Annotated in this window: 44 protein-coding genes and 1 pseudogene (1 of these 45 running past the window's edge); 15 read left to right on the plus strand and 30 right to left on the minus strand. The window is 63.4% G+C overall.

All coding sequences use genetic code 11. From position 1 onward, the window contains the following. Nucleotides 1-137: 137 nt before the first annotated feature. The 5 genes from istA to QXK92_RS32435 all read left to right on the plus strand — a co-directional run bounded on the left by istA (nucleotide 138) and on the right by QXK92_RS32435 (nucleotide 7115). Nucleotides 138-1814 (plus strand): IS21 family transposase, encoded by a 1677-nt coding sequence (gene istA, locus QXK92_RS32415; protein ID WP_055578112.1) that lies wholly within the window; start codon nucleotides 138-140, stop codon nucleotides 1812-1814. After that, a complete protein-coding gene (istB, locus tag QXK92_RS32420) occupies nucleotides 1811-2701 on the plus strand; it encodes an IS21-like element helper ATPase IstB (RefSeq protein ID WP_082275278.1) in 891 nt (296 codons plus the stop codon). The genes istA and istB overlap by 4 nt, the downstream gene beginning before the upstream one ends. Then, nucleotides 2682-3155 (plus strand): hypothetical protein, encoded by a 474-nt coding sequence (locus QXK92_RS32425; protein ID WP_306248712.1) that lies wholly within the window; start codon nucleotides 2682-2684, stop codon nucleotides 3153-3155. Before istB ends, QXK92_RS32425 begins: the two co-directional genes overlap by 20 nt. Before the next feature lie 189 nt (nucleotides 3156-3344). Then, nucleotides 3345-6290, plus strand: a complete 2946-nt coding sequence (locus tag QXK92_RS32430) for a Tn3 family transposase (RefSeq protein WP_306248887.1) — start codon at nucleotides 3345-3347, stop codon at nucleotides 6288-6290. Between the two features lie 201 nt (nucleotides 6291-6491). After that, nucleotides 6492-7115 (plus strand): recombinase family protein, encoded by a 624-nt coding sequence (locus QXK92_RS32435; RefSeq protein ID WP_306248714.1) that lies wholly within the window; start codon nucleotides 6492-6494, stop codon nucleotides 7113-7115. Between the two features lie 49 nt (nucleotides 7116-7164). Here QXK92_RS32435 and QXK92_RS32440 read toward each other — a convergent pair. From QXK92_RS32440 to QXK92_RS32515, 16 genes and pseudogenes are all read right to left on the minus strand, one after another. Next, a pseudogene (locus tag QXK92_RS32440) lies at nucleotides 7165-7383 on the minus strand (serine/threonine protein kinase); the annotation flags it as partial. A 296-nt stretch (nucleotides 7384-7679) separates the two neighbouring features. Beyond that, nucleotides 7680-9482, minus strand: coding sequence for a type VII secretion AAA-ATPase EccA (eccA, locus tag QXK92_RS32445; protein ID WP_306248716.1), 1803 nt, complete (start codon nucleotides 9480-9482; stop codon nucleotides 7680-7682). Next, nucleotides 9479-11179, minus strand: coding sequence for a type VII secretion protein EccE (eccE, locus tag QXK92_RS32450; RefSeq protein WP_306248719.1), 1701 nt, complete (start codon nucleotides 11177-11179; stop codon nucleotides 9479-9481). The genes eccA and eccE overlap by 4 nt, the downstream gene beginning before the upstream one ends. After that, nucleotides 11176-12564: a type VII secretion-associated serine protease mycosin gene (mycP, locus tag QXK92_RS32455; protein WP_306248889.1), complete on the minus strand. Its 1389-nt coding sequence runs from the start codon at nucleotides 12562-12564 to the stop codon at nucleotides 11176-11178. Before mycP ends, eccE begins: the two co-directional genes overlap by 4 nt. A gap of 5 nt (nucleotides 12565-12569) precedes the next feature. Beyond that, nucleotides 12570-14084 (minus strand): type VII secretion integral membrane protein EccD, encoded by a 1515-nt coding sequence (gene eccD / locus QXK92_RS32460; protein ID WP_306248722.1) that lies wholly within the window; start codon nucleotides 14082-14084, stop codon nucleotides 12570-12572. Then, nucleotides 14081-15586, minus strand: a complete 1506-nt coding sequence (locus QXK92_RS32465; protein ID WP_306248725.1) for a MinD/ParA family protein — start codon at nucleotides 15584-15586, stop codon at nucleotides 14081-14083. Before QXK92_RS32465 ends, eccD begins: the two co-directional genes overlap by 4 nt. Before the next feature lie 112 nt (nucleotides 15587-15698). Further along, a complete protein-coding gene (locus QXK92_RS32470; protein WP_306248727.1) occupies nucleotides 15699-16484 on the minus strand; it encodes an ESX secretion-associated protein EspG in 786 nt (261 codons plus the stop codon). A 233-nt stretch (nucleotides 16485-16717) separates the two neighbouring features. Next, entirely contained in the window at nucleotides 16718-17005 is a 288-nt protein-coding gene (locus QXK92_RS32475) for a WXG100 family type VII secretion target (RefSeq protein WP_306248729.1), read from the minus strand. Nucleotides 17006-17051: 46 nt separating this feature from the next. After that, on the minus strand, nucleotides 17052-17375 hold the full coding sequence (locus QXK92_RS32480; protein ID WP_306248731.1) for a WXG100 family type VII secretion target: 324 nt from the start codon (nucleotides 17373-17375) through the stop codon (nucleotides 17052-17054). Nucleotides 17376-17436: 61 nt separating this feature from the next. Further along, nucleotides 17437-18663 carry a PPE domain-containing protein gene (locus QXK92_RS32485; protein WP_306248733.1) on the minus strand — a complete coding sequence of 409 codons (1227 nt, stop codon included), beginning with the start codon at nucleotides 18661-18663 and terminating at the stop codon, nucleotides 17437-17439. Nucleotides 18664-18690: 27 nt separating this feature from the next. Beyond that, nucleotides 18691-19056 (minus strand): hypothetical protein, encoded by a 366-nt coding sequence (locus QXK92_RS32490; protein WP_306248735.1) that lies wholly within the window; start codon nucleotides 19054-19056, stop codon nucleotides 18691-18693. Between the two features lie 210 nt (nucleotides 19057-19266). After that, nucleotides 19267-22203 (minus strand): type VII secretion protein EccCb, encoded by a 2937-nt coding sequence (eccCb, locus tag QXK92_RS32495; RefSeq protein WP_306248737.1) that lies wholly within the window; start codon nucleotides 22201-22203, stop codon nucleotides 19267-19269. Next, a complete protein-coding gene (locus tag QXK92_RS32500; RefSeq protein WP_306248738.1) occupies nucleotides 22203-23231 on the minus strand; it encodes a cell division protein FtsK in 1029 nt (342 codons plus the stop codon). The genes eccCb and QXK92_RS32500 overlap by 1 nt, the downstream gene beginning before the upstream one ends. 138 nt (nucleotides 23232-23369) lie before the next feature. Beyond that, nucleotides 23370-24230, minus strand: a complete 861-nt coding sequence (locus QXK92_RS32505; RefSeq protein ID WP_055576339.1) for an AAA family ATPase — start codon at nucleotides 24228-24230, stop codon at nucleotides 23370-23372. 7 nt (nucleotides 24231-24237) lie between these two features. After that, nucleotides 24238-25701: a Mu transposase C-terminal domain-containing protein gene (locus QXK92_RS32510; RefSeq protein ID WP_055576340.1), complete on the minus strand. Its 1464-nt coding sequence runs from the start codon at nucleotides 25699-25701 to the stop codon at nucleotides 24238-24240. A 53-nt stretch (nucleotides 25702-25754) separates the two neighbouring features. After that, on the minus strand, nucleotides 25755-26351 hold the full coding sequence (locus QXK92_RS32515; protein WP_055576341.1) for a recombinase family protein: 597 nt from the start codon (nucleotides 26349-26351) through the stop codon (nucleotides 25755-25757). A 167-nt stretch (nucleotides 26352-26518) separates the two neighbouring features. Here QXK92_RS32515 and QXK92_RS32520 point away from each other — a divergent pair, with 167 nt between their 5' ends. Next, complete coding sequence (locus QXK92_RS32520) at nucleotides 26519-27307, plus strand: hypothetical protein (RefSeq protein WP_068021939.1); 789 nt, start codon at nucleotides 26519-26521, stop codon at nucleotides 27305-27307. A gap of 118 nt (nucleotides 27308-27425) precedes the next feature. On the opposite strand, the gene eccB is transcribed toward QXK92_RS32520, so the two are convergent. The 6 genes from eccB to QXK92_RS32550 form a co-directional block, all read right to left on the minus strand. Then, nucleotides 27426-28940, minus strand: coding sequence for a type VII secretion protein EccB (eccB, locus tag QXK92_RS32525; RefSeq protein WP_306248743.1), 1515 nt, complete (start codon nucleotides 28938-28940; stop codon nucleotides 27426-27428). A 12-nt stretch (nucleotides 28941-28952) separates the two neighbouring features. Next, nucleotides 28953-29747, minus strand: a complete 795-nt coding sequence (locus QXK92_RS32530) for a C40 family peptidase (RefSeq protein ID WP_306248745.1) — start codon at nucleotides 29745-29747, stop codon at nucleotides 28953-28955. 284 nt (nucleotides 29748-30031) lie between these two features. After that, the gene (locus QXK92_RS32535; protein ID WP_306248747.1) at nucleotides 30032-30892 is read right to left on the minus strand and encodes a transglycosylase SLT domain-containing protein; all 861 of its coding nucleotides are present in this window, start codon (nucleotides 30890-30892) and stop codon (nucleotides 30032-30034) included. A 414-nt stretch (nucleotides 30893-31306) separates the two neighbouring features. Then, entirely contained in the window at nucleotides 31307-32767 is a 1461-nt protein-coding gene (locus tag QXK92_RS32540; RefSeq protein WP_306248749.1) for a DUF4226 domain-containing protein, read from the minus strand. Nucleotides 32768-32793: 26 nt separating this feature from the next. Beyond that, nucleotides 32794-33084 carry a hypothetical protein gene (locus tag QXK92_RS32545; RefSeq protein WP_306248751.1) on the minus strand — a complete coding sequence of 97 codons (291 nt, stop codon included), beginning with the start codon at nucleotides 33082-33084 and terminating at the stop codon, nucleotides 32794-32796. 594 nt (nucleotides 33085-33678) lie between these two features. Further along, entirely contained in the window at nucleotides 33679-34695 is a 1017-nt protein-coding gene (locus QXK92_RS32550) for a hypothetical protein (RefSeq protein WP_306248753.1), read from the minus strand. Nucleotides 34696-35670: 975 nt separating this feature from the next. On the opposite strand from QXK92_RS32550, the gene QXK92_RS32555 reads away from it, so the two are divergent. Beyond that, the gene (locus QXK92_RS32555) at nucleotides 35671-35994 is read left to right on the plus strand and encodes a hypothetical protein (protein WP_306248755.1); all 324 of its coding nucleotides are present in this window, start codon (nucleotides 35671-35673) and stop codon (nucleotides 35992-35994) included. 1248 nt (nucleotides 35995-37242) lie between these two features. Here QXK92_RS32555 and QXK92_RS32560 read toward each other — a convergent pair. From QXK92_RS32560 to QXK92_RS32575, 4 genes are read right to left on the minus strand one after another with little or no spacing between them, the layout of a single operon-like run. After that, nucleotides 37243-37536, minus strand: coding sequence for a hypothetical protein (locus QXK92_RS32560; RefSeq protein WP_306248757.1), 294 nt, complete (start codon nucleotides 37534-37536; stop codon nucleotides 37243-37245). Nucleotides 37537-37570: 34 nt separating this feature from the next. Next, a complete protein-coding gene (locus QXK92_RS32565; protein WP_306248759.1) occupies nucleotides 37571-37972 on the minus strand; it encodes a hypothetical protein in 402 nt (133 codons plus the stop codon). Then, complete coding sequence (locus QXK92_RS32570) at nucleotides 37969-39702, minus strand: hypothetical protein (protein WP_306248761.1); 1734 nt, start codon at nucleotides 39700-39702, stop codon at nucleotides 37969-37971. The genes QXK92_RS32565 and QXK92_RS32570 overlap by 4 nt, the downstream gene beginning before the upstream one ends. A 9-nt stretch (nucleotides 39703-39711) precedes the next feature. Beyond that, on the minus strand, nucleotides 39712-40065 hold the full coding sequence (locus tag QXK92_RS32575; protein ID WP_306248763.1) for a hypothetical protein: 354 nt from the start codon (nucleotides 40063-40065) through the stop codon (nucleotides 39712-39714). A gap of 917 nt (nucleotides 40066-40982) precedes the next feature. On the opposite strand from QXK92_RS32575, the gene QXK92_RS32580 reads away from it, so the two are divergent. Together QXK92_RS32580 and QXK92_RS32585 are read left to right on the plus strand one after the other, a co-directional pair. Next, nucleotides 40983-41366, plus strand: coding sequence for a hypothetical protein (locus tag QXK92_RS32580; protein ID WP_306248765.1), 384 nt, complete (start codon nucleotides 40983-40985; stop codon nucleotides 41364-41366). A gap of 2 nt (nucleotides 41367-41368) precedes the next feature. After that, nucleotides 41369-43246, plus strand: a complete 1878-nt coding sequence (locus QXK92_RS32585; protein ID WP_306248767.1) for a hypothetical protein — start codon at nucleotides 41369-41371, stop codon at nucleotides 43244-43246. A gap of 117 nt (nucleotides 43247-43363) precedes the next feature. Here QXK92_RS32585 and QXK92_RS32590 read toward each other — a convergent pair whose 3' ends face one another. Together QXK92_RS32590 and QXK92_RS32595 are read right to left on the minus strand one after the other, a co-directional pair. Further along, the gene (locus tag QXK92_RS32590) at nucleotides 43364-45841 is read right to left on the minus strand and encodes a PE family protein (protein ID WP_306248769.1); all 2478 of its coding nucleotides are present in this window, start codon (nucleotides 45839-45841) and stop codon (nucleotides 43364-43366) included. 289 nt (nucleotides 45842-46130) lie between these two features. Further along, complete coding sequence (locus QXK92_RS32595) at nucleotides 46131-46838, minus strand: hypothetical protein (protein ID WP_306248771.1); 708 nt, start codon at nucleotides 46836-46838, stop codon at nucleotides 46131-46133. Nucleotides 46839-48771: 1933 nt separating this feature from the next. Here QXK92_RS32595 and QXK92_RS32600 point away from each other — a divergent pair. Together QXK92_RS32600 and QXK92_RS32605 are read left to right on the plus strand one after the other, a co-directional pair. Next, complete coding sequence (locus tag QXK92_RS32600; protein ID WP_306248773.1) at nucleotides 48772-49488, plus strand: ParA family protein; 717 nt, start codon at nucleotides 48772-48774, stop codon at nucleotides 49486-49488. Then, nucleotides 49488-50381 (plus strand): ParB N-terminal domain-containing protein, encoded by an 894-nt coding sequence (locus tag QXK92_RS32605; protein WP_306248776.1) that lies wholly within the window; start codon nucleotides 49488-49490, stop codon nucleotides 50379-50381. The genes QXK92_RS32600 and QXK92_RS32605 overlap by 1 nt, the downstream gene beginning before the upstream one ends. A 384-nt stretch (nucleotides 50382-50765) precedes the next feature. Here the strand turns inward: QXK92_RS32605 and QXK92_RS32610 are convergent, their stop codons facing one another. Both QXK92_RS32610 and QXK92_RS32615 read right to left on the minus strand, forming a co-directional pair. Next, nucleotides 50766-51110: a DUF732 domain-containing protein gene (locus QXK92_RS32610; RefSeq protein ID WP_306248779.1), complete on the minus strand. Its 345-nt coding sequence runs from the start codon at nucleotides 51108-51110 to the stop codon at nucleotides 50766-50768. 156 nt (nucleotides 51111-51266) lie between these two features. Beyond that, nucleotides 51267-51458 (minus strand): hypothetical protein, encoded by a 192-nt coding sequence (locus tag QXK92_RS32615; protein WP_306248781.1) that lies wholly within the window; start codon nucleotides 51456-51458, stop codon nucleotides 51267-51269. A gap of 449 nt (nucleotides 51459-51907) precedes the next feature. Between QXK92_RS32615 and QXK92_RS32620 the strand changes: the two genes are divergently transcribed. From QXK92_RS32620 to QXK92_RS32635, 4 genes are all read left to right on the plus strand, one after another. Beyond that, nucleotides 51908-52117, plus strand: a complete 210-nt coding sequence (locus tag QXK92_RS32620) for a hypothetical protein (RefSeq protein WP_306248783.1) — start codon at nucleotides 51908-51910, stop codon at nucleotides 52115-52117. A 304-nt stretch (nucleotides 52118-52421) separates the two neighbouring features. Next, complete coding sequence (locus QXK92_RS32625) at nucleotides 52422-53336, plus strand: helix-turn-helix transcriptional regulator (RefSeq protein ID WP_306248784.1); 915 nt, start codon at nucleotides 52422-52424, stop codon at nucleotides 53334-53336. A gap of 83 nt (nucleotides 53337-53419) precedes the next feature. Further along, complete coding sequence (locus QXK92_RS32630; protein ID WP_306248787.1) at nucleotides 53420-54031, plus strand: hypothetical protein; 612 nt, start codon at nucleotides 53420-53422, stop codon at nucleotides 54029-54031. 188 nt (nucleotides 54032-54219) lie between these two features. Further along, nucleotides 54220-57671, plus strand: partial view of a helicase-related protein gene (locus QXK92_RS32635; RefSeq protein WP_306248788.1) — the 5' portion only. The gene runs 1933 nt beyond the window's last position; 3452 of the gene's 5385 nt are visible here — the first part of the coding sequence; its start codon is at nucleotides 54220-54222; its stop codon lies off the right edge, out of view.

The following is a 57671-nucleotide window of genomic DNA, read 5'->3' on the forward strand; positions in this document are numbered from 1 at the left end:
ACAGTTTGATTCAGGACCGGTGTGACGGCCTGATTCAGGACCACCTTCTTTCAGACCGGTGTGTTGTGACGGTTTGATTCAGGACCACCCTCGACGGTTGGCGTGTCGATTATTGGCTCGCTGTCGGAGGGTTCCGGATGGGAAGTCGTGTGGAGCTGTTCGCCCAGATACGTAGGGACGCCCGGGTCGAGGGTTTGGGTATTCGGGCGCTTGCTCGTAAGTACAAGGTTGGCCGGGATACGGTCCGGCACGCGTTGGCGAATCCGGAGCCGCCGAGGCGGAAGACACCGGTGCGGGAGTCGCCGAAACTGGGCCCGCTCAAACCTGCGATTGATGCGATGCTGCGGACCGATCTGGATGCGCCCCGCAAGCAACGCCACACTGCGACAAGGATTTGCAATCGTCTGGCCGATGAACACGGCGTTGAGGATGTGTCGTATTCGTCGGTGCGTGACTATGTCCGGGTCCGTCGTGCGGAGATCATCGCCGAGTCCGGTAAGCAGGCGCAGGAAGCGTTCGTGCCGCAGGAACACCCGCCCGGCGCTGAAGCTGAGGTTGATTTCGGCGAGGTTCACGTCATCCTCGCTGGTGTCAGAACCCGCTGCTACATGTTCGTTTTCCGAATGTCGATGTCCGGCAAGGCAGTCCATCGGGTGTATGCGACTCAGTCGCAGGAGGCGTTCCTCGAAGGCCACATCGAAGCATTCGACGTGATCGGCGGCATCCCGGTGCGCCATATCCGCTACGACAACTTGAAGTCTGCGGTCACCTCGGTGGTGTTCGGCCGCGGTCGGGGCAGGGTCGAGAACGACCGGTGGGTGCTGTTCAGATCGTTCTACGGGTTCGACCCGTTCTACTGCCAGCCGGGAGTGAAAGGCGCCCACGAGAAAGGCGGAGTCGAGGGCGAGATCGGACGTTTCCGCCGCACCTGGCTCACGCCCATGCCGGAAGTGGACTCGCTGTCAGAGCTCAACGACTACATCCGCCGCTGCGAAGCACGTGAGGATCATCGGCGGGTCACCGGCCGGCTGCACACCGTGGGCCAGGACTTCCAGACCGAACGAGAACATCTCGCCGCTCTGCCTGCCGAGCGGTTCGACCCGGGGCTGGTGCTGCATCCACGGGTGGACCGGTCGGCGCTGATCACGGCGCGGTCGGCGAAGTACTCGGTTCCCGCCCGGTTGATCGGACGCAAAGTCAGGGTGTCGCTGCGGGCCTCGGAGTTGGTCGTCTTCGACGGCCGCACTATCGCCGCACGCCATGAACGCGTCACGACCCGCAACGGGCAATCGATCAACCTCGACCACTATCTGGAGGTGTTGCACTGCAAACCCGGCGCGTTGCCCGGCTCCACCGCGCTTGCTCAGGCCCGCGCCGCCGGCACTTTCACCGCAGCGCACGAGGCGTTCTGGCAGCAGGCCCGCCGCGTCGACGGCGATGCTGGCGGGACTCGCTCGCTAATCGACGTGCTGCTGCTGCACCGCAGCATGCGCGCTACCGATGTGATCGCCGGGATCCACGCCGCCCTGTCGGTCGGTGCCGTTTCAGCGGATGTGGTCGCGGTCGAAGCACGCCTGCATGCCGCCGGTGGTGGTCTCGAATCAGACCGTCACGCCGGTAACCATGCCAATACCGTCGATTACCGGGTCGTCAGTCTGACCCAGCGCCGCCTGGCTGATCCAGCGACCGTGATCGCCGGCCTGCCACCCGACACCCGGCCGCTGCCTGACGTCGCGGCCTACGACGAGCTGCTCCAACGCAGACCCCCAACACCGCCACCCGGTGACGGAATGGAAGGAACGACTGGATCATGAGCACGGCCACGAAAGTCACCAACACCCTGCGCCGCCAACGCGGGATGACCCCACAAGCGGCCCAAGCCGCCGTCGATTCCGCATGCCGACGCCTGCGGTTGCCGACCGTGCGTGCGGTGATCGACGAAGCAGTGAAAGTCGCCGAGCGTGAACAGCTCACCTACCACGGCTTCCTCGCCGAACTGCTCCTGGCCGAATGCGATGACCGGGACCGCCGATCCACCTTGCGGCGAGTCGCAGCGGCCGGGTTTCCACGTCAGAAATGGTTGGGCGACTTCGATTTCGACGCCAACCCAAACATCAACGCCGCCACCGTACATACCGTCGCCCAAGGCGATTGGATACGCCGAGGCGACCCGCTCTGCCTGATCGGCGACTCGGGCACCGGCAAGTCCCACCTGCTCATTGGTGTGGGCACCGCCGCCGCCGAGCAAGGCTTCCGCGTCCGCTACACACTGGCGACCAAACTGGTCAACGAACTCGTCGAGGCCGCCGATGAAAAGCAACTCGCCCGCACGATCGCCCGCTACGGCCGCGTCGATCTTTTATGTATCGACGAACTCGGCTACATGGAACTCGACCGCCGGGGCGCGGAGTTGCTGTTCCAAGTACTCACTGAACGCGAGGAAAAGGCGTCAGTAGCCATCGCATCCAACGAGAGTTTCTCCGGCTGGACCAAAACCTTCACCGACCCCCGACTCTGCGCCGCGATCGTCGACCGACTCACCTTCCACGGCACCATCATCGAAACCGGCACCACCTCATACCGGCTCAGCCATACCCGCGGTAGCAGCTCGCGATCACAGCCTACGAAGACGCCTGAGCCACCACCTCCTCGCCGAGGTGGTCCCGAATCAAGCCGTCACAGTGGTCCTGAGTCAGGTTGACATAGAGATGCAGGCCCTGACATTGCGCGACTGCCTAAGCTACGGCGACTTCGATTTGGCGCAACGTTTCTTTAGCGCTACCGCGCGACAGATCGGCCCGACCTGGACGGCAAACCAGGTCCGTGACCGCATCTTTGCCCCTGCGCAAGAGCCGCGGTCGATGCGGCAGCGGGTCATGGGTTGGACAGCCAAGGCAGCGCTCAACGCCACCGCGTATGACACCGCCCTGACCGAACGCTTCCTGCGGGTCATGAATTTGGTTGACCCGCAGGCACGGCTGCAAGATCCCAGGTTGTTACCTCGAATCCTGACTACCAACGTGCGCTATCGCAGGGCTGAGCCACGTGCCCAAGCTGGTGGTCAATGGGTTGAGCGCCCAAGCGTGCTCCCGGTTGATCTTGGCTTTGAAACCGGACGCGCCGCGGAACGAGGAAGGACAAGTCGCCATGATTGATACGACATTTGACGCCCTCCTGCCAGGATCGCGGCGAGAGCGCTGCGCGGCGATCCTGTGGACCCGACCCGATGGCATCCAACTGCCGCTCGCGAACTACGTCGGTCGGGGTAGCAGAGGTATGCGTGGATAACTGTCTTACACACCTCGGTCGTTGTTACAGATAATGCGGTGTAGTTTCCGCGCGTGATGAGGGACTTGGATCAGGACGAGCTGATCGACCGGTGGACGCTTGTTGGCGCTGAGCAGGAGTTGGTTTCGGGCAAGCGGGGCGCAACCCGGTTGGGGTTTGCTCTGCTGCTGCGGTTCTACACCGAGCGCGGCCGGTTCCCGCGTGGGCGGGGTGAGATCCCGGATGCCGCTGTCGAGTACGTCGCCCGTCAGGTGGGTGTGACGCCTACCGATATCGCGTTCTACGAGTGGTCCGGGCGCACGATCGAGTACCACCGCGCCCAGATCCGCGAGGCTCTCGGCTTCCGCGAGTGCAGCGTCGCGGACGCCGACGCGGCCGTTGAGTGGCTGGTCGCCAACGTCACCCAGGTCCAGCGCGGTGCCGAAGCGGTGCGTGATCGGCTGTTGGCGTGGTGCCGGGCCGAGCGGATCGAGCCGCCGTCGGCGGGCCGCATAGAGCGGATGGTGCGGTCGGCGTTGAGCCGCGGCGAGGAGCTGCTGTTCGCGCGGGTGGCGTCTCGGCTGGACGAGCCGGTCAAGGCGAAGCTGTTGGCGCTGGTCGCCGAGACAGTCGACGGCGATCCAGCCGATGACGAAGGGCCGACGATCCTGGCATCGATCCGCGCGGATGCGGGCAACGTCAGCTTGAACACGATGCTGACCGAGATCGCCAAGCTGGAAGCGGTCCGCGCGATCGGCGTCCCGGGCGACGTGTTCGCCGACATCGCCCCGAAGATCGTGACAGCCTGGCGCGGTCGCGCCGCGGTGGAGGCTCCGAGCCACCTGCGCAGCCACTCCGGCCAGACGACGCTGACCTTGTTGGCGGCGCTGCTGGCGTGCCGATTGCGGGAGATCACCGACACGCTGGTGGAGCTGCTGTGCTCGACGGTGCATCGGATCAACGCTCGCGCGGAGGTGCGGGTCACCAATCAGCTGATCAAGGAGTTCAAGCGGGTCACCGGCAAGGAGAACCTGCTATTCCGCGTCGCCGAGGCCACCGTGGACGCCGGGGACAAGCTCGTACGCGAGGCCGTGTACCCGGTGGCGTCGCAGGCGACGTTGCGCGATCTGGTGGCCGAGTTCAAGTCTTCGGGATCGACTTATCAGCGAACCGTGAAGGCCACGCTGCGCGGTTCCTACACCAACCATTACCGGGCCGGGATGATCAAGCTGCTTTCCGTGCTGGAGTTCTGCTCCAACAACAGCGCCCATCGGCCGGTGCTGGACGCGCTGGAGCTGATCGGCCGCTACGCGGGCACGGCGAACCTACGCTACTACCCGCTCGATGAGTGCGTTCCGACCCATCGCGGGCTGTGTGGTGACTGGGAAGGGCTGGCATATCAGGCCGACAAGCGCGGCAAACGCCGAGTGGTGCGCATGGTGTACGAGGTGTGCACGTTTCAGGCGCTGCGGGACCAGTTGCGGTGCAAGGAGATCTGGGTCGTCGGCGCGGACCGCTGGCGCAACCCGGCCGAGGATCTGCCGTCCGACTTCGAGGAACGCCGAGTAGAGCACTACGAGGCCTTGCGTAAACCGATGGACCCGAGCGAGTTCATCGCGGCGATGCAGGAAGAGATGCGCGCCGAACTCGACATGCTGCATGACGCGCTGCCCACGTGCGACTTTCTGGAGATCAAGGAGCGTAAGGCCGGCCCGATCAAGCTGACGCCGATCTCGGCCGCGACGGAGCCCAAGAACCTGCGCAAGCTCAAGCAGGCCGTGGCGACCCGCTGGGGTGGGGTGCCGTTGATCGACATGCTCAAGGAAGCGGTGCTACGTACCGGATGCCTGCGCACGGTAACTTCGGTGGCTGACCGGGGAAATCTTCCCGAAGAGGTGCTGGCCGAGCGGCTGCTGCTGGCGATCTACGCCTACGGCACCAACACCGGCATCCGCGCCGTCGTCGGCGGCGCTGACCGCCACAGCGAGGACGAGATCCGCTACGCGAGAAGGCGTTACCTGACTGCCGAGGCCGCGCGGCGCGTCGCTATCGAGATCGCTGACGCGACATTCCGATCCCGCCGAGCCGCGCTGTGGGGCGAAGGGTCCACGGCGATCGCAAGCGATTCGACGCACTTCGGGGCGTTCGACCAGAACATCTTCACCGAGTGGCACTCCCGCTATGGCGGTCGCGGCGTGCTGATCTACTGGTCGGTGGAGAAGGGATCAGTGGTCATCCACTCCCAGCTGCTGAACTGCTCCGCCTCGGAGGTGCACGCGATGGTGGAGGGCGCTATCCACCACGGCACGGAGATGACCGTCGAGTCCAATTATGTTGATACGCACGGGCAGTCAGAGATCGGGTTCGGCATCACGAAGCTGCTCGGGTTCGACCTGCTGCCGCGTATCAAGCGGATCAACAAGGTCAAGCTGTACCGCCCGGCGGCCGGGGAGGCGGGCCTGTGGCCGCGCCTGGGTCCGGCCATGACACGCCCGATCCGGTGGGACAGTATCGCCGAGCAGTACGACCAGATGCTTAAGTACGCCACCGCGATCCGCGTGCGCACCGCCTCGACGGAGGCGATTCTGCGGAGGTTCATGAAGGCCAACGCCGCCCATCCGACCTACCAGGCGATGATCGAGCTGGGCCGGGTTCAGAAGACGATTTTCCTGTGCCGCTACCTGCGTAGCCGGGCGCTGCAACGGGAGATCAACGAAGGCCTCAACGTCGTTGAGTCCTGGAACCGCGCCAACGCCGTCATCTTCTACGGCAAGTCCGGCGATCTGGCCACCAACCGGCGCGACGAGCAGGAGATGAGCGTGTTATGCCTGCGCATACTGCAGGCCGCGATGGTCTACGTCAACACGCTCATGCTCCAAGACATCCTCGCCGACCCGGAGTGGGAGGACGTGCTTACCCCGGAGGACCGACGCGGCCTGACCCCGTTGTTCTGGTCGCATGTGCTGCCCTACGGCGAGGTCAAGCTCAACATGAGCAGCAGGCTCACTCTCAGCGGCAGCTGAACCACCGCAAATACCGTCGCCACGACCTGCGCGTGCCCGCGTTCCGCATCCTTGGAAGCGGAATGACACGACAGTACCCAAGCAAACTCCGATCAGCGGTCGGCGACCAGGGAGAATAGGAACAACGTTCGTTCCGGAAATCGTTCCGAAATTACCGTTCCAAAAGTCCCACACGGTGACGAATTCCGGTACATTTCAGGCATGGTGAGCACACCAGCACAACCCGCGGGTGGACTCGAACTCGGGTACGCCCGCGTCTCCACCACCAAGCAGACCCTGGACCGCCAACACGACGCCCTCGCCAAGGCCGGACTACCCGAGGAACGGATCTACGTCGACAAGAGCACCGGCACGACCGTCGACCGACCCGGCCTGACCAAACTGCTCCAATACGCGCGCCCCGGCGACACCATCGTGACCTACACCCTCGACCGACTCGGCCGGAACCTTCGCGAAGTGCTCAACCTCGTCCACGACCTCAACGAGAAGAAGATCGGCATGCGTACGCTGGCCGACCCCATCCCGATCAACACCGCAGACGAAGGCATGGCCCGCAGCGCCTTCCTACTGCTCGCCCTGTTCGCGGAAATGGAACGCACCTTCACCGCCGAACGCGCTGCCCACGCCCGCGCTGTCGCCGAAGCCAACGGCCGTCACATCGGCCGGCCCACCGCCTGGCCCGACGACAAGATCGACTACGCCCGGCTGCTACGCGAACAGGGCAAGAGCCTGGGCGAAATCGCAAGCAAGACCGGAATTCCGAAGACATCGCTGCACCGCTACCTCGCGCCCGCGACCAAGCAGCACCAACCGCTGCCCGCCTAAAGCCGTTCGTTTGCGGCTGGTGACACGATTCTTACCGGCACCCCTAATTATGGATGGGGATGATATGAGGATTGTTCAATCTCGCTGCGGCATAGGCCTCGCGTCGAAACCGCTGCACGAAGGTGGAATCCGCTGCCAGTGCAACGGGCAACAGCTTGATAGCGACGATACGGTCGGTGTTGGTGTCTTGGGCACGCCAGACCTCACCCATGCCGCCACGGCCCAGCAACTCGATCAGCCGGTAGCGACCGAATGGCGTGCCCTCCACCTGAATCCTCCCCAACATAGGCCATCCACAAACACCACAGGCTGCGCCAGCCCTGAGGCAGGAGCTTCAACGCATCCGGACGCGGCAGCCTGGGATGCTGCGCGAGGTAAACCTCCCCCGTCCCCCGGCCCCCAAAGCTGCATGTTCTTGTATCCGGCGGAGGCCTCACCGTCCGTCAACAACATGTGGCGGATAGTACCCACGCCCGACCGGCTTGTATCAAAAGTTGGGGTGTTGCTGCTCCATGCGCTGTACATCATCTAGCGAGAGGCCCACGGGGGTGCCGGCATACGCCATCAGACGTGCAGACTCCTTTCTCTCAACGCCGGCGGTAGAGCCTCTTGCAGGCCGTGGGCTAAATCGGCACCCGTCAGCAGCGACATCGCATCGTCGGTTATTTCTTCACCAAGGTTGTCGTCGGTCAGGTCAACATGATGCAAACCGTAGGCATCAACGATGCGTTCGTCTCGCACCTTCTGGGCGGCCTCAACGATGTTGCGGACGAACCGCCCGTTGCCGAGGGTGTCGATCGTACGCACGATGTCGTTGTCTTCAGTGCGATGCTCCTGGTTGTAGAACCGGGTGAACGGCTCGGTCAACACCGCCTCCAGCGCGCCCGGCTCTGGGATGTCGCCGCCGCGGGTAATGATTGCCTGCGCGATCGCGATCAACTTATCCGGCTGGTATGACTCGAACGCGATGGTTGTCGCGAAGCGGCCCCGCAAGCCGGCGTTAACGCCTAACACGCGCTCGCAGGCTCGTGGGTACCCAGCTGCGATCAGCACTGCCTCGTCGCGGTGGTTCTCCATCCACGGAACCAGCACGCCGATGATGGCCTGCCCAATCGGGTCGCCGTGAGCATAGCCGCCGTGGGCTAGATCCCCGAACTCGTCGAAAAAGACCGTAGCGCCAAGCGAGTTGGACAAGAACTCACGGGTCTGAACCTCGACGTCTCCAACGTATTGACCGGTAAGGCTGTCCTTCTTCGTCTCGTACACGTCCGGCCGCGGCAATATCCCCAACCCGCAGAAGATCTTGGCGATGGCACGCGCCGATTCCGTCTTACCAACCCCCGGCGGTCCTACCATCAACATATGCCGACTTACCACTGGCGTCGGAATTCCCTTGCGCTGACGCAGGATTCGCGTTATCGTGCTCGCTTTCAATGAAGCGATCTGCCTCTTGACGTCATCGAGGCCGACCATATTAGCCAAGGATTGCTCGGCGTCTGCCATCCGCTTGCGTGCGGCATCGGCGCGGTCGGCCGCTGCGCGTTGTGCAGGCGTGGTCTGGGTGGCGGGATCCCAACGGTCAGTACGACTGTCGATTGTCACGTGGTCAACGATGTGCAGGCTGTACGTGGGGTCAGCTAGCGCTTGCTTGGCGATCGCGAACTCTGGCCAGCGTGCGACGACGTCAGCCAGCATGTGCTGCGCTTCGTCCTCTTGACCCTGGCAACGGGCGATAAGCGCGCGCAGGTACAGGGCATCACGTACCACAGGATCCTCACCGGTGAGCGAGGATTCCGAGGCGCGGGTGAGAGCGCTTAGCGCACGGTCGAACAGTCCGAGATTGGCTGCAGCTTTGCCTTCGAGCAGACTTGCGGCTCGCATGAGGTATTGGTCAGCCGACCATGCTTGACAGCCTGTGACCGCCGCCAGCAGGTCCGGCCAGCGTTCAGTGTCGTGCATTAGCTGCGCGCGAACGTAGGTCACCCGATTGGCCTGCACCGAGATAGAATCCAAGAGCGCATTGGCCTGTTCGAACTCTCGCTCAGCCAGCAGCGCAGCGATATGGGCCAGCTTGGCTGCGATGCCATCGTCGAGCACCAACCGCACATAGCCCACATCGAAGGACACGGCGAGTTGCTTGGGATGCACGCCCATTGTCATGAGGTCTTGACCGAATCGTGCTGCAGCTGCGGACAATCCAGCCAGCGTGCTCATGGAGCGGTCGCCTGCGGCCACCCGCCCTAGCCACGCGTCGGCCATCGCTGGGTCTTCGTCAGTGGCTAATCGGAGCACATCTAATGCTCTGCGAGGGTTGATCGAAAGGGCTTTGATGCCAGCGCGCAGCGCTTCCATGGTGCGCACGCTCATTGTTGCGATCCGCTGCTGCGGAGGTGGGCGAGGCTCTGCGACTCGTTGCGAGGCCGCATAATGGCCAACGTGATCTCTGGGCTGTAGGGCGTACCTATGGTCAGGCGCCCTGGGGTGCTCTGCTGGATCGTGATGTCGGCGTCGTCAAACGTCAGTGCACCCTCGGTGGCAACGCACACCAGAGCGTGGCCCTTTTCCCCACTGGCGGCCAGTCTCTGTTGTGCTAAGGGTCCGTCGGCGATGATCAAGGTGGCATCCTCGGATCGCTGATGGCTCTGGGCCAAGATGATGCGTACGTCGTCGCAGATCGGCTTCCATACTTGCGGTCGCTGTGTGTGGATTTCGGCTATGGCACCGGCTGCTGTGGCGCGCAGAACCAGCGATTGGACCACGTCGAGGTGTGCGGCGATTGCAACGCGTATGAAACGCAAAGGATCGTTCCAGGCCAGTAGAACTGGCACACCGGCGCGCTCTGCCATTCCGTGCAGGAATCCCGACGGGCCGATCGGAATTTGGAGCTCTCGGCCGGCGAGCGGTCGCGTTGACAGTTCGAGCTGCACCGCACGGTCCCCCAGCGGCAGCGAAGCCATCAGCGCGTAGAGCGCCTGTCCTGCAACGGAATGCAACGTCGATATGGGTGGATGAGGTTGGGGCGAGGCAGTGTGCAGGCGTACGAGGGCGCCAATGTGCGGAGCTGTGCCTGTGTTCTCGCGTGTGAGCCGCACCAGTATGACGGTTTTTCGGGAGCGGATTGTCCAAAGGTCATTGAGCAGCCGGGTATTCAGGTCGGCGCCTTCGACGCGATAGACCGAGACGTAGTCATCACCGACTTGCAGATCGGTCCAGTGCTCCTCGAACGCGTCCAAGTCATGGCTGTCGAGAAGGGTTGACTGGGCGCGGTTGAATTGCTCGGGGTTGCAGATCAGCGATCGACAGCCGGCGCGCACCAGCGCTTGGCGTATACGTTCGGTGGCGGCGGCCGCAGCATTGGCCACGCTGCCGCGGTAGGCAATCGCCTGCAAGCACGCCTGAGGCCGCAGCCGCAGTATCAGCCAACTGCGGCGCATTCCCACCGCGGAGCGGTCGCCGATGATCTCGTCGTAGCGTGCGGTAAACCAGCCGTCTGGTGCCATGCGGGCGCCGTCGGAGACTACGTCGATGGAATGAAGCTCCAGGCCGCCGAACTGTTCCATCAACGCGGCGCAGGCTTGCAGCGGTAGCGTATCGAGTGTATCGACGCCTTCAGAGACCAGTACGGTCTGGGCGAATTCGCGTCCATACAGCGCGATCATGGTGATCGCGTAGTGGCCGTCCCAGCGCATACCGATCGGACCAACCCCGTGCAGTTCCACACTGAATGGTGCGGGGATGGTTGCACGGGCTACCCGCATTGGCGAGCGCCGCGCGGCCAGTGACACCCGTAGCCCGCGGCTCGCCCATTGCGTGGCGGTGCTTCCGCGGAAGGTTGCGGTGGCAAAGACCAAGCAGGCCAGTATGACTGGTATGAGCGCGAACCACGGTGTCAGCGCAGCAAGGGCAGCGATGGCGGCCAGCCCAAGAGACTCTCCGATCATTACCCGGCGCAGTGACAAATTACATCCCCAGCCGCGCAGCGCCGTCACTTGTGCCATGGAACGCGCCGTCTGATCGCCTGCGCCAGCCTGAGCGTCGGTCTCGTCTTCAACAGTTACAGTCACGGCCGGCGCCTAACGAGGTTGGGGACGAATATGACGAGTGCGATCAGTAGCAGAGCCGTTGATGAGCCGATAAGCGCCACGACCATCGGCTTTCGATTAGGCCGGGATGGCGCCGCAGGCATCTGCAGCGGGCGCGAGAGGTGCTCGGGGTTTCGCATCGGACCAAGGGGTACGTCGTTGTTGAGCGCAGCCTGCGGGTCGATGACTCCGTAGCCCACTCGATTGTCCACTAATGCAGCAGGTGAGTGGGCGGTCTCTTCTATGCGGCGGATAACCTGTGCGGCAGTCAAATTGGGATACTTGGCGCGTACGAGCGCGGCCAAACCTGTGACGAAGGCGGCTGAAAAGCTGGTCCCATTGATCGCGCGCAAAGCGCCTGCGTTGGGATCGAATGTCGCATTGATGACCGCGCCCTTATCGTCGAACCCCTCGACGTACACACCGGGTGCGGCGACACCGACCCACGGACCGGACAGGCTGATTTCGCGGCCGTGATCGTCGACTGCGGGCTTGCCCTGCCCATCGACGGCGCTTACCGACAAGACGTAGGAATCAAACCAACTCGGGGTCGAGATTGTCACCACCGCGCCCCAGTTGCGGGGGTCGTTGAAGTTGGTGGCGTCGATATCGGGATTCTGCGCGCAGTCCTGGTTAGCCAGATTGCCCGAGGCCGCGACGATCACCATGTCCTTGTCAACCGCCGCGTAGCGCAGAGCTGCTCCCAAGGTGGTCTGGTCGACCGGCTTGAGGACGGGAATGCACGCCACGATTGACATGTTGAGCACCCGCGCTCCCGAATTTGCCGCGTGTACGACCGCCTTGGCCAGTGAGGAGACCGTTCCAGCGCGACGGTCGGTGGCGAAGTCGCCCGGTGATGGGTTGGAGGGAACGTAGGCTTCTGAGGATTGACGAATCGAAATGATGTCGGAATCGGGCGCCACGCCAGAAAATCCGTCACCATCGGCAGGGGCACCGCCGATTATGCTGGCCACCACCGTTCCGTGGGCATCGCAATCTGTCAATCCGTTCGACCCGCCTTCTGGGGCGACGTAGTCGCCGCCACCGTGGACGTGAGGAAGTCGGGGCGAGGGATTAACTCCGGTGTCGATGATCGCTACCGCTACCCCCGCGCCGCGTCCGGCCGACTTCCACATCGCCGGGATATACATTAGCGCTTGCGAGGGACTAGGGGCGCCGAGATCACTGCCTGCCAGGACGCCCGTTACAGCGCAGTTGTGCTGCATACGCAGCGGTTCATCTGGGCCTGGTGGTGTGTCGGCTGGCACGGCGGCGGGATCGATCACCGGCTTGGCAATGGCCCCCGCTGTTCCTGCTGCCATGGGGCTCAGCAGTGCCAGCACCGCGGTGGCGAAGACCGCGATCATGCGGTTCACAGGGCATTCCTGGTCAGGAAGTACAGGTTCAACAACCAAAAAACGAGGGGTGGAATGCAGACTTGAAGTGCGTAGTCCAGCCATTCCACTGCTTTGCGAAATGGCGCGGAGAACACCCGCCTCGGTACGACCGCGGCGACCAACAGGGCTGCTAGTCCCAACGAGAGCACGAAGGCGGCACTGGCCAGACTGAAAAGCGGATCAGTGCTAGTAGCAGCGTATTTCACCGAGACGCCAGCCGCCATCGTGAATGCAGTTGCCACGACGGTGATTGAGGCCGCGCGATCCGCGAAAGACCGCCCGCGGAAAACCAGTACCAGTGCCAGCATGAGTGTGTAGACGGTAGCCAGCCACCACCGGCCATGCCCGGGGGTGACCGCACCCGCCGCTGCGAGAATGAAGAATGGTGCTGTCGCAGCCACGATTGCGCGCTGGTATGAATTCGCGGCGTTGGCCGAGCGCTGTAGCTCACTGACACTCGGGGTGCCGTTGGTTTCGGCGGCTACGAGTGCCTGGGAGGCGATTTCCTCGGCATCGTCAAAGGCCAGTTTGCCGGTCACTGTCGGAAACGGCGGCATCGGAACCCGGGCCAGTAGCTGGGCGAACGACTCCGTGCCCTTGAGCACCAGCAGGGCCACGAACAGGGCAGCAATACAAATGTAGTTCGTCTTGACCCCCAGCGCGTACGCCAGGGCGATGGCAAAGACACCGGTGGCCGTCAAGGTCAGCCATGCCAGCACGCCTTTGGGTGCCGCTGTGAGCCGCCAGAGCGTCACCGTGATGGTCAGGGTGATGGCCGACGCGAGCACGGCGTGCCAGCCATCTGCAGGACCAGGCACCGCGATGAATCCTGCCGCACTGCCGGCGATCAACGACCCACCCCAGAAGCCGTAACTCATCAACGGAATTCGGCGCCGCCACTGAACCAGCGCACCCGACAGGGTGAAGGTGACCGTGATCGCGGCGGCCGTCGCTGCCGGCAGCACGGGCCACTGGTGTCCGGCTACCAGTTCCAATCGCCACATGTTGACCAACAAGCCGGTCGCCAACATGCAGCAGAGGAAGACGGTGCAGGCGGCGAACTGGATGGCTGTATGGGGCGTTACGGAGGCGAATCGCTGCGCGTTAAATTGCGCGATTGCCGAGGACGCATTCTCAACGACCGGCGTCAACGATACCGGCGCGTCCTCGACATCGAGGATGAGCAGGTCGCCGTCTTTAATGTGTTGTGCGGCAAGGCTCTGGGTGCGGTTGAGCGGGGTGCCTGTGACCCTCTTGAGGACGACGGTGCCCGGTGTGATCAGCTGCCCGGAATCGGGCGGCCGGATAGTTTCCCCCGGCTCTAGCAACTCGCGCAGCACGTCGGCGGCCACCGTCGCCACCGTCTCGGTGGCAGGCAAAGCCATGTCGGTCTGGCGGCCATCGAACAAGACCGCCACCCGTACCTGCTCACGCAGTCGCACCTTAGCGGCAGTGACCACACCGGAGGCTTGGCCGACAACGGCGGTCACTGCGAGCCACCCGCAGGCCAATACGCAGCACCGGACTCCCGATCTGCCGCGCTGGCGAACCCATCGACCAGTGACGCCGCGGCCTCGAGGTAGGCGCGGCGGGTGGCAGGCCGCAGTCGCGCCCATTCAATAGCCACAGCGTCGCTGAGGTGGTCATCAAACGGAACGTCGTGCACCGCGCGGACAGTGCGTTCGAAATCTTCGTGAAGACGCTGCACCTGCCTGCTGGCGGGCACCTTGTTGATATTGCTCACCACAACCACGGCTTCACGCACCAAATGTGGATAGCCATGTGTGAGAAGCCAATTCAAAGTTTCGGCGGCACCTTTGGCACCATCAAGGCGCGTCGTGGACGGAACAACGATCGCGTTGACAGGGAATTCTTGCAAGATCACCCGCGTGATGTCGTCACGAATCTGATTGCCGCAGTCGAGAATTGCGATCGGGTACTGAATCTGCAAGCGGCGCCACGCCTCCAGCAAGGCTGTTCCGGTCAGTACCTGGTCGCCCGGGTCGCTGCCGAGGACATTCAGCCCTGAGGCGCTGTCTCTGCCCAGGTAGGCCTGGAAGTCGCTGCTGTCACGCAAGTGTCGATCGTTGATCAGGCCGCGCCATGACAACGTCACCGGCTCGTCGACACGCTTTTCCAGGTTGCCGCTGGCCGGGTTGGCGTCCAGTGCCACGATCTTGTCATCACGATATTGCTTGAGGGCGGCCCCAATACAGATGGTGGCTGTTGTCTTGTTCACCCCGCCTTTGGAGCCCATGACCGCGATGACGTACTTGCCACGCAGATTCACTTTCAAACGTCGGCGCAACTGGTTGAGGTCGCGCTCATCCTGAGACAGTCCCACGTTGATCCGCGTGAGTCGATAAAGCCCTTTACGCCAACCCGTCTGGGGTACCGGCTTGTAGGGTGGGGCCACTTGAGATTCTCGGATTTGGGCTCGCATGAGCCCGACCGATACCCCGTGCTGTTCCCCGCCAGGGCGCTGCAACGAACCCAAGAAGCTTCCGTCCGCATCCAATTCGTCGTCGTGAGCGGACCGTCCGCGGGCCGGCTGCTGCGCCGCGATGTGGTCAATAGGCTGCGGATCCTCGTGTCCCGGTGGTCCCACGGGGCTCGGTTGGTGCCCATCGGAATCGTGGTGGCCAGGGCGCTGCCCTCTCACACCAAATGGTGTGGCAACCCCACTGGCATCCGGGGTCGAGACGTTCGCGGGCCCGTCGTGCAGCGCTGCTGTTTCCGAGTTCAGGTGAACACCTTCGGCGCCGTGTAGTGCCGCCCCGCGATCACTCCCGTGTCGCCCACTCCTGCCAACGGGCGGTTGAGATCGGTCCCGCATCATGTGCGGCTCTGCGTAAGCGTGGCCCGATGCGGCGCCGGTGAGGTCGTGAGCGCTGGCGCCCTGGTCGGCACCCATATTGTCCAAGCCGACGTGGGGGGCGCGATCGGCCGAGCCGTCGAGATAGCGGGCATAGAAATCGTTGCGGTCGCTCACTTCGGGTTCTCCCATGTCATCGTCGCGGCCGTGCCCGCGTGCACAGCAACGCGAACACAAGAGTAAACATAATAGCTAAGTCAATCAATACGTGAACGTATGATTTGTCTGTTTAGTAAAAACGGGAATGAGTGCTCCACTTCGTTCCCATCGTGGACACCAACGAGCGCAACGCGCTGCCGCCGGCGTCGGGCGTACCCGGCACCAACTGTGTCCACCAGGTGCCGTCCTCGCCCCGCACCGGTCCGGTTACAACGCGCCCCAGAGTGGTATCGGTAACTGCCGCAGATGCCAGCGCGACGTGATCGCCGCGGGAATCGTGAACAAGCAACGCGAACGACACCTCCATCAACGGGGAATCCGCGGCGAGCATTACCAGTCGGCGCTGTTCCGCGGTGAGAGCAAGAGCTTCGAATGCCACAGCGGGAGTGTGATCACCGCGCGCGATCTGGCCCAGACCGCTCACAAAGTCCGCCGAGCGCACCGTGATCGGGTCGAAGCGGGCTGGCTCAAGCGGTGCGCCGGGGCGCCCGCATAGCTCCATGATCGCTTCATACAGAGTGCGCAGCGAAGACACCGTGCCCAATTGCTCAATCGTGACGTTGTCGCCGTCGCTGCCGCCGCGCGAAATTGCGACGTGCATGTTGTCGCGGCGAGCCACGACCAGGCGCATGAACTGGCCGGCCCGGCGCACATCGACGCACAACGCGATGTCGGGTGCACCTAGAGTCTGTAGCCATAACGCGATCGTCGGGTGCACTGTCGACTCATCGATCAGCACTCCGGCCTTGCGCAGGACTTCAATACCCGGATGGGCTGGCACGCCACCTTTGGCCACATAGGGTCGCAGCAAAAGGGGCGATGGCAGCGTTTCCACACCACACAACGCCTGCAGCAACCAGACACCCTCACAGGTGGTTTCGAGCGCTGTGGCTGGACGCGGCCCGTGGTGGCTAGGCGCGGGGCGCCTCACAAACGATGGTGCACGGGTCACGATTATGCCTGCTTTCGGTGTCGCGGGGCGGTGCTCCCGCGCGGCTTGCGGGGCGGCTCCACCAGGTCCGGAACCGGTCCGCGTCACGTGCCAAATACGACGCGGACCGTGCCGGGACTCTGTGCTGGGGGAGGCCGTCAGATGTACTGCGCCCGAGAGGCGAGGTCCCCCTGGGTCATTGCGTCATTCGCCGCGCTCAGTGCGGCTCCGGCCCGTGCGATCGCGGCTTGCGATTGCGCGTACTCGTGGTTGACCTTGGCGATCACCGTCTGAAACGCCTCGGAGCCTTGTCCGCCGAAGTTGTTGGCATTGGCCGTGACGATCTGCAGCGAGCGCTGGTGGTTGGTCTCGGTTTGTGACGATGCCTGCGCGATCTGCTGAACAACTTCCGCGATCTGGGGTGTGTTGTAGTGAATCAGGGTCATCAGACTCTTACCTTTCGGAAATTATGTAGAGGTTTACTTCGGAGGGTCAGCTGATCAGGTTGGCGACCTGGCTAATGATGTGGGTGTTGTCCTCATCATGGGTCTGAAAAATCTGGCCGTTCGTCGCCATCTTGTGCGCGTGGTCAGCAAAGGTCGCGCTGAACCGCATACCTTGGGCATGCAGCTGCTCGCCGACATGCTGCATGGCTGTCGCCGCAGCGCCGTGCATCACCGGGACGAGTGCTTCCATCGCGCTGCCCAGAGAATGCATAATGTTGGCCTGTGTGTCTGAGACTTCCGACAGCCCTTGCGCGTCACTGGCGATCCCGTCAAGTTCGCCGTGGATTGCTCCGCCACCAACTCCGCTCATTGTGAATCCCTTCCTGTAATCAACCGTTGTGGTCTGGGTGTTCGAATCATTCGGTTGTCGTTCACGTGGTGTGTGCGCCGGCTCCCTCCCGCGGCTGGAAAACGGCGCCGCCACTGCCGGTGATCACCGGAACTCCCACCGGAGCGCGATACAGCGCGGCCAGCGAAGTCAACGGATCAGCCCTGCGTTCGCGGGTGTCCGTTTTGCCCTGTTCGCCGGACCCGTGGCCCATGGGCGCCATCATCCCGCCAGCTCCACCCATTCCGGCGTTGCTGGCGGGCACCGCGCTTGCCGCCTTGGCCTCACCAATTCGCGAGACTGCGGCGGACTCTGAGCCCGCTGGTGCTGCGGCGTTGATGGTGGGGGTTGACGCCCACCCCGTGGGGCCGCGCAGAGCCCCTAAACCGCCCATACCTGCCCCGCCACCCCCGCCGGCGGTCAGCGATGCCGTCACCGGTCCGCCAGCTGCGGGAGTGGCGCCCAGCCATTCGGCCCCAGTCGATGAAGCAACGCCGCTGGGATTGCCGATCGTCGACATCATCGATTGCAGGGGGCTGAGCATCTGCTGTGGCAGGCTCATCAAACCCTGCATCGGACCACCGCCGCCGCCGAGTTGACCCAGTTGAGAACCGATCTGAGACACCGGACTCATGAACATCCCCAAGGCGCTGTCTAATCCGCCGCCACCTGATGCCAATGCGTCAGTCGACTTACCGGTCGGCGTTTGAACCATCGAGGTCGGGTCGGGAATCGAGCCCGCCGTCGCCGGCGGTGGCGGGGGAAGCGGCGGGATCGATTGCACCCCAGCCGCGCTCGCGGCGGCGTAACTGTACTTATTGTCGGCTGCCGTAATCCACATCCGGCCATAGTTGGCGCGGTTGGCCGTGATCGCCGGAAACAGCATGCCCAGGAAATTGTTCGCCTGCAGTACGCCGTGCTCGATCTGATTCTCGGTGACCTCTATCGGCGTGGGCGTGGCTGCTTTGAGCGTCTCGAACGCTGTTCCGGTCGACTCGATCATTGCCGCCGCTTCAGATATCAGGCCCGCTACCGTGGCCTGCCATAACAGATGCGGCACATTCGCCAGGACCGCGAACTCACCCGTAGGGTCCGGCCATGCCGCTCCCATTGCTGCCGCAACCGCCGAGTGCCCTCCCAAATTCTCGATGATGCTTGCCGCTAGTGCCGCAAGTTCAGCGGCTGAGGCCAGAAACGACTCCGCCCCGGGGCCAAGCCAAAAACCCGCCGAATTCGCCTCCGGGGGTAGTGCCGCCCATGCGCCGGTCATCAGTGCCTCAGTACGCCGCGCGTGCCGCTACAAGACCTGCGCGAGGCCGGCGGCGTTCAGTGCGTCACCAAGCGTGGTTACTGCTGCAGAGGCGCCAACCGAGGCGCCATAGGCGGCGTGGATCGCAGCTGATGCTTCCATCACGGATGCCGCTTCAGCGGTGTACGCGGCGATCTTGGCGGCATTGGCAGCCGAAATCTCCTCGACCCCAGGGGGAACTACCGCTCCCGCTGCAGCCGCCTGCGCTCCGTGGCCGCTGGCCTCGCCAGCAAGACCTGCGGTTGCAGCGGCGGCGGCCATCACGCCATCGGTGTCCTGCATGACGAAACCCATATCGAACTCCTTCGCTGTCACCGGTAGTCTGACACACAAATCAGCATTCGTAAACACCATAACGTTCACCTGATGCCCCACCCGGACGAGGTGGGCCTGCGGGGGTGGTCCGCGGCTGAGTAGCAAGCACGGACCCTCGACAAGGGGTACAACCGCGCGCGGCCCGCAACTGTCGTCGGCGTTGACAACGAGTGCGAACAGCGTTGCCGAGGCGACTGACCCTCTACCCGAAGGATACCCTGCTGAATACGATACGTCAATGAATGCGATTTATGAATGTATCTTACGGGGTGCGGCCGGCTGGGGAGGCAGGGCGATCTGCACCAGTTGCCCACCGTTCTTGCGGCTGTAGAACTCCGCGCGCCCGGGGATTCGCGCTGCTGGCCGCACCTGGTCGACAATGACCTCATTCTTGTTGCCGTCCAGGACAATGACGCTGGCACCGCCAGTGTCCATTGCAGCAATCACCTTGTTGCTCTTGCCTTTCGCATACCAATTCTCACTTGTGCTAGCAGCGATCACATGCAGATCGAGTTTGCGGGCCGTTTCGATCGCCGAAATTAGCGGTTGCAACACGGACTGGATGCTGCCCGCCGGGGTCAGGAGATTCAGATCATCAACGACGATGAACCACTTGGGCCGCAAAGGATTCCAGGCGGTCAACTCCTGCGGCGATAGGCCTCGCGGCGGCCGGCGCTCGGTGAGCTTTTGCGCCAAAGCCGCCGCCGCGGCAGCTATCTCATTTGGGTTGGTGGCATAGACCGTTCGATACGAATCATCGATCGAATCAGCTAGGGACAGGTCTGGGTCGAACTGGATGACCTGCGCCTGGCGGGGTGTGAAGGCCTCCATAATGGCGGCACACACTGTCTTCAAGAACATAGTGCGCCCTGATTGGGTCGTCCCCACGCAGTACGCATGCGGTGTCTGGCGCAAATCCATTCCGACGGTGGTCATCTCGCGCTCGCCGATACCGATCTTGAGGAGACCCGATGGCGCCGGCGGAAGGTCGGAGTAATTGATCTCGGCTGGCAGTTGTTGCAGCTGTGGTGCACGCTCATACCCCAGCTGTGCCCACCTCTTGCCCACAGCCTGAGCTGTCAATTCGGTGGCTGCCACCTCGTTGCCGGTGTCGGCGAATTCCCGCAAATACGGGACAGCGACGAGCATGTGTTTACCGCCCTTGACCAGCCCGCGACCCTTCTGGCTTTCAGGTACTTGCTTGGCTGCTTCGCGGTTTCCAGCTTTTGAGTCGGCGGCATCAGCCATCCGCAGTTCGATCTTGGCACCGAGTTTCGGCTCGACCTTCATTGTGATCCACTGATCACCGGAGATCATCAGGTGCACACCGAAGTTGAGCGCCCCCTCGGTGAGCGCCGTCAACCGTTCGTGAATGTCGAACATGCCCCCCTCCTGCAGTTGCAGCGCCTTCATGTTGTCCACGACGAGAAACACGTCGCCGTGGCTGTCCTCGGGGACCTCGCCTTTTACCGGTCCAAATTTCAACGCTCGGAACTTGCTGAGATCTATCCCGTTCTCGCCCCAGCTCGCCCAGTGACGTTTGCGGAACGCCAAGATCCGCTCGACTTCCGACACGACCCGCCGGATCTTCTCGTCCTCGCCGTGTGCTGCAATGCCGCACACGTGCGGCAATCCAGCTAGGCTCCGTAATTTGCCACCGCCGCAATCGATCCCGTAGAACTGCACCCGCTGAGGGCTGTGTGAGATCGCCAATGCCATCATGACTGTGCGAAGCGAGGTGGACTTGCCTGTCTGCGGCGCGCCGGCAACACCAAGGTTGCTATCCCCTAATTCCAGCCCCAGCACGTTCTGAGCGTGGTGGAATGGGTCGTCTTCGCGGCAGTACGGCACGACCAGTCCGCTGTCGTCGGAAAACTCTGCCCACGGCCGCCCCCAGAACTCCTCGGCAATCTCATCGATCGGCAGCGCCGCGGTCTCCTCCAAAGCTGGCAGCCACAACTTGTGCATGGGCCGAGACGCCCCCGCGGTCCGGATACGATCGACTAGCACTTCAAGGACCGTCGGAGCCTCCGCGCCGGGCACCGCATCGGCGTCAGGCTCGTCCTCGATTTCCTCTTCCACAACGTCCGGCAGATGCACCACCCCGGTGGTGAAACGTGACACGCCGACGTAGTAGCCCTCCGTCCGATCCCGCTGCGTGGCATTCAATTTTGGAGGTGTGAACGGTCCAGAGACATAGAACGATCGGTATCGGGTGTGTTCGCCGTCGACAACCAAGAACGCTGAACCTTGAGCGGCGTGTTTGAATTCCTCCCAGGCCCGGGCCGAGCCGATCGCAGCCCGCGACTCACCTGCGTCCTTGACCTTCAGGCCGATCGCATAACCCTCCTGGGCTGTCATGCCCGCCATTTTGGATTCTCGACGCTGCGAAGCGTTAAGAATGTGAATCCATAACGAGCGGCCCAGCCGCGCAGTCTTGTCCATCACCTTGGCCATGTCGGGGCGTAGCTGCAGCAACTCACTAAATTCATCGAGCACCAAAACTAGTGCGCCCAAGGGCTCCAAGTCGTCGCGTCCGGCCAGGCGCGCGGCCTCGTACTCGCGCACGGCCTTGAAGCGATGTCTACTCAATGCCTCCTGTCGGCGACTGAGCTCCCCGAGCAGGACCTGCTCGAATCGGTCCAGCTTGTGGACCGACTTCTCCAGGTTCGACACAATCCCCAACACATGCGGCAGGTTCTCTAAACCTGCCATCGCCGACTCACCCTTAAAGTCGCCCAACAAGATCTGGACCATCTCCGGCGGGAACTTGGCCGCCAGACCGAGCACATAGGTGATGAGATGCTCGGACTTGCCTGATCCTGTCTGACCGACCATGGACCCGTGAGGACCCACACCGTTCTCCGCGCCCTCCTTAATGTCCAGGCAGACGAGCTGGCCGCCGGGGGTTCTGCCAATTGGCACTTTCAGTCGCTCGGCGGGTGTGACACTGTTCCAGCCGATCGTTGGATCCCACGTCCGAGCGTCGAAAATTCCGTAAGCGTCTAGAAACTCCTGCCCTGCCCGGGCTTCAGCGGCCCGTTGTTCCAACAGCCGCTCAGCATCATCTGTTGGGGTGAACCGCGCCAGAGCCCGAGCGAGCGCCAACGCCTCGTCGATACCCAGCACGTCCGGTACTGCCGCAAATCTCAGACCCTCATGCGCCGTGTTTGAAACCTGAACCATCAGTTGATCTCCCGATCCGCAGAAGCCTTCAGCAAGTTGCCGATCTCGTCCAGGATGTATGCCGAATTGCTATTCGCCAGTACGCTGGCCTCGTTGCCCGTGGCCTCCAACACCGAAACCCCCATTCGCCCAACATCGCCCAAGATCGGCGAACAGTCGGCCCCGGGAAGATCCACCACGACCACCAGCCACCGGATAGGCAGCTCCATGCCTTCCATGATCGGCGCGAACGGCGGACGTGAACGGACAGTGCCGTCAAGGCGATCCAGAAACGCCTTCACATCGGGAAAGATCCAACGCAATGGCCCGCACGCGTCGACAAACTCCTCATCAGCGTTGTGTGGCAACCACTTCGCCCAATCCCAGGCCTGCGTGTCATCACTGATGATGGCCACCTGAACATCGTCGGGGCCGTGGAACACGCACAACTGACACACCAGCGAACGCAATATGCCCTGAACGATCGGCCGTTGATGCGGCTCGCCAAAGAAGCTCCAGCCCATTTGGTCGAACACGTGCAGCGGACGCGGAACGTCATGCAGCACATTCTGTGCCTGCAGAAAATCCCGGGCGGCCACCGTAGTCACCGTCTCGCGATACTCTGGTGGCGGAACTTTGGTGGGCGGCCGAAGGTTGGTTTTCAGTCGCGTGACCCCAACACCCAGACGCAAGTGTCCCCAGTTACCGCGCCTTTGCGGACTACGCTCCCACATCCGCGGAGTGCCGATCAGGGTGGCTAGCGATCCATCACAAGGATCGGGATGATGAAAGGCGATCTCCTTGGCCTGTGCCTTCGCCGCCTTGTGAACATCTACCCGCAGCTCGTCGAGCTTACGCAAATAGTCAGCTCGCTCTTGGTTTTTCGCCGATCCGCGACTCTTCTTTTCGCCTCCGCCGCGGTTACGCATCATCATAATCATCGAAACCATCATTACGGGGAAGATGAAGAACGAGCCTGTGCTCAATTGCTTAGCCCCGCTGCTGTACAGCATCACCATCAGGCCGATCGCCGCACCGACGAACAACACGACCCATACCCACGTCGGAGGCCTAGATGGCGTCCCACGACTGATCTCACTGGGATCAGGGACCACAATCGCGTCCTCGGGTACCCCCGGTGTGATCTTCAGAGGTAAGTGGCGGTGAATCTTCAGCGATAGATGGCGTTACATGATCCCGATGACGAGGGATTCGCGGGCGGCGTCGACGACTTCGCTTGTGACCGTGTTGAGCTGGTTGATGTCCATGATGCGATGGATCTGCGCCATCAGCCGGGTGGTGAGCCTGAAATTGCCGCTGGTGATGCGGATGATCGCGGCGCGGGCCTCGCGGGTGGTGAAGTCTTCGGGGTTGTCGAGGCCGAGGTCGGGCCACTGACGCGACAGTACGAAGGTTTGTTCGTCGCTGGACAGGGGTTGGTAGTGGTGCAGGAATCCGACGCGGCTGTAGAGCTGCGGGTAGCGGGCCAGTCGGCGTTCAATGCCGGGCATGCCGATGAGGATCAGGCCGGCGCCGGTGCGGTCGTGGTGGTCGCGTAGCGCTTCTAGGGCGGGGTTTTTCAGCCGGTCGGCTTCGTCGACGATGACCAGTTCGGTATACGCCCCGTCAGGTTCAACGAGGTGCTCGGAGCCGCGGTCGGGGTTCAGCGTGGTCTCAATGGCCCAGCTGAGCCGGGTGTGCAGGTATCGGACCTCTTTCTCGACGATGAGGGGTGTGTTGTGCACCTTGGGGGTGTAGAAGACGGTGCGCACGGCGAGAGCAGGTTCGGGTGCGACGGTCTCGTAGAAGCGGAAGTGCTCGACGATCGGTCTGACGGTGTCCCATGAGCTGTAGTGGCGAGCCGACAGCGTTTTGCCGACACCGGGTGCGCCGTGGCATAGGCCGATGTAGCGGTCGCGGCGCACGGCATCGCAGAATTCAACGAAGCGGCGATGCTGCTTGGTGACAACGAATTTCGTTGTGGTAGTTGACTGCTCGGATGAGGGGGCAGCGGTGTGTTGGGTGTCCTGGTCCTGGATGTCGGCCATGACGTGGTCAGTCCTCTCGGTAAAGCTTGAGCGCATGTTTGGGCGCCGAATCCTGGTCGAGGTCGGCTGGCCCACTAGCCGCTACGGCCATCCCAGGCAGCGGGTAGTTGCAGTCGGGCTGATGAACGGCGATGAGCTGGTCGACAACCTTGGCGCGATCACGAAGGCCTTGGCGTAGTTCGCGGCGGCGGGCATTGCGGGCGGCGGTTATTTCCTTGAGCGCGACGGTGGTGCCGGCCAGCTCGGGGCAAATCGCCCGGCAGACGAACTTGTCGTCGTGGAAGATGCGGATCTCTGCCAGGTCGCGCGGGTCGTAGCGGATGGTGACCTGTTCGCCGACGTAGGCGGCCAGCACCGGGTCTAGGTAGCGCAGTCCTTGGAAGTGCACTCCATCGGGGTGGATCTTGCGGGGCTGGGCCACGGTGAGCAGCAGCAGGTCGAGTTGCTCCAACGAGTCGGGCATCCTGGGCAAGAACCCGCCGCCCGACCAGCGCTGTGCTGGTGTTTGGCGGGTCTCGCTGTGCACCCGGTGGTGATAGCCGTCGCTGAGGAACCGCCCGATCGCGGTGTCCAATTCGGGCAGGGTGAGCCGGGCCTGTCCGGCTCGATCAGGGGTTCCGCGTGGCGCGTAGCCGGGCAACGTCGACAGGCACATCTGGTTGACGCTGTTGAACAGCCGCTCGATTTTGCCCCGGCCGCGTGGCTTGCCGGGCAGGGAGAACACCAGTTGGATTTTCAGTTCGGCCGCTACGGTCTCCATATGCCGGGAGGTGAAGTCGCTGCCGTGGTCGGTGTAGAAAACGCCAGGGATGCCGCACACCGGCCAACCGGGATCGGGTTTGCGCCAAATCGCTTGCCGCAGCGCCAAAGCGGTGTTGATCGCGGAGGGTGCCTCCAAGCTGACCATGTAGCCGGCTGCAGCGCGGGAGTGGTCGTCTTCGATGACAGTCAACCAGGGGCGAGCCGGCTTTGCCGACGGCGTGATCACCCATAGGTCCAGTTCAGTGTGGTCGGCCTGCCATAGCTCGTTCGGCCCGCTCGCTTGACGCCGATACACCAAATCGAAGGTCTCCTCGTATCGTTTGGTGCCCTCGTGGGCCAACATCCGCAAGCCCGGATCGAGGCCCGCGACGATCGCGTACACCGTGCTGTAGGACGGCACCGGCCAGTCATGTTGCGGCGCAATCTGGGTCACCTGGCGGTGAATATTTGCCGCACTGATCGGAGGCCGTCGTAATGCCAGCCCCTCGATCAGCGTGACCATTTGATCGGGCAACCCGCGGCGGCCGCAATCAGAGCGTCCAGGACGGACCAGCCCCACTAGTCCTGACTTGCGGTAGCTGGCCAGCCAGCGCTGCGCGGTGCGCAGCGCCACCTCACCCTGACGCGCGGCTTCGGCCAGCGATATCCCGTCGTCCAGGTGTGGGCGCAGCACCGCGTAGCGGGCCATCGCCTGTTCGCGTTGGGCCATGGTCAATGCGGTATCCGCTTCGTCCGGTGTCCTGACCGGCTCTTGCGGGGGGGTCATGATGCGGCCGAGCCGTTGTTAAGGGCCTTGCCCAGATGCCGATAAATGGTGGGTCGGGTGACTCCGAACTCGGCGGCGATCTGCTCGACGGTGTAGCGACGCTTGCCGTGTTCGTCTTTCTCGTCGTACATCTGCTGGGCCAGCTTCACCTGACGGGGACCCAGTTTGGGTTTTTGCCCACCGGTGCGGCCGCGGGCCCGCGCGGCCGCCAAACCGTCCATGGTGCGCTCCGACATCAAAGCGTGCTCGAATTCCGCTACAGCGCCGAGGATTTGGAAGAACATGCGGCCAATGGCCGTTGAAGTGTCGATGCCTTGGTCGAGTACCACCAAATCCACGCCGGCGCCCTGCAGGCGCTTGGACAACTCGATGAGATGCTCCAGCGATCGGCCCAGCCGGTCCAGTTTGGTCACCACCAGCTGATCGCCGACACGGTTGGCCGACAGCAGAGCTTTGTCGAGCTCCGGCCGGCGGGCCAGCTTGCCCGACACCTTGTCGAGGAAAATCTGGTCACAGCCCGCCGCGGTGAGCGCATCGCGTTGGGCCTCGGGGTGCTGGTCGCGGGTGGAGACCCGCGCGTAGCCGATCCGCATGGCCGGACGGTATCGCCAACCCCCGACAAGTTGACGTTGGCGCGGACACGGCAAGCGTTACAGGCCTATCCTGCGGAAATGTTCAGCCTGGCGGACTGTCGCGCGAACGATCGTTAACGAAACACGCCGATGCTGCGTAACGGGGCGGTGTAAGGGATCGTGGCAGGGTGGATCATCAACCTCCTCGACCTGCCGGCTCGGCCGAGCCGGCTCAGTGGCTGATCGACCGGGTAGACCTATGGGATCACCAGCACTGGCCGACCGGCATGGTCGGTGCCGGCTTTGGGGCCTACGCCCGGCTACTGCATCCCCTCGACGATCACCCCGGACCACTGACCTGGGCGACGGTGGCCCGCGCCAACAGCCGCATTCTCCATCCATCGGCCTGGTGGGAGAAGATCAAGTCCTCAGCATCCTCGGGACGCGGCCGACCGGGCGACCCCATGCGGGGAGACCTGAACGGCTGGGCACTCAAGGCGCTCTGCGCCATCCTCGCCAGGCACACCACGACAGCACAGGCGTGCTGTTTCGCGGTCTGGGAAGGCTGGGGCTGGCTCCACGACCATGACAGTCCGGCGTCGACGATCACCGCCTACTACGCTCCCGACGGTGTGATCCCGGACATCCAACCGCCCCAGCCGGCACCGGCTCAATGGCGACTCGCCACAAGCGGACCCACCTTTTCACTACCCGGCCGCAGATACCACCTGTTTAAAGGCCACATCGACGCCGCCGTACGGATCGGACACTGGGTCAACGAGGACTTTTTCATCCCCCAATCGCCAAGCTTCTTCTGGCCCGCCGACCACACCTGGTGCGTGGCAACCGAAGTCGACTACGACTCCACCATCATCGGCGGTACACGTGAACTTATCGACCAGCTCCGCACATCCGAGATGATCGAGGTCCTACAGATTCCGCCCGACGCCCCATACGAAGATCGCCTAAACGCTTAAGCGCACGCGGGTCATCGCGACTATGTGACGCCATTTACCGCTGAAGATTCACCGCCACTTACCTCTGAAAATCACACCCCCGGCGCCGCGCTCTGTTCGCGGATGAAACCGACTTTGCTCATGACCCCTCCCCCGTGCCCGGTTGCTGCGGCGTAGGCAGGACTGCGACGTGAGGATCAGGGGCCAGCGTGTCATGCTGCACCATGGCCGCCGCCTTCGATAAAGCCGGACCTGCGGGCAGCCACCGAATCACCGCCCATGGGGCCGGCGTCGGCGCAGCCGTCAACCCCAGTGAATGTCGTGTCTGCTCGTCCCCATTGCCCACTGTGGGCACTCCAAATCTCACCCCGTTGTCGCCAATGAACCACAGACTTTCCCCGCGCGTCGACCCTGGCTCCACACCAGTTACCTGCACAAAATTTGCCGCCGCCGTCGTGGTGTACACCGCGTCGGCACTTTCGGCTCCCCCCGACACCAGCGGCACCACCCGATGCTCATCTCCCACTGGAATCGGCAGGCGCCGCCCCGAGACGGTGGAGACCTGCGCGTGCGGCTCGCCATTCGTTTTGCGCCACAACACACACGTCACTGATTCGACAGCCTGGTCAACCAACTGCACCGGCCCGCGCGGATACGGCGAGACATCAAAGCCAGTCGCCAACGGCAGCCCCGCCAGCGTCGCGGCTGTGGTCGTGAGGACCTGCGCACCCGCGACTACGCCTGCATTGATGATCATCGTCGCGACCGTCTGCGGCACCCGCTGAACGCCCGCGGGCAACGCCACGAAAAACTCCGGCTCTCCGGTGACGTCGGACACCCGCATCACACTGCCCGAAACAATCGGCAACGAGGTCGTCGAATAACTCACCGGTCCACCCGGGTTCGGAATACCCGGAACACGCATCGGCGCACTCGGCGTCAGACCTTCATACAGCGCCCTCGACATCGCTGCCGGGTGCAGATCACCCACCGGCAACCCTAAGGCCAGCGCCACCGGCTTGTCAGCCAGATCGATCTCCGAGCGGTGCCCATCGGTCACCAGAAAGACCGCGCCACCGTAGGTCATCAAGGCCGCACGCGGCGCCACCAGACTCTGCGCCCAGTCCCCTAGGGTGGGAACACCTTCGATAACCGTCACCCTCGGGACCACCCGAGACCCGTTGGAGCCCAATCGATCACACAGAGCCCACCCGGCATCGCTAGCGATGCGTACCGCTAGATCATTAGGCGCACCGACAATCCCCACCAGCGGCCCGACAGGCAACTTCAAGATTTCGCTCATCGGAACCATGGTCGGCGAATCCGCGTTACCCGTGATCAGCCGCGCCGAGGCCAAATTCAGCGCCGGGTACATCACTCCGCCAACGTTGACATACAAGGCCCCACTGCCTCGATCGGCAACGATTTGGGACTTCCCCACCTGGCCAACAGGTTTGATCCAGGCAACAATCGCGCAGATGCCGAGAACCACGACAGCAGCAACAACTCCGACCACCAGCGATGCCGTCGAATTCTTCGACGGATCGTGGATCAGTCGAACATTGCGCCGCCCAATCGCCACAGCGACCCTGTGCCGCAAGAACCGCCACGCACTCACCTGCTCAAGCGAGGCATAGTTCAACCCGCCCGCCATCAGCCACTCTCCTTAATCGACAAGGCGCCGAACCTCAACGTGTCCCGACGGCCACCGGCCCACCCGGACAGTCAGGCCCCGATCTGGGGCTTCAACCGTCTGCGATGCCGACATCACGATCTGCACATGTTGAGGAACTCCTGGCGCGGAATAGTTGCAAAGCAAGATGTCGCCAGGACGAGCCTGCTCGAGCGGGACAGCCACGCCGGCGTGTTGCAACCCGTACGTGGTGCGGGGCACGTTGATCCCAGAACCCCCATAGGCAAACTGCACGAGGCCCGAGCAGTCGAAACCCACACCATCAGCCCCCGGCGATGGCCCCTGCTTACTTCCCCCACCGAAGGAGTACTTCACCCCTAGTTGCGACAACGCCCGCTTGACGACCTGCTCTCCAGCACTGCCGCCGCCGCCAAAGCCACTGGCTGGGCCCGACAACCCCGAAACATTTCCCATGGTCTGTGGCCCGCCGCCTTGGGAGAACATGCTGCTCAGCCCGGCCAGAGGCGCCAGCACGCCTCCCAACGGCAACCCACCCATCGGGACGCTCGGTAGCTGCGGCATCGGAAGCTGCGGCAACGCAGCCCCAGCCCCGGTCGTCGGCTGCCCAATGCCCGCATAGTTTGCTGCGTTGACCTGCGCTGCGGCCGCGCGGGTGCCGGCGTCCCCCTGCGCGTGATCCAACGTGTCCTGAGTCTGCTCTAGGTGGCGCTTGATCGCCGCCACCAACGCCCGTTGCCCGGCAGGAGTATTCGTCGAGCCACCCATAGCGCGCACATCGGCCACCGCCGCCGCGATGACGGCATCCATTCGCTGGCGGCTCAGCCCCGCAGCACTCAACGCTTCACGTAGCTGCTGTTCACCCGCACAATCCATCTCCCCCAACGCCCCCAAAGCGCCACTTAGGGCTCCTGATTCGTCCGCAAAGCCATCCGCGGCCAACCCTGAACCAGCCCCGAAGCCCGTTGCAGGCGTTAGCCTCTCATCCCATCCGAGCGCAGTCGCCGCCCCATGACCGCCCCCCGCGCCGAAGGCCTCGCGCGCCAAACCCATCGCCGCGCCCGCAGCCCGCACAAACCCCTCCACACTCATCGCTAGTACCCCTGCGGCACATGGTGAGGATTGAACTGACCTACCGACGTCAAGTTCGAGCCGTCACGCTGCACGTGATAGTGGCGCATCAAGTAGTTCATTGCCGCCGCAATATTGGCCACGGGGTCATAGATATTCGTGCTGGTACCAGGTTGATGGTTCGAGGCGAACGTAGCCGGAATGGTCTGCAAACCGCCCCGCGAACAACCCGCCGGAGCCCCATCACCCAGCAACGCACCATGCGCGTTAACGTCCACACGATTGATCGCCATCGGATTAAACCCCGACTCACGCTCGGCACCAACCTCCAATCCCCGGGCCCAGTTCGCACGCGCCGCCGGGTCGGTAATGCCCATCACGTCAAGAGCTTTCGCTATGTAGGTGCGGTAGGCTTCGCGTCCAGGCGCGACGCCAATCTTGTCCACGCGCACCTCGCCAACAGGAATCCCCGCCGCCAGCGATCCCTCCTGGTCGCTACAGCTCGCCACCCCTGCGAAAGGGGACTCGGCACCCACATTTCTCATGGTCTGTGGCCCGCCGCCTTGGGAGAACATGCTGCTCAGCCCGGCCAGAGGCGCCAGCACGCCTCCCAACGGCAACCCACCCATCGGGACGCTCGGTAGCTGCGGCAACGCAGCCCCAGCCCCGGTCGTCGGCTGCCCAATGCCCGCATAGTTTGCTGCGTTGACCTGCGCTGCGGCCGCGCGGGTGCCGGCGTCCCCCTGCGCGTGATCCAACGTGTCCTGAGTCTGCTCTAGGTGGCGCTTGATCGCCGCCACCAACGCCCGTTGCCCGGCAGGAGTATTCGTCGAGCCACCCATAGCGCGCACATCGGCCACCGCCGCCGCGATGACGACATCCATTCGCTGGCGGCTCAGCCCCGCAGCACTCAACGCTTCACGTAGCTGCTGTTCACCCGCACAATCCATCTCCCCCAACGCCCCCAAAGCGCCACTTAGGGCTCCTGATTCGTCCGCAAAGCCATCCGCGGCCAACCCTGAACCAGCCCCGAAGCCCGTTGCAGGCGTTAGCCTCTCATCCCATCCGAGCGCAGTCGCCGCCCCATGACCGCCCCCCGCGCCGAAGGCCTCGCGCGCCAAACCCATCGCCGCGCCCGCAGCCCGCACAAACCCCTCCACACTCATCGCAACTCACACCAGCCATGCCAGCGCCCAAGAGCAACCCGAACCAGCCCATGCAAGACACCGGCCTCACCGCACCGCTCAACAACACCGCTACCCACTCACATCACCCGCTCACCGATCTAAACTCCGACTTCACGCGTGCCCGCCGGCGGTCGCCGGCGGTGCGGCCGCAGCGTTCTGCCCGGTCCCGCCCAAGCGGGCGCTGGGATCCGTCCACCCCAGAAAGTCCGGGCCCGAGCCCACACTGGTCAGCGGTTGTACCTGCCCAGACACCAATACCTTGCCGCTACCCAAGGCCATCACCAGATGGTCCTTCCAGACACCTACATCGCCGGCTTGCAACTTCGTCGGCGGAATCGGCGCAGTGACCGGCGTGCCGGGCGGAGGCACTGTCACCCCAGCCTGACGCCACGCATCGGTCACGCTTGCGCCGTTGAGCGCCGCCTTCACCGCCGTCGCCCCCTGAGCACTGCGCGCGTCAGCGGTGGTCCCATCCGGCAGCGACACATGGGCTGTCGGCGCCTGGCCCCCAGCATCAGGGGCATCCCCGGCGCCGGACTGAGCCCCGTGGGTAGCGGCCGGTTCAGCGGCAGCCGCCCCGCCCGTGCCTCGACTAGCCGCCAGCTTCGTGCTCGACTCGTCATCGCCACTGCCCTCTTCACCATGCTGCTTGGACACCTCACGGGCACCCCGATCTCCCCCGTCACCCGCCGAGCCATCCTCTGGATTCGGTTCGCGGCCGTGCCCACCGGCCGCGGCCAGGCCGCTCAACGCACTGAGTGGGTCTCCCCCACCAAGCCCAGGCAGTCCACCGCCTCCGAAGGAGGGAATAGTCGGCATGGACATGCCGCCGGGCATCATCCCCTGCCCAAACGGCGATGAGGGCGTGGCAGCCGCTGGCGTCGCTGGCGCAGCCGCCGGCTGCGCCGCAACGGGTTCCGATGGTGTCGCTGAGGCGGCGCTGGTGCCCTGATTCGCACCGCCGTCACTACCGCGGCGATCGCTTATGTCCGCTTTACCGCCACTACCGCCGCTGCCGCCGGTCAACTCCTGGTAGCGGCGGGTGAGTTCGGCGGTTGCGCGTGCCTTGGACTCCGCATCGGCGATCTGGCCTTCAATGAGCTGCTTCGCTGCGCTTAGTTTCTCCTTCAAGAATCGACGCAGCTCTTCTTGACCCTCGGGTGTGCTCAGACGCCCCTGTTTAGACAGTTCAACAATCTTTGCCTCAACGTCACGCTGGATCCCGTCCAGTACGCGCTTTGTGGTCTCACTGCTCGCATGGATCGCATCCAGCGTCGCTTTGGCGGACTGATCGAGTTCGGCCAAATTCTTCGCCAGCGCAGCGATGGCCTTGGCCTCGGCCTCGGCGACCTCGACATGTTGACCCGACCCCGGCGCTGGCATCCCCGGATAGGGGGCACTACCTGGCACCGATCCGGGGTATGGCGGAGGCCTACCCGCAGGTGAGTCGTCAGCCAGCACAGCCGGAAGCAAGCCTGCGAGGCCACCCATGAGCGCATCCGGAACGTTGCCGGACAACAGACCCAACGTCCCGCCCACCAACGACGGAATTACGTCCCATTCATTACTCATCGACCACTCCGAATCCTTCTGATTCCCTAAAACTTCAGTCGACGCTCGGCTGCAGCGACAGCCTCCCGCGTCGGATACTGGCCGCCGTCGGGATCAGGTTGGTTAGACAAATATCGGTCGTGGGCCACATCCGCCACGGCGACAACACGCTGGCCGAGCGTGTATGCGTCCCAAGCCCGCACTTCGGTGCTGAGGAACCGCACCGCAACGACCATTCCGTTCGCGTCAACTTGAGCACCCACCGTGCGCTTCACAGAAACCGCCGACGCGACAATCGGCACATCAGTGCACTCAAACGCGCCTTCAGATACACCCACCAAGCACCCTTCCTGCTACAGCTCACCTGGCCCGTGCCCGATCAGATTACACAACAACAATCATAAGTGAACAGTTACTAGGCAATGAGCGATATGAACCAGCGACAACGATATGCCAGTGTATCGGAACCATTTATGTATTGACAGTGCTAAGCGGCCTAAGCGAAGGCGGCCTGTATCGAGGACAAGGCAGGGAAGTGGGACGGGGTACTTCATTGAAAGTTGTGCGACCCATGTCAGCAATAAAGAGGGCTACGCCCCGCCGAGCTGAGCGTGCCACAGCGGGTCCGGCGCCACAACGAACTGGCACTTGCCGCTAGGAGCTCGGCGGAATGTGTTCCGGCCGAACATATGTGGGGGCCCATCGGGTCCTGGGTGCACTCCCCAACATAGCGAACCACTGACGTCTCGACTCGTGAATGGCAGCTTTAGCATCGGTGGGCTGGGACCAAGCAGTACGACCCGCCAGCGACCAGCCCGCCTGCCGCGATACGGCGGGTTAATACTCGCGTGGGTTTGCTAAAGCGGCTGCTACCGCCAAAGTAGGAACCGGGCAGTTGCGCCATTGTGGCAGGTGACTTGCGGGGACAATTGTCACCTGTGGAAAGGAGCCGGGGAAAGCTGCTGTTCCAACGCGGCTACCGTCGACACGATCACAGGCGCGAACCCAGCCATAGCACCGCAGTAGGCGATTTCGGCCAGTTGCGGCGGCCGCGTCTTCCAGCATTGAATCAACTCAATCATGCGACCAGCTCGAAATAGGTTCTCATAGAACACGATTGCCGCTCTGGCGGCCTCTGACCCGTCGTTGTCACGTGGTGCATGGCCCTCAGGCCACATCACATCGCCATTGTCGCGTTGATCAGCTGAGCGATCGTATTCCGCCCATATCGCCGGGGTAGCCGTCCCTGCGTGAACAGCCTCCAACATCCGCCCGTCGGCCACCGTCACCAACGGCTTTCCCGTGGAGTCCACCGTCTGCGCTGCGGCACGAAAAACCGCACCGGTGAGGATGGCGGCTGCTCGATCGGAAACGTCGCCACCGCGGTCCAATGCCTGCACCCGCTGGGCAAGGTCGGCACTGATCGTTGTTAGCCGATGTTGTTGTCCACCATCGAGTTTGGGCGCTTGACCGACCATCCGTAGCGCATCCTGATACTGCATCGCAAGGTAATCTCCACCGAAGTCAGCCGGCGGCTCGGCAAACAACTCCGTCGTCACCAGAGCCGACAACGCAACTCTCGGAACGCTTTTGCGCACATGCTCGAAGTGATCGACTAACAATTTTGAAGGGAACTGACATCCCATCCAATGTGAGGCCCACCCCGCAGGCAGTGCGGGGTCATTGACCGCAAGCCGAACTGTCGAGGGCAAAAAAACCTTCGGTGGCAAATACCAGCCGCCCCCCACGTTGTTTGCCACAAAACACTGCGGCCCAAGCGGAAACCTGAGCACCGACACGGACCATACGACCAACATCTGCGACTCTTCGCTACCCCGCACTAACTCGGCCAACACGCGCTGTGCCGTCAGCAGGTCTGGGTTGACATCACTCGACGATCCCGCCAACGCGGACACTGCCCCCGACACACCGGGATTGCCTGCCATCATCGGCGGCGCCCCCGTAGAAGCCGACACAGATCCCGACCCCGCTCCTGGGCCCGGCTGCCCCGCGCCGGCGGCAGCCTGTGCTGTCGGCGCACCAACGCCGCCGCTACCACTCGTCGGAGCCGAACCGGGAGCACTGTACGGGGCCAATGGCTGTGGCGGACCCATTGCGGCAGGCGGCATCACCGCAGCCCCACCCGTGCTGAAGCCGCTCGTGGCGCTAGACCCAACGCCACCGCCCGACGCCGCTACCTCAGTGCGACCTACCCCGCTGGCAAGCGACCCCACACCGGAACCCGTGGCTGGCGAGGCAGCCGCCGGCTGCGGCGACGCAAACGGCTGCAATGCCTGCTGCGGCCCAACCGGGGACCCAGCACCTCCCGGAGCGCCCATACCCGATGCGGCAAAACCCGGCTGGAAAGCGTTAGCGCCACCCGTCAACGATCCGTTACCCCCACCGCCCAGGTTCCCGTTGGCCCCGCCTGCGAGTGGCGAGGCCGCAGAGCTATTCCCCGACGGTGGTCGCGGCATCGCCGAGGACGCAGACGTCGCCCCGGGACTACTGACCCCATTTAGCGAACTACTTGCCGGCGACGACAGCGAATGACCACCAGATCCGCCCAAACCCGACGCCGAACCACCTGGCCCGCCGCCTGCACCTATCGGGCTAGATCCCAACCCTGTTCCGGTGCCCGTGGGCAGTGGCCCAGTAACTGGTGTACGGACAGCATCAGGCGGCGCCGGCGCACCCGGCTGAAACGCAGGCGCGGACGTTGTCGTGATCGGGCTGCGCATGGCATCGGATGCGATAAGCTGCGCTGCCCCATCAGATGACTGGACGGGCTGGGTAATGACTGAGCGTGTTGCATCTCCCCCGGGTCCGAGTGCACTTCCTCCTTCGGCCGCTTTCCCGCTCCCTCCGGATTGGTCAACATCCGGCCGAGCGGCCCTATTGCTTGGCGCCGTGTCGTCAACGTCATGCGTGCTGCTGGCTACATTATCGTTGCTGTCGCCATTCGCTTCGGGTCTGTTTGGGTCGATTGCTGGCTGCCCTGGACCGAGTTTGAACCCAAACCCGGCTTGTTGGAGTACGCGCGTGATCGCGGGCGTCTGTTCGACGACGATGCTGTCTGCTTCCTCGCTGTATTTGTGCCAGACAGCTATTGCGGCGATGGAATCCCGGCGGCGGACAGCGGCGTTGAATTCGCGTTCTCCTTCATGGGCAAGGTTATCGATGTCCCTTTGAATGTTCTGCACTATCCAGGAGGCTTGGTATGCAGCGAGGCTGGCAGCTTTGTGTGACTCCTGGTGGGATTCCCAGAGGCGTGTATTGGCTGCGTGCTCGACGAGCAGTGCGTCACCAGCGGCTCCTGTGAGTGCTTCTGCGAATCGTGGCCGGTGCACATCCCAGGACGCATCGACTGCGGCACCCAGTTCGGCGTGGGCTCTCTTATGGAATTCATGCCATTGATCGAGCAGGTTCACGAGTTCGTCCGTTGGGCGTCGACCATCTTTGATGGCGTGGGCGAAGGGGCTATCGCCCATAGCCGAGGGCGTGCTGCGTGTCGCTCGTTGTGCTGAGGCCGTTACGGCCTTTATCGCCTCGGCATAAAGGTCCTTTCCGAGATGCGCGCTGACATCTTCTGCAGTAGAACTCGATTGGTTTGTATCCGAAGTCGTGGCTTTCATCAATCGACTCCGAACATGACTCGGCGTGGGTTCCACACGTGTTGTTCAGCAGCGATTGCTGGTACCAGTGGCCAGTTGACGGAGGCTTGAACGACGGCCCCGTCGGCCGGTTCTCTGCTGAAATTCTTTGTCAAGATCGCGTGCCGTACGCAGCCTCTTGGCGATTGCATCGTGAATTATCCTGTTCGCCAGAGGATTACCACGCGAATTTGAGTGGGTATCGACGGGTCATCCTGGTGTTCGGTTCCTCAGCTCAGCCGCGAGACTAACCCGCGTACGACCGGCAAAGATCCCAGACGTGCTGGTCGGCAGCGTTTGCGAGTTCCACGTTCCAAGTTGTAGAGGGTTGAACTGCTCCGCTTGATCGTTCTCTGATCAATTCCGAAGCCTGGTCGCGTGCCAGACGGAGACTCTCGGCGACGGCATTCCGAATTTTGCTGTCTGCTATAGGGTTATCGCGCAATGCATCGGCAATGTAGTTGAGACTCGGAATGACATCCGCGGCACTATTCTGCGGAGACGGCATAGCCCTGTACCCGGCGGCGAATCGTGTACATAGGTCGATCGTTGCTGAGCGGACCTGGGCGGAGCTGGGCACCGGTGTTGTAGTGGTTGGTTGCGCCGCCGGGGTGGGCGTGCTCGGGCCGTTCAGATGAGTGCCGACAACCGCCCCTAACAGGCCGGCAGCGAAGGCGGCGACGACGGCTCCGATCGCGACGCCAATAAGGAGCCGCGGTCGCGGCTTTTTCTGAACACCCCACGGCGGGGCCGCTGGGGGCATTGCGGATGGCGGTCCCCCAAAGTGCGGTATACCAGCAGGTTGCGGGCCGCCAACCGCAGCTGGGTAGGTGTAGAGGTTAGTCATGCGCTGTCCTTGCTGATCAGAGCGGCGTTGGTTTCGTCTGTCGTGCTGAGGATCCCCATGGTGGTGTAATTGGCGATGCTCAGGTGCTCGGCTCGGGCCGCGCGAGTGGCCACCATCGCTTCGTGGGTGGCCGACCATTCGGACAGTATGGCCATAGTTGCCACCGCAATCGGGTCATCGGGCAGCGGCGAACCTGCTGGGGGTGGGTTGCCTTGGGTGGGCGCATCACTGAGCCAGTCAGCGCTGGCCCGTGCCAGCGCTGAGATGTCGACATGAATGGACTTCACCATAGCGTCACGCACCTCCTCAATCGGCCCATGCTAGTCAAGACTTGAGACGTCCGAAATCCGGCGGTGAGCTACTTTGCGCGTTGCTCAATGCTTGGGAAAACTGTGCAGCAACCGGGTGTGAAGCCAATTCCTGAGGGATGCTGGACCACTGCGCGAGGAATCCCTTGCTGATTGACATCAGTTCCTCGTAGGCGCGTCGAGCATTGCGCGCGATCTCGGCGTTAACGGCATCCTCCAGTTCCTCGACGGTCAATTCCTCCTGCAATCCGGGACGAATGGACATTTCGATCAATCGGCCCCTGCCATCATGGGTTACCGCTATGTCGGATTCGTCATCTCCTGTCATCATGAACGCGTCAACCCGCGCCTCCCACTGGTAGATGGCCTCCAACATCATTCCGAGCGTTTCTGATGCCCGCTGAGCCGATCCCTTCATCGCGGCTGGTCTCCTTCGTCGGTAGTTCGAGCCGCGCGTCGCGCGGGTCGCTTGCGTTCGACTTCACCGAACACCGCTTCGGTGTTGGCGATCGGCCGTAAGACAACGCGGCGCCTGTCGTCAGACTTCCTATCTGGGTCGTCGCGGCCGCCCATGCCACCCATCATCGGTGGTGCAAACATGCCGGGCCCGCCGGGCCCGCCGGCGGCTGTCGTTGCTGCTGTCGGGACCCCGCTCGCCTGCGCGCCCATACCCACGGCGGGCCCCGGTGAGCCTGCCGGTGCACCGCTGACCGCGGGGGCCGAGGAAGTGGCCATCGGCTCTCCTGCCCCGTCGGCGCCGCCAGAAGCGGGCATTGTTCCGTCGGAGCCGAAGTCGGGTGGTTCGCCAAGCTCACCTGCCGGGTCGCCATTGCCATCGCCAAGGCCAGGCGGTGCGCTGGGCGAACCCATGTGCGGCATCGAACCCAATCCTGGAATCGAAGACAGCCCCGCCAAAGAAGACAACGGTGAACTACTGCCCCCACCTGCTGCGCCGGCCATCGCGGGAACAGTGCTGACGAACTGGCTGACCACACCCGGACCCGGCCCCATTAGTGCTGGGACAGCGTTTGCCGGTGGGGCAAGACCAGGCTCAGAAGGGCCCGCCGGCGGCATTCCCGCCGGGCCGACTGGACCACCATCAGCGGTGGAGGGTTGCAGCGTGTCACCATCGCTTCCGTGGCCTTGCCGGTCGCTGGCCCCGCGACCGCCTTCCTGTTGCGCAGTGCGCTGATCGTCTATCCGATGATTGACCGCGGCGCCCTGGTCACTGCCGGTGACGATCGGCGGCGCTGGCTCCGGAGGCGCACCGCCCGTCGCGACCGGCGCCGCCGCCGCGTACGTGGTGTAGCCCGCAATCGCGGTGCCTTGTCGTTGGGACAACTGATTGCTGAACGCGATAACCGGACCGATGTGCCTGCCCCCGCTGGCGCGATAATCTGCCAACGCGGCCCGTAACCGAGTGCGGGTGTCGGCGAACTCCTCGGGAGTCGGGGTGCCTTGGATGGCTGCATCAATATGGCCTGCAGCCTCATCAGCCGCATTGGCAAGAGCCACCACGCTCGGATGCAGCGAGGACTCCAGCCAGTTCGCATGTTCGATCACGCGCACCGATGCCTGCTCAGCACCGTCTTCCCAATGCTGCGCGATGGTGGAGCCGTGGCGGCGCACCGCATCGGCAGTGTTCAGGATGCGCGGGCCCACAGTGGCCCGCCAATGTTCGGCGAACGCGCGAAGCCCAGCCGTGCCTGGCCCCGAATGCAGCAGCGCTGCGATCTGCTCGCCGGTCAACGGCGGCGGTGCAGGGATTGCGGGGATTGCGGTGAGTTTGGGAACCGGGACCTCCGCCAAGCCCGGGGCCGCAGCGGGGGCGGCGGGCATCACCGGGCCTGGGTGCGCCCCAGCGGCATCGGGGGCGTTGGCGATGTGAGTCGCGTTGGCCTGGTCAACCTCGCTCAAATACTCCGCGGTCGCCGTGAGTGCTGCACCGCCGGCCTCGCGCAGCGACGCCGCGTGTCCCATCAGCGTCCACAACGACTGAGACCATTGGGTCAGCGCCGCCGCGACCGATACCGACACCGGGTCAGCTGCAGCGGGATCGCACTGCGGTGCCTGACCAGCACAGTGCCCCACCTCTGACAAAGCAGCGCCGTCACCGCGCAGACCTGCGGTATCGGCTGTTACATCCACGGGTAGGCACTACGCGTCAAGGACGCCGTTGATTTGCGTCGCCGAGTTCTCGTCAGTGTTGACGAAAATTTGTCGCGTCCGGTCGAGACGATCAGCGTGATCACGTGAGCGCGATGCCAAACGCTGGTAGGCGGCCTCGCGTGCGGCGTACTCGGAGGATTTGGCCGCGACGAACTCGCCGTACACATCCCCGAGTGCGTCGGTGAGCTGGTGCGCTGGTAAGTGCTGGCGGCTTCCATAGTGTTCCAGGTGGTCAGCGAAGGCGCGCCAATCCGCCACCGTCGCGGCTGCGGCGTCGGTATCCAGCGAAATGCTTCGCTCGCCCATCTGCACAGCACCGTCCTTTGCGTTGTTTTCGTTCACCTATTGCGTTGACTGCCTACTTAGTGTGTAGCATTCGTCGGCATGGTGCAAGGGCGGGCCGTCCGCGCGATCGGCGCCGGCGGACCCGCTGGCCGCGTTAATCTCTGGAGCCTTCCCTTGGTGCCCCCAGCGGCGGTCCTTAAAGACGCGCGCACGTGCGGACCGTTTAACGGCGCCTCGGCGTGTCAGTCCCATATTTCACTCCCGTACCGGCATGCTGCCTCTATGTGCGATGCACCAACGGCCGCCGCATCGGTCTACCCGACCGTTAAACGGTCGGCGACGGTGCGTGGTCTTCCCATCCGTCTGCCCGGCTCCCAGCCTCACCGACACAGGTTGATCGAGCCCACCGCACATCATCTCGCCGCAGCACCAGTGCCGATGACTGCACAACACCGCCGCAAAGTCGGCTTTCACAGCCCACCACAGCGCGAACACAACCGATAAGGAGACCGCAGAACTCGTAAACCCTCTAGGGTCCGCAACCAGCGCGAAACCAGTCACAACTTCACACGGCCCACAAAGCAGAAATCCCCGCCGAAGCGGGGAAATACTGCACCGGAGCTAGCAACTCCGGTATGGCCTCCCAAAGAGAGACCACGCCCAGGCAGGCTGGTCTCACGATAGAGGACACCCTCGTGAACCACAAGACCTCACACCGCCGGCCACCGTTGCCCAACCCGCAACATCGAGCTGACGACGATGCGACACCCCGCGTTAACGACGTTCAGCGCCCTAGCCGCGAGATGACCGCAGGGCCGGCGAACTCGCCCCAGCATGATCTGAGTGCGGGCGGCCACATCGTGCGTATTCAGCAACGGCCGAGTTCGGAAACACCCCTCCAAAGCACCGAAATCACCCCCGGATCGCAGCCGGCGCAATTGGAGCTCCATTCGGTGCCCCGCAGACCGCCTCGTGTGCGCCGAAGCAAAGTCGGCAGGCTGTCGACCACCGCCCCGGCACCGGCAATTGCTGCCATCATCACCGCCCGCGCCAGCGGCCACTGCGAAATCCTGGCGCCAGCATGCACTTACCACCAGACAGCCATGTTCCGCCGTCGCCGCGGCCCAGCAACGCCCAACTTTCTCACCGCCGCCGACCTCATCGCCGCCTGCGACAACTGCATCGACCTCGTTGAGCACACCGAAGTTCCCACCGCTCTGGATCTCGGTTATATCGTCGACCCCCGTAGTTGTTGCAGCGCCGTGCCGTTGTTGTGGCGCCAATACCGATGGGTCTACCTCGACCCCGGCGGTCAGCTGCACCCCCACGCACGCACCGACAGCTCCGGAACCGGCTGACAGTGCTCAACGCCGCACCCGGCCATCGCCACGCCGCCGATCCGGCTGCGACCTGGAAAGCCCTGGCGCACCTAATCGCAGCACGACCCACCATCCGTGTCTGGAACCCTGCCACGAACAAATTTGATCGCTCGGCCAGCCTCACCAGCCGACTACCACGAGTCCCCGCCGCGGCGCTGCTCTATTTACGTGGCCGCACTCAACTCCTCGCCCTGGACTTCGACACCAAACGCCACGACCAACAGACCGTCGATGCCGACTTCACCCGGGCACTGACCTGGATCACCGAGTGCGGCGGTGTCGCGGTCAGCGATCAATCCAGCAGCGGCGGCCGCCACCTACTAGTGCCGCTGGCAATAGGCACCACCGCCACCGCCGCAGAACTCGGCCCACTTATGCGCCTGCTCGAGGCCCGGCTGCCCAGCCTTGACAAGACCCCGATGAGCAATCCCAGAACCGGGTGCATCACCGTGCCCGGTTCACCGTGCCGCGAAGGCGGACACCGCACCCTGGACGGATCCCTGCCCGCCGCCATCGAAGCCCTCACCTGTCGTTCCCAACCCACCCTCCTACCCCGGCTGCACGCACTACTGGGCGCACTACGCCCCAGCAGCCCAACACCCCTGCACACAACGCCAAACCAGGACACACTCACCGGGGCAGGCCCGCACACGCGCCTGCGCCCCGAATACACCCGCACCACAGATCTCCCCCAGCGCATCGTCACCTACGCCACCACCGGACACCTCCCCCCCGACACCACCTGGCGCAGCCACTCCGAGGCCCGCCAATCGGTGCTTACGCATGCCGTACTCCACGGCCACAGCCTCACGACGATCCACGCCCTGATAGCACCGGGGCGCCCATGGCACACCGGTCTCGCCGCGGCCTACAGCCGATACCACCACAACGCCGACAAAGCACTCCAACGTGACTTCGCCAAGGCCCTGAACTGGGCAAGCGCCCACGCCAAAGATTTCCGACCTGTCCGCGCACAAGATCAAAACCACACACGGGGGGGAGGGGGCGGGCCCGCGCTGCAGCGGCGGTGGCTGGCCAACGCGATCGCGTGGCTGGACACGCAGTACCCTCGGCACCCCTATCGCTGGATTGGGGCTGCGGTGTACCAAGCCCTCGCAATCCACTCTGTGCGCGGCGGAGAGGTGATTAACGGTGTTCCTGTAGTGGGAGTGGGGGGACGGTCGTTATCGATCGCCGCAGGGCTCATCAGTGAGACGACTGTGTGGAAATTCTTGCGCGATACGCGAGACCAACCGGGTTCACCCCTGGTACGCACCCGGGTTGCCCACGGCCGTGAGCCGGACTATTACGCGCTGACTTCCCAGAACAAGGTCATCACCGATCGCGCGGCTGCGTCACGTGTACGTGTAGAAGATGTCCACTGTGCGTGGAAAGTCATTGGGCTGCGGCATCGTCGGATCTATGAATTGATCACCGATCACGAACTTCGGGTGCCGGCGGACATTTTTGCCGCGGCCCGGGTTGGTCACAGCGCGGGATACGCGAGCTTGATAGCTCTGGAAACGGCTGGTCTGGTAACGCGTAAGCGCGGCTTTGTCGGCCCAGGCCACATTAGCCTTGATCAAATTGCCGTTGCCCACCGTCTGGATGACCAACGTGCCGAGCGGATCCGTCGGCACCAACGGGAACGCGAGGGTTGGCACGCCTGGTTAGACGCAAAGGAGCATGTTCGAACGCAACCGGTCGTCACAGTCTCCTCAGTTGGTCCGAGAGACCAGCACGACCATGAGCTGGACTACTACCTCGCTTCCGTTCTTGCGACCGGACCGCCGACACTGGAAGAAGAGCACCGAGCAATTGAATTGCTTGTGGATGTCGTCGGTGCACGCGCGCTGTGACGCTCAGAGGGTGTTTCTGCGGACCGTGGCCGGGCGGCATGGAGTTTGTGGGCACGGCCGAAGTTGACATGCTCTCTAGCTTGATGGCGCTTGTAGGAGGTTATTACGAGTCAACTCTTACGTTGTCGAGGTTTGGCCGTTGCTGCCGTCTGTACCCGGGGCGCCGCTTGGTCCCCCGATCCCCCCGGACCCGCCTTTGCCGCCCGTGGCATGGGTCAGGTCGGGCGCGGATGCATTTCCGCCGTTCCCGCCCTTACCGCCGTTGCCTGTGATGCTGCCCGCCTTGCCACCGTTGCCGCCATCTCCACCAGTTGCGTAACCGGTGCCTAGCGTTACCGCAGCTCCGCCGCCACCGCCGCTGCCGCCGTTTGTACCATCTCGACCAACTCCGCCATCGCCCCCCGTTGCGTTCCCCGGGCCGCCGCCAGTAGCGGCAGCGTTCATAACGGTTGCTTTGCCGCCGATGCCGCCAGTCATGCCACCGCCGCCGTCGCCGCCGGTGGCGTTGCCGGTTCCGAGGTTGACGCCCTGGCCGCCGCTACCGCCCCTGCTGTTTGAACCCGACATGTTGCTGCCGCCATTGCCGCCGGTCGCATCGCCGGTCCCCGCGTTGTAGGCGTTTCCGCCGTTGCCGCCTTCAGTGGAATTGCCTGTTGCGTCGCCGCCGCTGCCTCCCACAGCAACGCCGTGGCCGCCAGGGGCTAATGAGCTGTCAGCGGCAACGGTCGCGTTACCCCCGTGACCGCCGCGGACACCGCCGCTGCTGGCAGCGCCGCCGTGGCCGCCGAAAGCGTCACCTGTTCCGTAATTGTATGCGTCCCCGCCGTCCCCGCCGTCGTAAATCCCTTGGGCGCCCCCGTTGCCGCCGGTTGCATCACCGGTGCCGTAGTTGTACGCGTCGCCCCCTCTGCCCCCCGGGAAGTAGGTGTTGCTCTTGCCCCCGGTACCCCCATTCGCGTTTCCCTTACCGTAGGCGTACGCGGTGCCACCGTTTCCCGCCCAGTTGTATCCGTTCCCGCCGCGACCGCCGGTGGCGTGTCCGTTGCCATAGGCGTAGCCATCTCCGCCATTTCCGCCCGCACGATCACTACCGATTCCCCCAAGGATGAGGCTGTTTCCGCCTACGCCGCCGGTGGCATTGCCTGCGCCATGGGAGTAAGCGTTACCTCCGGTTCCGCCGGTGTGTTTGCCGTAGTTATAACCCCCTCCGCCGGCTCCGCCGGTCGCGTTGCCGTTGCCGTTGGCTGTCGCATCGCCGCCGTGAGCGCCGATGGGTCCGAATCCGCCGGCTCCGCCGACGGCATCGCCGTTGCCGAGTGTCGTCGCCTTGCCGCCGTTGCCGCCGTTTCCATAGGTGCCGGTGCCGCCGCTTCCGCCATTGCCGCCGGCACCGCCCGTGGCGGTGCCGTCTCCGTTTGCGACCGCCTCGCCGCCTACCCCCCCAGAGCCGCTGGCACCGGTGCCCAGGCCGCCTTCGCCGCCTGTTCCTCCGATGGCGTCCCCGGTTTCGTAGGTAATCGCTGCGCCGCCCTCGCCACCGTTGCCGCCGATGGTGCCAGCGCCGCCTCGACCACCGGCACCTCCAACAGCGATTCCACTCCCGCTGTCAACTGCTTTGCCGCCTGCTCCCCCGTTGCCTCCCGTGACGCCGCTTCCGCCGTCGCCGCCAGCTCCGCCCGCGCCGGCGTTGTGCCCGCTGCTGCCTGCAAATCCGTTACCGCCGTTTCCGCCAGCGCCGCCGGTGCCAGCAATACTGTTGCCGCCAGTACCCCCGGCGCCACCATCGCCGCCGCTGCCGCTGACTCCGGCCGTACCCACCTGTCCAAATGCCGACGCGGCGCCGCCAGCGCCGCCTTGGCCTCCGGGACCGCCGTCGCCGCCGTTTCCGCCAGCACCAGCGATACCAGAAGCGACATTGGTACCGGCAATCCCAAGGCCACCAGTACCGCCGGTGCCGCCGGCGCCCCCGGCCCCACCATTACCGAAAACCAAACCCCCCCTGCCTCCGGCGCCGCCCGCGCCGCCAGCACCCCCGCTGGCACCGGATGCTCCCTTGGCACCAGCACCACCGGCTCCCCCAACGCCGCCGTTGCCAAAGAGCCCGGCATCACCACCTCGGCCTCCGGTCTGCCCTGATGCACCGGATCCGCCATTGCCGCCGTTGCCCCACAGAATTCCGCCTGCGCCACCGTCAGCCCCAGTGCCTGCGGCGCCGTTGACGCCATTGCCAATGAGCGGTCGCCCCAACAACACGTTTGTGGGCGCGTTAATCACACCCAGCACGGTTTGCTCGACAAGCTGCAGTGGGCTGGTGTTGGCTGCCTCAGCTAGGGCGTAGGCGCTCGCGCTCGCCCTGAGAGTCTGTACGAAATCGGCGTGGAAACCAGCCAACCGACCGCTGAGAGATTGGTACGCCCGCGCATGGTCAGCAAATAAAAGTGCGATCGCGGCCGATACCTCATCATTAGCGGCGGCCAGCACCGTCGTAGTCGGCGCCGCGGCTGCCTGATCCGCTGCGTACATCACTGCAGCGATGTGCTCAAGATTCGCCGCCGCCGATGCCAGCGCACCGGGTCCTGCTATCACCTGTGACATCAGCGCCCCCCAACCTCGTCTAACAAAGGCCTCTAAACTAGCGTCCTTCGAGCGATCAACAGGAAGTTTGAGCCCGCGAAGATCGCATTCAAAGCCGATGCAAATGGATGCTCGATTACCGGATGCTGGATGCCGGCAAGTCCCCCTCGTCGGCAGTGGACCTGCACCAACCACACCAGGACAAACGGCCGCGGTTCAAAGCTTCGACATTCCGCAACCACCACCAGCGAAACAATCAGCGCAACAGCGCCGCGTTGCCCGCCGAAGCTTTCTGAGGCGCAGCTCTTGTCTAACTGAGAAGGGCGGCCAGGCGAGTGTCGTCCACCCAGTCATGCCCAAACATCCCGTAGGCGCTCAATAGACTCAGGACTGGCGCGGCCACCCCGCTGATTCTCACCGGCGCCGTTGAATCGAAGTTGAGCGTCAGCGTCCACCGATGCAGATCCGGATGGAACTCCGTGCAGTCAGCAAACCAGAAGCTGACGATTCCGTGGTGCCTGGTCGCACACAGCAACCTATCGGTCGTCACGATCGCCGCAGTGGTCTGGTGCCACCGCCACTGCGGTACGGCTTGACGCTGTTCCGCGGCCCTGCGACGGTGGTTCATTATGCCCTGAAAGGCCAAGGCGCCGAACATGACCGCCGGCCGGCCAGCCACGATCCACGGCGGCGAGGCAGAGCTCACCGACGTGCTGCAATACCGGCTGTAGCCAACATCCGCGCTCAGCCACGCCTGCTCGCGCGGGGCGAGCACGGGGCCGAACACCTTCACGGGTGGCGGCGGGTGCCCAGCCCGCAGGGCGGCGGCACATCTGCGGGTGTACTGCCACCATTGCTCGGCGCAACTGAGCGGCCGCCCCTCCCTGCGACGATCGGGTCCGTCGACGTCGGCATGCATGGCCAAGGCTTGCGCGCTAGGGCTGTGAAGGCAGGAGGTAGCGCCAACAACGGGAAACAACGTCGGCTCGCTCGACGGCATCCCCGGGAAGTCGTACATGAGCGAAACGCTAGCGTGCACCTCCGACAGTTCAAGATTTCTCGCCCGCTCGATTGGCTGGGGGCCGCTGACGCGGCGCTCGAATCACACGCCAGAGCAGAAGCCAGCCACAACCTCGCGCTACGCAGTGCCGGAGGATCCCAAACCCGGACCCCGGGTCCTTGCTGAAACGGAGATTCGTCACGGTGACGGTCCGCGGCCGCGGCATGAGCCGACCACGGTCTCCCTGCACCGAAAGCACGTAGTACAAGGTGCGCGTTTCCTGGCGCTTACCAAACAGTATGCGACCGTGTCGTGCCTGAGCGGAGTTGCCGCGAACCGCGGCTCTGCATCATCTACTCGTCGGCGAATCTTGCGAAAACTTCTGCGCCCAGACAGCCATTCACGCGGCCGTGGAGGAAGTTGCCGCGCACGCTGCGCGCACTCCTGTGGGCGTTAGAAAGGTATTCACGGCAAGTAGCTTGGACCGCAGTCGCCGGTCTGCCTTCGCTTCGCAAGCAACGCGCATCCGCGCACACGCCAGTTGCCGAACCGGCGGCTGGGGCGGGCCGCGCCGCACCGTCGGCAAGTCGGTGCCGACGAGGCTTGCACTGGAACGATCAGCAGCCCCGCGCACCTCGTTAAAAGACGCGCCGGCCCAGGGCAACCCATCCCACCAGCACGCGCTGCGCAACACCGCCCCCGTTCCCCGCGCGCAGCTTCCAGGGAGCAGAAACGCGGTTTCCAGCCACGTGCTGCGTAAGCGAGGCGACGAACACAACGTCGGGCTCCGACGACGGCATGCACATCTGACGTGACCCATTGGCTGACGGCAGCGCCACTCCATCGCAGGAATGTGGGTGCAAAGTTCAGCAGCCCGGACCCCGCTGGATGTCCCGATCCTGCCGCGTACTAGTGAAAGACGCCATGGGATGTGAAGTCAGCGACGGCCTGCCATATAGGTCGCGTGGCTAACACGGTCACCGCAGCGCTTGCCTCACGCGAACACGCCCGCAGCAATGCCGCGCTCCGCATACTCGTCTCCCCGTCTCGCCGGCCTCCCATTGACACTCCCGTGTGCACAACCCGTCAACAATGACACCCGCCCATCCGCTCATCTGATCGCGGGATCCACCGCTAGCACTCCCCTGGAATCCGGCTCGGTCGAGGACTGACTGCGTTGCTCGCGAAGTAACCGAGGTCGCCGTGTCGCCGGCCCGACGTTTCTTCACCGCCGCCAAACGGGTCACTCGGGCGCCGCAGTGAAAAGCGACCGGCCGACGCCCCCATTGCCGACCCGCCTTGAGTGGTTCGGTTGGCGGCTAAGCCCGCTGCGGGGCCATGCTGGACCGTCGAACATGAGAGGACTGCCCCAGTTGCGCGGCCTCCGCGCGGCCGCAGGTGCCCCTCCCCTGGTCGCCCCAGACACGCTCAGGCTGGCGCAGCATCACTCCGAAGAACGCGGTTCGTCTGAGCCTTCTAAACCTCGCCGCTGGCCGCACCCCCGCGCCGATCTCGGGCCAATGTTTTCCCGCATGGCCGTGGGCTTGCAGTCCCTGTCGTGCATCTGGCCGGTACGGACAGCGGCTTGCAGAAGAGGGTCGTGGCGTGGGGTGAAGTGTCGATAATCACTTGCGCCAATCTGTCGGGGATGTCTGGGCGCAGGACCGCCCAGTCCGCGCCTACGCAAGTAGTTTTCCGCGGAAAACTCACGGGATGCCGGAGCATATACGCAGGCCAAAGGGCTTTTGACGGGAACATGAGGCGGCTGCTCGGCCCAGGGCGAACCGGCGGTGCCGCGTAGGCCACCGGATGGTTTTCCGCGGAAAACTGCACGGAATTGGGCTCCTGTTGCGTGTCGTCGCGGTTCGAGACGTGCCAAAGACGTATGGTTTGGGCACCTCTTCTCGGGCAGCCGCACTCGCGGCCACAGCATGCAAAGGTCTGGCATTTCATGACTAGAGTTGTCACTGTTCTGAATCAGAAGGGCGGCGTGGGCAAGAGCACCGTCACGGTGAACCTGGCAGCGGTACGGGCCGAAAGGCTAACCGCCAACCTGGACCCCGATGCACTCTCCCCGGTTGCGGCCGTGTCCATCGACCCTCAGGGGTCGGCCAAATGGTGGGCCAACCGGGTCGACGCCCTCCCCTTCCACCTCGTGCAGGCTCACGATGATCCTCTTGATTGGCTACGCCAACTCAACAATCTGCCCGGGATTTCAGAGGTATACGTCGACACGGCCGGTTGGTTCGATCTTGATCCAGACGCCTCCGGCGACGGCCTTGGTGATGGTTACTCCGCCGACGCGCTGCGAACGGTCCTTGATGTAACGGACGAAGCAATCGTGCCGATGCTCACCGCGCCGATGTGCTTCGACCCGACCGCACGTACCATCAGCAAGATTCTCCAGCCACGCGGTATCCCCTATCGAGTCTTCATCAATGACTGGGATCCGCGAGATGGCGAGCACTGGCTCGAGCAAACGCAAAAGTTCGTGCGTAGTCAGGGTTGGCCGCTGGCCGAGACTGTCGTGCGTCACTACAAGATCCATACCAACGCCTCCAACGAAGGCATCGTCGTCACGCAGTACAAGCAGAGCGGCACCGCGGCCAACGCCGCCGCGGACTTCTACAGGCTGGCCGACGAACTTAGTCTGGTAGGAGCCCGCTGATGGGCCGTGGTGGGGTTAAGACATTCGACGGACTCGTCGACGCGGTCGGCGACAACTCCCCGGTCGACGGAGACGCTCGCGCCGCGATCGGGCCACGATCAGGTCTGTCGCGATCGGTACCGCTTCGCGATTTGGTCGCCAACCCTCACAACCCCCGTGACTCGGTCGGCGATCTCGAGGAATTGGCATCGATCGCGGAGTTTCAATTACAGCCCGCGGTGGTGGTTACTCGCTCGGCCTTCGAGAGGCTCTATCCCGAGACTAAAGTGTCGGCTCGGTGGGTGGTCGTCATCGGTAATCGGCGGCTTGCTGCGGCGCACAAGTTCGGTCGCCCCGAGCTTGACGTCGTGGTCAAAGACGAATTGGCCAAGGACCGCGCCACACTACTCACTGCGGTTATCGCAGAAAATGTCGATCGGTCCGGGTTCGACGTGATCGAGGAAGCCAAGGCGGTGGAAAGTCTGGTCCAGGAGTACGGCAGCGCCGATGCCGCGGCCGATCATCTCCGCAAGAGCAAGACGTGGGTATCCCAACGACGCGCCTTACTTAGGCTTGCACCCGCACTGCAGGAAGCAACCCGCAAGGGAGATCTGGCTATCCGCGAAGCGCGTACGCTCGCGCGAGTGCCCCTCGAGCAACAGGTGGCACGGTGGACCACGGTATGCGAACGAAATGGATCAGATCGCGCGGCCCGTCGCGAAGCCGCTGAGAGTTCCGCCGATACGGTCGACGGGGGAGAGGTGGCATCCCGCGCTTCGCGGTCGGTGGGTAGGGCGCTGCGCAAATTCGATACCGCACCCAACGAGCTGGCGGTTGCACTGCGTGACCAGCTCGGAGACGCCGGCGCGCGAACTCTCGTTAATCAGTTGCGCAAACTGTTGAAACAAAGTTGAGTGGGCCAGTTTTCCGCGGAAAACTGGCCCGGAGGTCGGAGATGGGCGCCCAGGCCTCGAATCCCGAATTGCGATGTTTCGCAGCCTGTTTGGACCTCTCCATGCCCGAGGTGACCGACTTCGAGACACGCCCACGCAATCCCAGCGGACAGGAGACGCTGCCCATGACCCATGACTGGATGTCATTCTTCGGGGGGTGGGGGAGTGATGGGAGTTAGCGCCTGCGTTGTCGAACCACAAGCTTTTTGCCAACCGCGGGCCTGGTCCTTCGAGCGGCGTGTCATTTCAACAGATCGGTGGCGAAAGTGGGGAAGAAGGCCGAGATGCGTGAGCGAGGGATCGGCTCGCGTGCGCTCTGGCCATCTGCCAGTGACTGCGCTGCGATCAGCGTGGCGCACCAACGTCGATGCAATATGAGCCCTCGCCTGCAATGACTATACGGCTGGCAACATCGTACGAGTAGGAACCTTTCTGCACGAGATCGTCAATCACCGAGCGTTCATCTGAACCGTTCCGAAGCTGTTGGCATGCCCTTTGGGCCTGATCCCTTTCGAGCGGGAAGTTGAACAACAGGCCGAAATGTTCCAGCGAGCTCGTGAACAACTGGTCCTGCATATCAGGACTCAGTGTCGGCCCGGGATCAGCCTGCGCGGTACCGGGGCCAATTGCCGAGATCGCAATCGCGACGCCGATGATTATGCCGCTTGCGGCCGATCGAACGCTGCACATGGCGTCTCTCCCAACTAGGCGATGCCCAACGGTCGCCGCGAGCCCTCCACAGCCTGGCCCAGATGCGCGGCCCCGAGAGCCAAAGGTAACCCGACCTGACTCCGCGGTCGAACAAAAGACGCAAAGCGTCGAGCTTGCCGCCCTGGTCGCGTCTGGTCAGTACCCGCCGTTGAGATCGCCGACATGTCCTGGTGTCATGTACAGACTCAGGGCCTGTCGGTACTTCTCGGCCGCCGAATTCGCCGCGGCGAAGGCTGCCGCTAGGTCGTCCTGTGCGGCGAGTAGCAGCAGGTTGGTCTCTGAAACGTTTACGACCCGTGCGCGCAGGGCGGCAATTTCGTCTTCCAACGAAGCGATGCGCCTCTGTGCCTCCGGAGAGGATGGTGCTACGGGTAGAGGGTCGTCCTGAGGCTGCGCAGCAGTGTCTAGGACGTCTTCGTAGACATACCACCGCAGGTTGTCAGGACCTGGTCGGGCCCAGCCCGCGGCATCTCCGCGGGTGACCGCTCGCAGCAGTGTGCGGCGGTCGACTCCCAACCGACGAGCGGCATCGCTCAGTGACACATAAGGTCGTGAACGGTCAGGCGCGGAAGGCACCCCGGCCGGCGGCTGTTTCCACCCGTCGCTACCCGCCACGACCCATGCTCCATCTTTTGACGTGATGACTAAAATGTCTAGAACGCTGTCGGAATTCCTGCCGTACAGCGACACGCCGGGTGTTGCTAGTGGCTGACGATACCGCATTTTGTACACTTTGGACATACAGCACCGTGCGGCGACGTGAAGGAGGCCATCGCGTGCAATCTCGGAAACCGCACTCACAGAAGGCGCAACGGACCAAGCTTCTCGGCATCCGCCTGTTGCCTGACGAGCACGAGTCCTTCAAGGATCTAGCCGACGGGCAAGGCGGCGACATGTCAGAACTCGTCTACGACGCCCTTGCGGCCAAATACCCGCATATCTTCATTCGCTCCCGCTCGGGTGTGACGGTCGCTGCCGCGGTATGACGTCGCCCCATCAGGGGAGAAGGTGAAGCTTTCATCATTTCGACGTCCCTGAACGTCCAGTAGCGCAGGTAGTCGGGCCAGCTGATGTGTCCTCGCTGCCAGTAGCAGCTCAGCGCGCCGGCTAGAAACTTCGCAGCCCGGCGCGCACGCCGTCTCAGGCAGTCCGACCGATTCCTGCTTATTGACGTAAACACCCTTATGTTGCCGCGGTGTCGCTACTGTTCTATGAGTGCAACGCTGACGCATGTAACATTGCCTCGGGCAGGGCAGTTGCGACGCAGTGACGCAGTCATCAGTAGGAGGGGTGGGCATCATCGCCGAGCCAGACGATGACGGGGCTACGCGACTGGCGCGCTCGTTACTCAGCGAAGGCAACGACATCTCCGACGTCGCTGCTCAAACTGGCATGACGATTGAGGACGTCGAAATGCTGGCACGCACTCAGGCAAGGCCAGACGTACCTCGGCTCGCGAAGTTCATGAACGACCGTCTACGCGAACTCGGACTCAGTCAGCTAGAGGCGAGCAAGCTCGGCTACGTGTCACGTTCGACCCTCAATCTGCTGGGTAAGGATGATCGCGTCCCCAACCGCAATACCCTGGAACGACTTGATGAACTGCTTAGTTGGGAACTCGGGTCGTCCGTGGCTGTCATGAACGGGTTGGACCCTACGCCACGGGAAGGCAGCTCCGGCGGTGCGCGACGCCCGGTCATCAACCGCGATGCCGAGGACAACTACAGCAACCTCGCCCGTTGGATTGACACGCGACTGCGCGAACTCAACATGAGCAAGTCTCGGTTCGCTGCCATCGGTGGACCCGGGCGCACTACATTGGCCACTTTAGGCACGCGGGGCTATCGCCCCACACCAGAGACTTTGGATCGCATCGACACCCACCTGCTGTGGGAGCCAGGGTCAGCGATGGCGGCACTCAAAGGTGGCGTCCCCATTAACCGCGGCCCAGCGCTTACGCCGCACCCGTTTTTGGTGCCATTGAGTGCTATCCGCGACCGGCTCAAAGTGATGAAAGCGCGGGCCCAACGTCAACGGCAAGCCCTGGAACAGATGGAGAGGGACATCGACGACGCGATGTCCCACGTCGACTTGGTGGTCGACGATTTGAGTGATCCACGGCGGCGCCCGACGCCGCACTCGTGGGCCTCAGGCACGGACACGGCCGACAACGCCGATGCCACAGATCAAGAGGACTGCTCATGACCAACGGTATCGGGAGACTGCGATGGGCCGCAGAGATAAAAACCAGCCGGATTTGTTCAGCTTCCAGGAGAACGAGAACAGCCGTGACCCAATGGATGCGCCAAGCAGTGGACGACGTCCACCGCCAATACACAATGCTGCCCGAGGACTGGACGCCTACCCAACGCGAGCAGTACCTCCAAACGTTGACCGGCCGCTTGGATCGCATGGCAGCGGAACTGGCCGACACGTTGGCAGCGACGGCGATCGCCGAGTGGACGAACCACAGGGGCCAGCATCCGGACTACCTCACCACGGTGCAACTACGAACGACGGCCTTGCAGAACGCCAGAGAAATGATCGTGCGCCAGGAACTTTACGACCAGATCCCGCCCGAACAATACGAGGACGAGCAGACGGTGGAATTCGACCCACCTCTGCACCAGCCGATACCGGCTTGTCAAGTGCCGTGGGATCAGCGATGGAAGGACGCGCGCTACCGCAGCGAGCCGGGAGAGCCGATCGAGGCGCTAGCAGAGATGGTCTGGCCAGCACCACAATTTTCGGTGATGTTCCGAATCAAGGCGGCTTACCTGCTGATCGCCCGACTCGAGGACCAGCTCCCGGTGCCAGACGGACCACAGCACCCACTGGCCCTCGACCTGGCGCCGATGGTCTACGAGGACCTGCTCGCCGACGGCTACCCCGCGCAGTAGAGCAGCCACAACTCTCGCTCTTTGAGGATTTCGACCAGCCTACCGACCCCCGCACGGTGGACCCGGGAGGCTCGGCGCTGCCCCCTCGTCGAGCGCCCCACCCCGATGCTGCGCCCGAAAAAGGCTCCGAGACCACACCGCAACACACGATCTCTACCGCAGAGAGCGCTGACCTAGCCACAGCAGCGATGCCCCACGCCCCTGACGTCGATACCTTGCCCGCACCTGCTGAGCAGACCAACGACCATAACGATGGGTCGACACACGATTTCCGACCCAACCGCGTGCGCGTGCCTTCTGGACCCAGGGCCCGCATCAAAGCCAATATCGCCGCAATCGAGCTCCTAGAGCGCTTGCGTCGCGAAGGAAACCGAGCTGCCACCCCAGCCGAGCAGGACGTTCTCGCCAGCTGGTCGGGGTGGGGAGCGGTGCCCGAGGTCTTCGACCAACGGAAAGACACCTACGCCAACGAACGTCAGTACCTGGGAACACTTCTCGGAAAAGACGCCTACCGCGCCGCGCAAGCCAGCGTCCTTAACGCTCACTACACCGATCCCGAAATCGCCCAGGCCATGTGGACCGCGCTCAGACAGGCTGGGTTTAGCGGTGGTCGCGTGCTCGAACCAGGCTGCGGATCAGGGACATTCATCGGCCTTGCCCCACCGGATGCGGTCATGGTCGGCGTGGAAAACGACCCGATCACCGCCAAGATCGCAGCAGCCCTGTACCCGTTGGCGCAGATCCGCTCCGAAGGCTTCGAAACTACCCGCGTACCCCCGGATTCCTTTGCCGCCGTGATCGGCAATGTTCCGTTCGGCAACTTCACGGTCTACGACCCCGCCCACAATCCGCAGCGATTCTCCATTCACAACCACTTCATCCTCAAATCCCTTGCGCTGACCGCACCCGGCGGATACGTCACCGTGCTCACCAGCCGCTACACCCTCGACAGTCTCGATTCGCGGGCGCGAAAGGCCATGGCCCGCTACGCCGATCTACTCGGCGCAGTACGCCTGCCCAGCAACGCATTCAAGCGTGTGGCCGGGACAGAGGTTGTCACAGACATCCTCATGCTCCGCCGGCGCGGCCCTGACCAGTCCGCCGACGAGGCTACCGTCTGGCTGAACAGCGAGGCTCTCGACCACGACAACGTCGATCTCCTCGTTGATGACAGCATCTTCGACTCTGAAAGCATCGACGGGCTCAATGTTAATGAGTACTTCGCCAATCATCCCGAGAACGTTCTTGGCCGCTTCGCCTTGGGCCAAGGCCTTCATGGCGCACCTACTCTCAAGGTGATAGGGCAAGAACTCAGCGCTTCCGAACTGGCCGGCGCGGTCGCGCAATGCCTCTCTGACATAGTCAAATCAGCGCAAAATCGCCGTCAAGGGCTTACCGCCACTGCCGACTCACTGACTGACGTCACTGACACCTTCTTCGACCCCGGACTGTTCACGGTCGACGACGTCAACGACATCCCCCTGGACACACTGCGTTATCACCCACCCACTCGCAGCATCCAACGGTGGACGGGACACAGCTGGGACGAACAACGAACACCGAAATCGCTTGTCGCCGAGACCCGCTCACTAATCGCGCTGCGCGACGCCGCTACAGCCGTGATCACCTCCCAACGCAACGGACAGGCCCTTGACCGACGCGAACACCTTCGGGCGCAACTCAACACCCTCTACGACGCATACGTGACCAAGCACGGTCTGATCAACCGATTCAAATGGATTCACCCCGCACCCCCAACCCAAGAAAGTCACGACCGCAAAGTCACTGCCCTGGAAGAAGCATGGCGCAAACAACAAGGGATAGAAGGCCATCCCTTCCGCGGCCCGATCCCCGACCACCTCGCCCAACAATGGGACGAGGCCGGATGGATACCCCGCAGCTCCTACAAACGCCGCCCCCATCTCGACGGCGGGATGAAGAACGATCCCGGCTGGGCCATCGTCGCCGCGCTGGAGATCTTCGATGAAGACACCGCAACGGCCATCAAAGCCCCGATATTCTCCGTCGACCTCTTAGGGGAGCGGCACGTACCGGACGACGCCACTAGCATCACCGACGCACTGGCGCTCAGCCTTGATCAGCACCACCGGGTCGACATCGACTACATTGCCGAACTTCTCGATTGCACCCCGACACAGGTACTCCCACAACTGCGCGGTCTGGTATACCCTGCCCTTCACGATCCACTGCAACTCGTGCCTGAAGTCACCGCACTATCAGGCAACGTGCGTGAAAAGCTCGCAGCGGCAAACAAAGCCGCTGAATCGAACCCCATTTACGCCGATTACGCCGCAGCCCTGCGCGAGGTAATGCCCACCGACAAAGAAGCCCCACAGATCAAGACACGCCCCGGCGCGCCATGGATAGACCCGACCTACATCGCTCAATTTGCCCGCGAAACCTTCGGCGCAAAGACCGTAGCGGTCGACCACATCAACGGGTCATGGACATTGGAATGCCCCAAATACCAACGCGCCACTGTGGCGATGACAGAGACCTGGGGCACCGAGAAAGCTGATGCAATCGAGATACTGGATGCACTCTGCAACTCCAAATCGATCGTAATCAACCGCCCAGCCGCCGATGTAGCAGAAAAAGCCGGCCCTACCCTGGACGCCGAAGCAACCTTCGCTGCCCAAGCCAAGGCGTCCAAGATCACCAGCGCATTCCAACAATGGATCTTCGCAGAGGACGTCAGGCGAGAAGCTCTCGTCACTGAATTCAACAGGCGTTTCAACAGTCTCCGAGCCCCTAAGCACCGCGGCGATCATCTCAGCCTGCCCGGCCTATCGAACAAGTTCAACCCACATCCCTACCAGCGCGATGCCGTCGCTCGCATCATTGCTGAGCCCACAGTGCTACTCGACCACGTCGTTGGCGCCGGGAAAACTGGGTCAATGCTCATGGGTGCCATGGAATTACGACGACTCGGACTCGTCAACCAGCCATGGATAGTCGTCCCGAATCACATTCTGGAGCAAGTGGGACGAGAAGCCAAACAGTGGTATCCCGCCGCAAACATCCTGCTTGGTGCATCAGCCACCGACCCCGAAGGGCGCCGACGACTAGCCGCTCAATCAGCAGCCTCCGACTGGGACATGGTCATCGTTCCTCAATCCCTTTTCACCGCAATCGGCGTCAGCAACGACATGCAAAGTTCCTACATCCAGCGGCAGCTCGACGAACTCGACGAGCAACGAACGCGGGCCACGACCGAACTCAGCAAAAAGCGGGTGGAGCAGCGCAAGAAGAAACTTGAGGCACGCCTGAAGGAACTCACCAGCCAAGCCGGCAAAGACACAGGACTGCGTTTCGAGCAGACAGGCTGTGATTACCTCATCATCGATGAGGCGCACATGTTCAAGAACAAAGGGCGTCTGAGTAATATCGACGAATTGTCCTGCCCGACTGCCGCCCAACGCGCCGAGGACCTGGCGATGAAGCTCGAACTGTTGCGGCAACGTCGACGCGACGAAGCTCGCGCGGCCGGCATTCCTGAGGACCAGATCGTCGAACGGGTCGCCACCTTCGCCACCGGAACACCAGTAGCCAACAGCCTTGGGGAGCTGTGGGTCATGCAAAACTACTTAAGACCCGACCTGCTCGCTGCAGCCGGCGT

Source organism: Mycobacterium sp. TY815, assembly GCF_030755135.1.
In the GTDB taxonomy this organism is placed as follows: domain Bacteria; phylum Actinomycetota; class Actinomycetes; order Mycobacteriales; family Mycobacteriaceae; genus Mycobacterium.

Bases quoted from the DNA above. Each gene is read 5' to 3' on its own strand.
- istA (WP_055578112.1), top strand. From the start codon at position 138: ATGGGAAGTCGTGTGGAGCTGTTCGCCCAGATACGTAGGGACGCCCGG.
- istB (WP_082275278.1), top strand. From the start codon at position 1,811: ATGAGCACGGCCACGAAAGTCACCAACACCCTGCGCCGCCAACGCGGG.
- QXK92_RS32430 (WP_306248887.1), top strand. From the start codon at position 3,345: ATGAGGGACTTGGATCAGGACGAGCTGATCGACCGGTGGACGCTTGTT.
- QXK92_RS32435 (WP_306248714.1), top strand. From the start codon at position 6,492: ATGGTGAGCACACCAGCACAACCCGCGGGTGGACTCGAACTCGGGTAC.
- eccA (WP_306248716.1), bottom strand. From the start codon at position 9,482: ATGAGCGTGCGCACCATGGAAGCGCTGCGCGCTGGCATCAAAGCCCTT.
- mycP (WP_306248889.1), bottom strand. From the start codon at position 12,564: ATGATCGCGGTCTTCGCCACCGCGGTGCTGGCACTGCTGAGCCCCATG.
- QXK92_RS32475 (WP_306248729.1), bottom strand. From the start codon at position 17,005: ATGACCCTGATTCACTACAACACACCCCAGATCGCGGAAGTTGTTCAG.
- QXK92_RS32480 (WP_306248731.1), bottom strand. From the start codon at position 17,375: ATGAGCGGAGTTGGTGGCGGAGCAATCCACGGCGAACTTGACGGGATC.
- QXK92_RS32485 (WP_306248733.1), bottom strand. From the start codon at position 18,663: ATGACCGGCGCATGGGCGGCACTACCCCCGGAGGCGAATTCGGCGGGT.
- QXK92_RS32490 (WP_306248735.1), bottom strand. From the start codon at position 19,056: ATGGTGTTTACGAATGCTGATTTGTGTGTCAGACTACCGGTGACAGCG.
- eccCb (WP_306248737.1), bottom strand. From the start codon at position 22,203: ATGGTTCAGGTTTCAAACACGGCGCATGAGGGTCTGAGATTTGCGGCA.
- QXK92_RS32505 (WP_055576339.1), bottom strand. From the start codon at position 24,230: ATGGCCGACATCCAGGACCAGGACACCCAACACACCGCTGCCCCCTCA.
- QXK92_RS32510 (WP_055576340.1), bottom strand. From the start codon at position 25,701: ATGGCCCAACGCGAACAGGCGATGGCCCGCTACGCGGTGCTGCGCCCA.
- QXK92_RS32515 (WP_055576341.1), bottom strand. From the start codon at position 26,351: ATGCGGATCGGCTACGCGCGGGTCTCCACCCGCGACCAGCACCCCGAG.
- eccB (WP_306248743.1), bottom strand. From the start codon at position 28,940: ATGGCGGGCGGGTTGAACTATGCCTCGCTTGAGCAGGTGAGTGCGTGG.
- QXK92_RS32530 (WP_306248745.1), bottom strand. From the start codon at position 29,747: ATGGATGCCGTCATCGCGGCGGCGGTGGCCGATGTGCGCGCTATGGGT.
- QXK92_RS32535 (WP_306248747.1), bottom strand. From the start codon at position 30,892: ATGGATGTCGTCATCGCGGCGGCGGTGGCCGATGTGCGCGCTATGGGT.
- QXK92_RS32540 (WP_306248749.1), bottom strand. From the start codon at position 32,767: ATGAGTAATGAATGGGACGTAATTCCGTCGTTGGTGGGCGGGACGTTG.
- QXK92_RS32550 (WP_306248753.1), bottom strand. From the start codon at position 34,695: ATGATGGCAGGCAATCCCGGTGTGTCGGGGGCAGTGTCCGCGTTGGCG.
- QXK92_RS32555 (WP_306248755.1), top strand. From the start codon at position 35,671: ATGCGTGCTGCTGGCTACATTATCGTTGCTGTCGCCATTCGCTTCGGG.
- QXK92_RS32560 (WP_306248757.1), bottom strand. From the start codon at position 37,536: ATGGTGAAGTCCATTCATGTCGACATCTCAGCGCTGGCACGGGCCAGC.
- QXK92_RS32565 (WP_306248759.1), bottom strand. From the start codon at position 37,972: ATGAAGGGATCGGCTCAGCGGGCATCAGAAACGCTCGGAATGATGTTG.
- QXK92_RS32590 (WP_306248769.1), bottom strand. From the start codon at position 45,841: ATGTCACAGGTGATAGCAGGACCCGGTGCGCTGGCATCGGCGGCGGCG.
- QXK92_RS32595 (WP_306248771.1), bottom strand. From the start codon at position 46,838: ATGTACGACTTCCCGGGGATGCCGTCGAGCGAGCCGACGTTGTTTCCC.
- QXK92_RS32600 (WP_306248773.1), top strand. From the start codon at position 48,772: ATGACTAGAGTTGTCACTGTTCTGAATCAGAAGGGCGGCGTGGGCAAG.
- QXK92_RS32605 (WP_306248776.1), top strand. From the start codon at position 49,488: ATGGGCCGTGGTGGGGTTAAGACATTCGACGGACTCGTCGACGCGGTC.
- QXK92_RS32610 (WP_306248779.1), bottom strand. From the start codon at position 51,110: ATGTGCAGCGTTCGATCGGCCGCAAGCGGCATAATCATCGGCGTCGCG.